Origin of the sequence: Nocardioides astragali (assembly GCF_024436375.1) — a bacterium.
GTDB classification, from domain to species: Bacteria; Actinomycetota; Actinomycetes; order Propionibacteriales; family Nocardioidaceae; genus Nocardioides; species Nocardioides astragali.
On record NZ_JAFMZM010000008.1, the window covers coordinates 112,981 to 169,501 of the forward strand.

The 56,521-nt window shown below is 72.0% G+C and carries 53 protein-coding genes, 1 tRNA gene and 2 pseudogenes (2 of these 56 running past the window's edge); 41 read left to right on the forward strand and 15 right to left on the reverse strand.

What is annotated here, in order from left to right; translation table 11 throughout:
- The 8 genes in view from J3P44_RS23950 to J3P44_RS23985 are tightly spaced (at most 45 nt apart) and all read left to right on the forward strand, a layout consistent with a single transcriptional unit that may run on beyond the window.
- A protein-coding gene (locus J3P44_RS23950; RefSeq protein ID WP_255893030.1) for a serine protease family protein crosses the window boundary here: on the forward strand, positions 1-73 show its end. Its footprint begins 800 nt before the window's first position; the window shows 73 of its 873 coding nt (coding positions 801-873); the start codon falls outside the window, past its left edge; the stop codon is at positions 71-73.
- Between the two features lie 45 nt (positions 74-118).
- Positions 119-922, forward strand: a complete 804-nt coding sequence (locus J3P44_RS23955; RefSeq protein WP_255893031.1) for a DUF4129 domain-containing protein — start codon at positions 119-121, stop codon at positions 920-922.
- A complete protein-coding gene (locus tag J3P44_RS23960) occupies positions 919-1,362 on the forward strand; it encodes a hypothetical protein (RefSeq protein WP_255893032.1) in 444 nt (147 codons plus the stop codon). Before J3P44_RS23955 ends, J3P44_RS23960 begins: the two co-directional genes overlap by 4 nt.
- Positions 1,349-2,377, forward strand: coding sequence for an AAA family ATPase (locus tag J3P44_RS23965; RefSeq protein WP_308212293.1), 1,029 nt, complete (start codon positions 1,349-1,351; stop codon positions 2,375-2,377). Before J3P44_RS23960 ends, J3P44_RS23965 begins: the two co-directional genes overlap by 14 nt.
- Positions 2,374-3,648 carry a DUF58 domain-containing protein gene (locus J3P44_RS25695; protein WP_255893033.1) on the forward strand — a complete coding sequence of 425 codons (1,275 nt, stop codon included), beginning with the start codon at positions 2,374-2,376 and terminating at the stop codon, positions 3,646-3,648. Before J3P44_RS23965 ends, J3P44_RS25695 begins: the two co-directional genes overlap by 4 nt.
- The gene (locus J3P44_RS23975; RefSeq protein WP_255893034.1) at positions 3,645-4,151 is read left to right on the forward strand and encodes a hypothetical protein; all 507 of its coding nucleotides are present in this window, start codon (positions 3,645-3,647) and stop codon (positions 4,149-4,151) included. The genes J3P44_RS25695 and J3P44_RS23975 overlap by 4 nt, the downstream gene beginning before the upstream one ends.
- A complete protein-coding gene (locus J3P44_RS23980) occupies positions 4,148-4,483 on the forward strand; it encodes an MGMT family protein (protein WP_255893035.1) in 336 nt (111 codons plus the stop codon). The genes J3P44_RS23975 and J3P44_RS23980 overlap by 4 nt, the downstream gene beginning before the upstream one ends.
- A 5-nt stretch (positions 4,484-4,488) precedes the next feature.
- Positions 4,489-5,163, forward strand: coding sequence for a lysophospholipid acyltransferase family protein (locus tag J3P44_RS23985; RefSeq protein ID WP_255893036.1), 675 nt, complete (start codon positions 4,489-4,491; stop codon positions 5,161-5,163).
- Here the strand turns inward: J3P44_RS23985 and J3P44_RS23990 are convergent.
- The 3 genes from J3P44_RS23990 to J3P44_RS25700 are packed head-to-tail and all read right to left on the reverse strand — an operon-like array spanning position 5,136 to position 8,850.
- The gene (locus J3P44_RS23990) at positions 5,136-6,563 is read right to left on the reverse strand and encodes a YlbE family protein (protein ID WP_255893037.1); all 1,428 of its coding nucleotides are present in this window, start codon (positions 6,561-6,563) and stop codon (positions 5,136-5,138) included. The genes J3P44_RS23985 and J3P44_RS23990 overlap by 28 nt on opposite strands.
- Entirely contained in the window at positions 6,560-8,074 is a 1,515-nt protein-coding gene (locus J3P44_RS23995) for an AllF/FdrA family protein (RefSeq protein WP_255893038.1), read from the reverse strand. Before J3P44_RS23995 ends, J3P44_RS23990 begins: the two co-directional genes overlap by 4 nt.
- Positions 8,071-8,850: an oxamate carbamoyltransferase subunit AllH family protein gene (locus tag J3P44_RS25700; RefSeq protein WP_255893039.1), complete on the reverse strand. Its 780-nt coding sequence runs from the start codon at positions 8,848-8,850 to the stop codon at positions 8,071-8,073. The genes J3P44_RS23995 and J3P44_RS25700 overlap by 4 nt, the downstream gene beginning before the upstream one ends.
- Positions 8,851-8,930: 80 nt before the next feature.
- On the opposite strand from J3P44_RS25700, the gene J3P44_RS24005 reads away from it, so the two are divergent.
- Positions 8,931-10,187, forward strand: a complete 1,257-nt coding sequence (locus J3P44_RS24005; protein WP_255893040.1) for a PucR family transcriptional regulator — start codon at positions 8,931-8,933, stop codon at positions 10,185-10,187.
- Here J3P44_RS24005 and J3P44_RS24010 read toward each other — a convergent pair.
- Positions 10,184-10,642: a GNAT family N-acetyltransferase gene (locus tag J3P44_RS24010; RefSeq protein ID WP_255893041.1), complete on the reverse strand. Its 459-nt coding sequence runs from the start codon at positions 10,640-10,642 to the stop codon at positions 10,184-10,186. The genes J3P44_RS24005 and J3P44_RS24010 overlap by 4 nt on opposite strands.
- Before the next feature lie 49 nt (positions 10,643-10,691).
- Positions 10,692-10,988, reverse strand: a complete 297-nt coding sequence (locus J3P44_RS24015) for a hypothetical protein (protein WP_255893042.1) — start codon at positions 10,986-10,988, stop codon at positions 10,692-10,694.
- 268 nt (positions 10,989-11,256) lie between these two features.
- Between J3P44_RS24015 and J3P44_RS24020 the strand changes: the two genes are divergently transcribed.
- The 10 genes from J3P44_RS24020 to J3P44_RS24065 all read left to right on the forward strand — a co-directional run bounded on the left by J3P44_RS24020 (position 11,257) and on the right by J3P44_RS24065 (position 25,155).
- Positions 11,257-12,681: a uracil-xanthine permease family protein gene (locus J3P44_RS24020; protein WP_255893043.1), complete on the forward strand. Its 1,425-nt coding sequence runs from the start codon at positions 11,257-11,259 to the stop codon at positions 12,679-12,681.
- Positions 12,678-13,538 carry an FAD binding domain-containing protein gene (locus J3P44_RS24025; protein ID WP_255893044.1) on the forward strand — a complete coding sequence of 287 codons (861 nt, stop codon included), beginning with the start codon at positions 12,678-12,680 and terminating at the stop codon, positions 13,536-13,538. Before J3P44_RS24020 ends, J3P44_RS24025 begins: the two co-directional genes overlap by 4 nt.
- Positions 13,538-14,086, forward strand: a complete 549-nt coding sequence (locus J3P44_RS24030) for a (2Fe-2S)-binding protein (RefSeq protein ID WP_255893045.1) — start codon at positions 13,538-13,540, stop codon at positions 14,084-14,086. Before J3P44_RS24025 ends, J3P44_RS24030 begins: the two co-directional genes overlap by 1 nt.
- On the forward strand, positions 14,083-16,518 hold the full coding sequence (gene cutA / locus J3P44_RS24035) for an aerobic carbon-monoxide dehydrogenase large subunit (protein WP_255893046.1): 2,436 nt from the start codon (positions 14,083-14,085) through the stop codon (positions 16,516-16,518). The genes J3P44_RS24030 and cutA overlap by 4 nt, the downstream gene beginning before the upstream one ends.
- 47 nt (positions 16,519-16,565) lie before the next feature.
- On the forward strand, positions 16,566-17,228 hold the full coding sequence (locus J3P44_RS24040; RefSeq protein ID WP_255893047.1) for an SRPBCC family protein: 663 nt from the start codon (positions 16,566-16,568) through the stop codon (positions 17,226-17,228).
- Positions 17,225-18,631, forward strand: coding sequence for an amidase (locus tag J3P44_RS24045; protein ID WP_255893048.1), 1,407 nt, complete (start codon positions 17,225-17,227; stop codon positions 18,629-18,631). The genes J3P44_RS24040 and J3P44_RS24045 overlap by 4 nt, the downstream gene beginning before the upstream one ends.
- Positions 18,632-18,821: 190 nt before the next feature.
- Positions 18,822-19,778: a hypothetical protein gene (locus tag J3P44_RS24050; RefSeq protein WP_255893049.1), complete on the forward strand. Its 957-nt coding sequence runs from the start codon at positions 18,822-18,824 to the stop codon at positions 19,776-19,778.
- A gap of 577 nt (positions 19,779-20,355) precedes the next feature.
- A complete protein-coding gene (locus tag J3P44_RS24055) occupies positions 20,356-22,491 on the forward strand; it encodes a hydantoinase/oxoprolinase family protein (protein WP_255893050.1) in 2,136 nt (711 codons plus the stop codon).
- A complete protein-coding gene (locus tag J3P44_RS24060) occupies positions 22,488-24,476 on the forward strand; it encodes a hydantoinase B/oxoprolinase family protein (protein ID WP_255893051.1) in 1,989 nt (662 codons plus the stop codon). Before J3P44_RS24055 ends, J3P44_RS24060 begins: the two co-directional genes overlap by 4 nt.
- A 7-nt stretch (positions 24,477-24,483) precedes the next feature.
- A complete protein-coding gene (locus tag J3P44_RS24065) occupies positions 24,484-25,155 on the forward strand; it encodes an SDR family oxidoreductase (protein ID WP_255893052.1) in 672 nt (223 codons plus the stop codon).
- Positions 25,156-25,180: 25 nt separating this feature from the next.
- Here J3P44_RS24065 and J3P44_RS25860 read toward each other — a convergent pair whose 3' ends face one another.
- The 3 genes and pseudogenes from J3P44_RS25860 to J3P44_RS24075 all read right to left on the reverse strand — a co-directional run bounded on the left by J3P44_RS25860 (position 25,181) and on the right by J3P44_RS24075 (position 26,883).
- Positions 25,181-25,444, reverse strand: coding sequence for a response regulator transcription factor (locus J3P44_RS25860; protein WP_372496705.1), 264 nt, complete (start codon positions 25,442-25,444; stop codon positions 25,181-25,183).
- Between the two features lie 6 nt (positions 25,445-25,450).
- Positions 25,451-26,044: pseudogene (locus tag J3P44_RS25705) on the reverse strand (alpha/beta fold hydrolase); the annotation flags it as partial.
- 92 nt (positions 26,045-26,136) lie between these two features.
- Entirely contained in the window at positions 26,137-26,883 is a 747-nt protein-coding gene (locus J3P44_RS24075; RefSeq protein WP_255893055.1) for a class I SAM-dependent methyltransferase, read from the reverse strand.
- A 161-nt stretch (positions 26,884-27,044) separates the two neighbouring features.
- Between J3P44_RS24075 and J3P44_RS24080 the strand changes: the two genes are divergently transcribed.
- From J3P44_RS24080 to J3P44_RS24100, 5 genes are all read left to right on the forward strand, one after another.
- Positions 27,045-28,367: a lanthionine synthetase LanC family protein gene (locus J3P44_RS24080; RefSeq protein ID WP_255893056.1), complete on the forward strand. Its 1,323-nt coding sequence runs from the start codon at positions 27,045-27,047 to the stop codon at positions 28,365-28,367.
- 97 nt (positions 28,368-28,464) lie between these two features.
- Positions 28,465-29,412 (forward strand): carbamate kinase, encoded by a 948-nt coding sequence (locus J3P44_RS24085; protein ID WP_255893057.1) that lies wholly within the window; start codon positions 28,465-28,467, stop codon positions 29,410-29,412.
- Between the two features lie 51 nt (positions 29,413-29,463).
- Positions 29,464-30,570 carry a barbiturase gene (gene bar, locus J3P44_RS24090; RefSeq protein ID WP_255893058.1) on the forward strand — a complete coding sequence of 369 codons (1,107 nt, stop codon included), beginning with the start codon at positions 29,464-29,466 and terminating at the stop codon, positions 30,568-30,570.
- A gap of 80 nt (positions 30,571-30,650) precedes the next feature.
- The gene (locus tag J3P44_RS24095) at positions 30,651-33,902 is read left to right on the forward strand and encodes an ATP-dependent helicase (RefSeq protein WP_255893059.1); all 3,252 of its coding nucleotides are present in this window, start codon (positions 30,651-30,653) and stop codon (positions 33,900-33,902) included.
- The gene (locus tag J3P44_RS24100; RefSeq protein ID WP_255893060.1) at positions 33,899-37,171 is read left to right on the forward strand and encodes an ATP-dependent helicase; all 3,273 of its coding nucleotides are present in this window, start codon (positions 33,899-33,901) and stop codon (positions 37,169-37,171) included. Before J3P44_RS24095 ends, J3P44_RS24100 begins: the two co-directional genes overlap by 4 nt.
- Here the strand turns inward: J3P44_RS24100 and deoD are convergent.
- On the reverse strand, positions 37,131-37,862 hold the full coding sequence (gene deoD, locus J3P44_RS24105; protein WP_255893061.1) for a purine-nucleoside phosphorylase: 732 nt from the start codon (positions 37,860-37,862) through the stop codon (positions 37,131-37,133). The two genes, J3P44_RS24100 and deoD, sit on opposite strands and share 41 nt — an antisense overlap.
- A gap of 66 nt (positions 37,863-37,928) precedes the next feature.
- On the opposite strand from deoD, the gene nudC reads away from it, so the two are divergent.
- A complete protein-coding gene (gene nudC, locus J3P44_RS24110; protein WP_255893062.1) occupies positions 37,929-38,852 on the forward strand; it encodes an NAD(+) diphosphatase in 924 nt (307 codons plus the stop codon).
- A gap of 17 nt (positions 38,853-38,869) precedes the next feature.
- Here nudC and J3P44_RS24115 read toward each other — a convergent pair whose 3' ends face one another.
- Both J3P44_RS24115 and J3P44_RS24120 read right to left on the reverse strand, forming a co-directional pair.
- Complete coding sequence (locus J3P44_RS24115) at positions 38,870-39,334, reverse strand: ScoMcrA-related endonuclease (protein ID WP_255893063.1); 465 nt, start codon at positions 39,332-39,334, stop codon at positions 38,870-38,872.
- Positions 39,335-39,377: 43 nt separating this feature from the next.
- Complete coding sequence (locus J3P44_RS24120; RefSeq protein WP_255893064.1) at positions 39,378-39,620, reverse strand: mycoredoxin; 243 nt, start codon at positions 39,618-39,620, stop codon at positions 39,378-39,380.
- 42 nt (positions 39,621-39,662) lie between these two features.
- On the opposite strand from J3P44_RS24120, the gene J3P44_RS24125 reads away from it, so the two are divergent.
- From J3P44_RS24125 to J3P44_RS24145, 5 genes and pseudogenes are all read left to right on the forward strand, one after another.
- The gene (locus J3P44_RS24125) at positions 39,663-41,771 is read left to right on the forward strand and encodes an ATP-dependent DNA helicase UvrD2 (protein ID WP_255893065.1); all 2,109 of its coding nucleotides are present in this window, start codon (positions 39,663-39,665) and stop codon (positions 41,769-41,771) included.
- Between the two features lie 174 nt (positions 41,772-41,945).
- Entirely contained in the window at positions 41,946-42,131 is a 186-nt protein-coding gene (locus J3P44_RS24130; protein WP_255893066.1) for a hypothetical protein, read from the forward strand.
- Positions 42,132-42,240: 109 nt separating this feature from the next.
- Entirely contained in the window at positions 42,241-42,630 is a 390-nt protein-coding gene (locus J3P44_RS24135) for a WhiB family transcriptional regulator (RefSeq protein WP_255893067.1), read from the forward strand.
- A 48-nt stretch (positions 42,631-42,678) separates the two neighbouring features.
- Positions 42,679-42,876: pseudogene (locus tag J3P44_RS24140) on the forward strand (putative WhiB-interacting protein); the annotation flags it as partial.
- A 118-nt stretch (positions 42,877-42,994) separates the two neighbouring features.
- Positions 42,995-43,162 (forward strand): hypothetical protein, encoded by a 168-nt coding sequence (locus tag J3P44_RS24145; RefSeq protein ID WP_255893069.1) that lies wholly within the window; start codon positions 42,995-42,997, stop codon positions 43,160-43,162.
- 31 nt (positions 43,163-43,193) lie between these two features.
- On the opposite strand, the gene J3P44_RS24150 is transcribed toward J3P44_RS24145, so the two are convergent.
- Together J3P44_RS24150 and J3P44_RS24155 are read right to left on the reverse strand one after the other, a co-directional pair.
- On the reverse strand, positions 43,194-43,697 hold the full coding sequence (locus tag J3P44_RS24150; protein ID WP_255893070.1) for a hypothetical protein: 504 nt from the start codon (positions 43,695-43,697) through the stop codon (positions 43,194-43,196).
- Positions 43,698-43,819: 122 nt separating this feature from the next.
- Entirely contained in the window at positions 43,820-43,978 is a 159-nt protein-coding gene (locus tag J3P44_RS24155) for a DUF5679 domain-containing protein (protein WP_165356914.1), read from the reverse strand.
- 192 nt (positions 43,979-44,170) lie between these two features.
- Between J3P44_RS24155 and J3P44_RS24160 the strand changes: the two genes are divergently transcribed.
- From J3P44_RS24160 to J3P44_RS24175, 4 genes are all read left to right on the forward strand, one after another.
- A complete protein-coding gene (locus tag J3P44_RS24160; protein ID WP_255893071.1) occupies positions 44,171-44,965 on the forward strand; it encodes an enoyl-CoA hydratase/isomerase family protein in 795 nt (264 codons plus the stop codon).
- 233 nt (positions 44,966-45,198) lie between these two features.
- Positions 45,199-46,248, forward strand: a complete 1,050-nt coding sequence (locus J3P44_RS24165) for a PHP domain-containing protein (protein ID WP_255893072.1) — start codon at positions 45,199-45,201, stop codon at positions 46,246-46,248.
- Between the two features lie 50 nt (positions 46,249-46,298).
- Positions 46,299-46,871: a M48 metallopeptidase family protein gene (locus J3P44_RS24170; RefSeq protein WP_255893073.1), complete on the forward strand. Its 573-nt coding sequence runs from the start codon at positions 46,299-46,301 to the stop codon at positions 46,869-46,871.
- Between the two features lie 93 nt (positions 46,872-46,964).
- On the forward strand, positions 46,965-47,417 hold the full coding sequence (locus tag J3P44_RS24175) for a hypothetical protein (protein WP_255893074.1): 453 nt from the start codon (positions 46,965-46,967) through the stop codon (positions 47,415-47,417).
- A 4-nt stretch (positions 47,418-47,421) separates the two neighbouring features.
- Here J3P44_RS24175 and J3P44_RS24180 read toward each other — a convergent pair whose 3' ends face one another.
- Together J3P44_RS24180 and J3P44_RS24185 are read right to left on the reverse strand one after the other, a co-directional pair.
- Positions 47,422-47,967 carry an NUDIX hydrolase gene (locus J3P44_RS24180; RefSeq protein WP_255893075.1) on the reverse strand — a complete coding sequence of 182 codons (546 nt, stop codon included), beginning with the start codon at positions 47,965-47,967 and terminating at the stop codon, positions 47,422-47,424.
- A complete protein-coding gene (locus tag J3P44_RS24185) occupies positions 47,964-49,301 on the reverse strand; it encodes a zinc-dependent metalloprotease (protein WP_255893076.1) in 1,338 nt (445 codons plus the stop codon). The genes J3P44_RS24180 and J3P44_RS24185 overlap by 4 nt, the downstream gene beginning before the upstream one ends.
- A 95-nt stretch (positions 49,302-49,396) precedes the next feature.
- Here J3P44_RS24185 and J3P44_RS24190 point away from each other — a divergent pair, with 95 nt between their 5' ends.
- The 7 genes from J3P44_RS24190 to J3P44_RS24220 all read left to right on the forward strand — a co-directional run.
- Positions 49,397-49,822 carry a molybdenum cofactor biosynthesis protein MoaE gene (locus tag J3P44_RS24190; RefSeq protein WP_255893077.1) on the forward strand — a complete coding sequence of 142 codons (426 nt, stop codon included), beginning with the start codon at positions 49,397-49,399 and terminating at the stop codon, positions 49,820-49,822.
- A 42-nt stretch (positions 49,823-49,864) separates the two neighbouring features.
- Positions 49,865-50,125, forward strand: coding sequence for a hypothetical protein (locus tag J3P44_RS24195; RefSeq protein WP_255893078.1), 261 nt, complete (start codon positions 49,865-49,867; stop codon positions 50,123-50,125).
- Positions 50,126-50,151: 26 nt separating this feature from the next.
- On the forward strand, positions 50,152-51,204 hold the full coding sequence (locus J3P44_RS24200) for a YlbL family protein (protein WP_255893079.1): 1,053 nt from the start codon (positions 50,152-50,154) through the stop codon (positions 51,202-51,204).
- Entirely contained in the window at positions 51,201-51,779 is a 579-nt protein-coding gene (locus J3P44_RS24205) for a PPA1309 family protein (RefSeq protein WP_255893080.1), read from the forward strand. Before J3P44_RS24200 ends, J3P44_RS24205 begins: the two co-directional genes overlap by 4 nt.
- 77 nt (positions 51,780-51,856) lie before the next feature.
- Positions 51,857-54,763 carry a UPF0182 family membrane protein gene (locus J3P44_RS24210; RefSeq protein WP_255893081.1) on the forward strand — a complete coding sequence of 969 codons (2,907 nt, stop codon included), beginning with the start codon at positions 51,857-51,859 and terminating at the stop codon, positions 54,761-54,763.
- 55 nt (positions 54,764-54,818) lie between these two features.
- A tRNA-Met gene (locus J3P44_RS24215) sits at positions 54,819-54,892 on the forward strand.
- A 653-nt stretch (positions 54,893-55,545) separates the two neighbouring features.
- Positions 55,546-56,521: the 5' portion of an NADP-dependent oxidoreductase gene (locus tag J3P44_RS24220; protein WP_255893082.1), read on the forward strand. Its footprint extends 26 nt past the window's final position; only the first 976 of its 1,002 coding nucleotides appear in the window; its start codon is at positions 55,546-55,548; its stop codon lies off the right edge, out of view.

Genomic DNA, 56,521 nt, shown 5'->3' on the forward strand with positions numbered 1-56,521 from the left:
CGCCCAGGCCAACGGCGGCATCGCCGGCCTGCGCCTGGTCCGCGGCACGGAGCCGTTCAGCCCGCTGCTCTGAGCCTGCCCCCTCGCATGGCGCGACCCGGTCACCTAGGGTCGCGCCATGCGAGCGTTGCGAGCCCTCCCGCCCGCTGCGCGCGCGGTGGTGATGGTGGGTGCGACCAGCCTGTTCATGGTGCTGGTGGCCTGGGCCACGTTGATCGGCCCCGACGCGGTCTTCACCGGCCCGGGTCCCCGGCCCGCGACGCTCACCACGACCGCGGAGTCCTGCGCGCCGACTCCCAGCGAGTCGGGCACCACCAACCAGGTCGTCCACCTCTCGGACGACTCGACCGGTCCGGACGAGGGTGACTGCGAGGACCCCGAGGCCACGCGCGGGGACGCCGAGGACCTCGGCGAGCAGGCCGATCCGCCCCTGTGGCTCAAGCTGTTGGTGTGGACCTTGCAGGTACTCGTCCTCGGCGCGATCATCGCCTTGCTGACCTACCTGGGCGCCTTGGCGATCCGCTCCCTCAGAGTGCGGAGGCGATCTCGTGAGGACCGGGAGGCGGTGGAGTTCACGACGCTCGACCAACCGGGCCGGGTCGCCGAGGAGATCGCGGCCGACGCCGGTGAGCAGGACGCCCTGCTGCGCGACGGTGAGCCCCGCAACGCGATCGTGGCGGCATGGCACCGGTTCGAGGTGCAGGGCGAGCGCGCGGGCGTGCGCCGCCGCCCGTCGGAGACCTCCTCGGAGTACGCCATCCGCATCCTCGACCTCGTCGCCGCGGACTCCGGCGCCGTCACCCGGCTGGCCGGCCTCTACCGCGAGGCCCGCTTCTCCGACCACGCGATCACCGAGGACCACCGCGACCGGGCACTCGAGGCGCTCGCCGTCATCCGTCGCAGCCTCGGGGCGCGCACATGAGCCGGCCGGCCCTCGCCCGCCACTGGCGGACCCGCCTCCTCACCGGAGCGACGATGGGTGCCGTCGGCTATGTCGCCGCCGTGCTCCTCGACTTCGAGCCGCAGCCGGCGGCGTACGTCGTCATGATCACCGTCGTGCTCGCGCTGGCGTGGCTCGTGATGGACACCGTCGACGCTCCTGCAGCGCAGTGGCAGCACGGCCTGCCGTCGCGGGGCGACCGGGTCGACCAGGCGACCTCGGACCTGCGGATCCTCGTCAGCCACGAGCAGGCGGACGTGCCGTCCGAGGCGCTGCGTGAGCGGCTGGTCGCGCTCGCGCGTGCTCGCGACCCCGACCTCGCCGTCATGCTGGAGCTCGACCTGGCCGGGGTCCACCGCCTGTCCCCGGCAGACATCGACCACATCCTGATGCGAATTGAGGCCGTCCGTGAGCGAAGCTGAGCCCCGACCCGACGCCAACCCCCGAGATGGATCGGGCGTCGCCCCCTCGGACGTCTCGCCCTCTGACGTATCGATGTTCGCCGAGCGCGTCCTCGACGAGGTGGGCCGCGCCGTCGTGGGCAAGCGCGACGTCCTGTCGCTCGTGCTGTCCGGCATCCTCGCCAAGGGCCACATCCTGCTGGAGGACTTCCCGGGCCTGGGCAAGACGCTCGCGGCGAGGTCGTTCGCCGGGGCGCTCGGCCTCGACTTCGCCCGCGCGCAGTTCACCCCCGACCTGCTGCCGGCCGACCTGACCGGGTCCTACGTCTACGACCAGCGTCGCGCGGAGTTCGACTTCAGGCCCGGGCCGATCTTCGCGGGGCTGCTGCTGGCCGACGAGATCAACCGGACGCCGCCCAAGACCCAGGCGGCGCTGCTCGAGGCGATGCAGGAGGGGCAGGTCACCGTCGAGGGGCAGACCCACCGGCTGCCCGCTCCGTTCCACGTCCTCGCCACCGCCAACCCGATCGAGTACGAGGGCACCTACCCCTTGCCCGAGGCACAGCTCGACCGCTTCCTGCTCCGCGTCGGCTTCGGCTACCCCAACGCCGGCGAGGAGTACGACGTGCTGCGCCGTCGGCTCGACCGGCAGCGCGAGGAGGTCGACATCCAGCAGGTCACCGACGCGCCCGGCCTCGCGGCCGTGCAGGCCGCCGTCGAGCGGGTCGTCGTCGACGAGTCGGTCGCCCGCTACTGCGTCGACCTGGTCAGCGCGACCCGCACCCACCCCGACGTGCTGACCGGCGCCTCGCCCCGGGGCAGCCTCGGCCTGGTGCTCACCGCGCGAGCCTGGGCGGCGGTCCGCGGCCGCGACTACGTGGTGCCCGAGGACGTCAAGGTCGTGGCCCGTGCCGTGCTGTCCCACCGGATCACGGTGAAGCCGGACCTCTGGATGACCCAGGCCTCGGGAGCGCGGGTCGTCGACTCCGTGCTCGGCTCGGTCGCGACACCCCGCACCCTGGAGTCGCACCGGTGAGCTCCTGGCGGCCGACGCCGTCGCTCGTCCGGGCCAGCCTGCTCGCGCTCGGCGGCCTGGCCGCCGGCGTGGTGCTGGGCCTGGAGGCGCTGGCAGTGCTGGCCGCCCCGTTCGTGGTCATCGCCGGCGCGGGGCTCGTCGGGCGCCCGCGCCAGGCGATCGGCATGAACACCCGGATCGACCACCACAGGTTGCACGAGGGCCAGGGCACCACCTCGCGACTGGAGGTCGACGACCTGACGGGTGTCGAGCACGTCACCCGGGTCGCGGCACCGGCGGCCCACGTCGCCTGCCGGCCGACGTACGGCGCCGTGGGCTCGTTGGTGTCCGAGGGCCTGCCGACGATCGGGTTCAGCCCCCGCCGCTGGGGCCGGCGCTCCATCGGTGCCGAGCGGGTCGCGCTGACCAGCTCGTGGGCAGGCTGGCGCTGGGGACCGGTCGACATGCCGGAGCACGGACTGAGCGTGCTGCCGCAGACCGCGCCGTACGACAGCCGCGCCGAGGTGCCGCAGCCTGACGGCCTCGTCGGCCGGCACCGGTCGCGTCGGCTGGGCGGCGGGACGGAGTTCGAGGGGATCCGCCACTTCGCGACCGGCGACCGCCTCAAGCGGATCACCTGGCCGGTCTCGCTGCGCACCGGCGAGCTCCACGTGATCACCACGCGCGCCGAGCAGGACGCCGGGGTGTGGCTGGTCGTCGACGGACTGCGCGACATCGGTGTCTCCGGCGGTGTCGACGGTGCGGCCAGCAGCCTCGACCTCACGGTGCGCGCCGCCGCTGCCCTGGCCGAGCACCACGTCCGGACCGGCGACCGCGTGGGTCTGCTGGTGGTCGCCGGGGACGGGGCGCGCGTCCGCCTCGGTTCCGGACCGCGGCACCTCCAGAAGATCCAGGGCACCCTCGCGCGGCTCCGTACGGAGGCCCGGAGCGTGCCCCCGGAGCGGCTCGACCTCGGCGCCGGCGCCGGCAGCGTCGTCTACGTCCTCTCGCCGATGCTCTTCACGCCGCTGGTGACGGCGACGGCCAGCCTGCAGCGCAGCGGAGCCTCGGTGGTCGTGATCGACACCCTGGGGGAGCAGGAGGAGGGCCCCGACCGGCTCGCCCTGGCCAGCCTGGCCGCGCGGATGCAGAAGATCGAGCGCGACGACCGGCTCCGGCGGCTGGCCGCGGTCGGCTGCCCGGTGGTGCCCTGGCGAGGACCGGGCACCCTCGACACAGTCCTGCACCAGCTCGCGCGGCGGGCGCGGGTGCCGAAGGTCCGCGCGCGATGATCCTCGTCCCGCCCGGCATGTCGTGGCCCGTCGTGGTGCTGCGGGGACTGCTGTTCGCGCTTCCGTGCGCGGCCATGGCGCTCGCCCTGCCCGAGGTGCCCAACGGCCTGGTGCTGCTCCTGGTGGTCGTCGCCGCTGCCCTGTGGGCCCGCTCGCCCGATCACGTCGCCGGGGCGGTCGCGCTCGTGCTGGTCGTGGGTTGGTGGGGCCTGCGCGCCGTGGTCGACTGGCGTCTGGTCGTCGTCGGGGTGCTGCTGGTCGTCGCACACGTGACCGCGACGGTGCTGGCCCATGGTCCCGGGACACTCCCGGTGGACGCGCGGCTCGCCAGGCTCTGGGTGGGCAGGGGGCTGCTGGCCCTGGTGCCGATGCCGGTCACGTACGTCGCGGTGCGCGGGCTCGATCCCCAGCTGGCGCCGCCGTGGGTGTGGATCGTGGCCGGAGTGGCGATCGTGGGGCTGCTGGTGGTGACCGCGCGGCTGACCCAGCCGGAGCCGGAATGAGCACCTCGGAGGAGGACCGCGAGCTCTACGCCGAGCTCGTGCTGCAGTGCGCCGAGTCGGTGCCGCGGGGACGCGTGACGACGTACGGCGCGATCGCCGAGGTCGTGGGGGAGCGCCTGGGCCGTGGCGGCCCTCGCCTGGTCGGCAACGTCATGGCGCAGCACGGAGGCGGGGTGCCGTGGTGGCGGGTGGTCCGGGCCGACGGGTCGCTGCCGCCCTCGCACGACGAGGAGGCCCGCCAGGCCTACCTCGAGGAGGGCACCCCATTGCGACCCGGCGGGCGCGTGGACCTGGGACGCGCGTTCTGGCAGCCGAGCACCAAGGCACAATGAGCCGCATGCTCTTCTCGGTCGCGCACAGCGTCATCCCCCCGCTGGCCCGCGCCGTGTGGCGTCCGAGTGTCGAGGGCCTGCACCACGTGCCGTCGTCCGGCCCGGTCATCGTGGCGAGCAACCACCTCTCCTTCTTCGACAGCGTGGTCATCCCGGTGGTCGTGCCGCGTCCGGTCGCCTTCCTCGCCAAGTCCGACTACTTCACGGGCACCGGAGTGAAGGGCTTCCTCACGCGAGCCTGGTTCGAGGGGCTCGGCATGCTGCCCGTCGACCGTGACGACACGAAGGCGGCGATCGCCAGCCTCGACACCGCGCTCGAGGTGCTCCGGCGCGGGGACGCCTTCGGCATCTACCCCGAGGGCACCCGGTCACGCGACGGCCGGCTCTACCGCGGCCGCACCGGCGTGGCGCACCTCGCCCTCACCGCCGGCTGCCCGGTCGTGCCGGTCGGGCTCCAGGGCACCGAGGACATCCAGCCCGTCGGTGCCAGCCGGCCGCGGCTGGGGAAGGTGGACGTGACGGTGCGGTTCGGGGAGCCGATCACGGTCGCCGGTGAGTACGACGGCGTGCCGAGCGGGCGTGCCCGCCGTGAGCTCACCGACCGGATCATGGCCGCGATCGCGGGCCTGTCCGGCCAGGAGCAGGCCGGCGTCTACAACGAGCGTCCCGCCGACGTCTGACGAGCCGCCCGGGCCAGCGCGGCCAGCGCCTGGGGAAAGATCTCGGCGGGAGGCGTGACCAGACCAGCGCCGACCTGCCCCACCCCGGCGACCCGGCCGGCCATGCCCGTGTTGATCTGGGGCAGGATCCCGGTGCGGCACACCCGGGTGACGTCGATCCCCGTCGGCGTGCCCTGGAACTCCAGGACCGGCACCGACCAGCGCGGGTTCTCGGCGAGGGTGATCTCGTGCATCCGGCGGGTGGTGGCCAGGGCGTCGGGGACCGAGCCGCCGACGAGGCGGACGATCGCCGGCGCGGTCGCCATCGCGAAGCCGCCGATGCCTGCCGTCTCGGTGATCGCGGAGTCGCCGATGTCGGCGTTGGCGTCGTCGGGACCGTAGTCGCCGAGGAAGAGCCCGTCGGCCACCTGTGCGGGACCGGTGAACCACTCGTCACCGGTGCCGGAGACCTGGATGCCGAAGTCAGTGCCGTTGCGCGCCATCGCCACGACCATCGTCGAGCCGGGGATGTCCCGCCCGGCGTCGAGCGCGAGCTTGCAGGCGGGCATGGCGAGGTTGAGGAAGAAGTGGTCGTTGCCGCCGATGAAGCGCATCGACTCCGCCACGTCCTTGCCGTCGAAGCCGGCGTCGGCTCCGCTGCCGACCATCGCCGGGGCGAGGTCGCGCAGCAGCATCAGGGTGCCGGCGCGGTTGCGGTTGTGGGCCTCGTCGCCCATCTGCAGCATCTGGGTCAGGATGCCCGTGACGTCGACCGGACCCGACTCCGCGACCACGCTGCGCGTCGCCGCCTGGAGCAGCGGACCGAGCACGTCGCCCATCCACCGCAGCCGGGTGAGCACCTCAGGCCCGTAGGCGCCGTAGCGCAGCACCTTGCCGAGACCCTCGTTGAGGGAGCAGTACGTCCGCCTGCCGCTCGCGCGGTCCTCCAGGACCCACATCCACATCGACGGCGTCACGACGCCGGCCATCGGGCCGACCGCGCTGCGGTGGTGGCACGGCTCGAGGCTGACGCTGCTGCCCGACTCGAAGAGGGCGACCGCGTCCTCGGGATCGTCGACCAGCCCCTCCAGGGCCGCGCCGCCCATCAACGCGCCGCGCAGCGGGCCGGAGGCGCGGTCCCAGCCGATCGGCGGACCGGCGTGCAGGAACTGGCCGGGCTCGAGCCCGAGGACCTCGGAGGCGGGGGCCACGTCGACGAGGTGGGCGGTGACGCCCAGCACCGCCTCGACGGCCCGGCGGTTGGCGCCGGGGCGGCGCGGGTCGACGGCGACCGCGGCGAGGTCGGCCTCGGTGCCCGGCATCGGGGGCCGCCAGTCGACGCGCTCGACGTCGACGGCCTGGCCCGCCACGGCGTCGGCGAACATGCCTGCTCCGACGGTGACGACGGTGGGCTCGCTCACTGGAATGCTCCGATCAGCTCGAGGGCGCGCCGGGTGGCTGCCGCGTTGGACAGGTGGACCTCCGCGCCTGCGGCGACAAGTGCCTCGCGCTGCGCCGACAGGCCCTGCGGGTCGAGGTCGGTGCCGACCAGGCTGACGATGACCGGGATCGGCCGGTCCTTCCGTGCCGCCGAGATGGCGGGCGCGAGCAGGGCGGCCGGGTCGGGCTCGGCGCCGTGTCCGAGGACGAGGTCGAGCAGGATGACGCCGGTGGCCGGGTCGGCGGCGGCCCGGGCCAGCTGGTCGTTGCGCAGTGTCGGGTCGATCATCGGGTGCGCGCGGCCCTGGGTCAGGGCGTCGTCGCCGAAGTCGACCATCGTGTGGTCGTCCACGAGCAGCTCGTCCGGGACGAGAGCCAGGTCGCCGGAAAGCGGGATGTTGCTGCGGATCGGGCCCAGGGCCTCGGTGGCCATCAGCATCGACTCGTCGCACAGGGTGCCCCCGACGAAGAGCCCGCGGAGCAGGGGACCTGTGGCCGGCCCGGTGTTGTCGGCGCCGTGCACCGGCCACTCGGGCGCGGTGTGGCCGAGCCGGTCGAGCACCGCCTCGGCGACGGCGGTGAGGTCGCGCTGCCCGCGTCCCAGCAGACCCAGCTCGACCGGGGTGTCCAGTGCCTCCGCCTCGCGCGCGAGCGCGTCGGCGACCTCCGGTGCCGGCGGCTTGGACACGACGACGACCAGGTCGACGTCCGGGTCGGTGTCGAGGCGGCGTAGCGCCTCGCGGGTGGCGAGCCCGCCCACGGCGGCCGACAGGTCGCGCCCGCCCACCCCCAGCGCGTGGCGTACGCCGACGCCGTCCCGGCCCTGACCGGCGAGCGCGTCGCCGGCGTGGTGAAGCAGCGCCAGCAGCTGCTGGCAGCCGGTCCCGGAAGCGGCGACGAGGGCGATCCGGCCCGGGCGGACGGTGTTGGCGAAACCCAGCCCGACGCCGTCGATGACCGCGGTGCCGCAGTCGGGTCCCATGACCAGCGCGCCCCGCTCGGCGGCGTACGTCTTGAGGGCGACCTCCTCGGCCACCGGCACGTTGTCGCTGAAGATCATCACGTCGTGCCCGGCCTCGATCGCGTCCATCGCCTCGACGGTGGCGCTGGCACCCGGCACGGAGACCAGGACGACGGCACCGGCGCCGCTGCGGCGCAGCGCGGACGCGGTGGTGCGAGGCGGTGCGACCGCGCTGGCGCCCGAGGTGGGACGGGTCGGGACCAGCGCGGCGTCGACCGCGGCGAGCGCGGTGGCGACGTCGGCGTCGTCGTCGAGGCGCAGGGCGACGACCATGTCGTTGGGCGAGGAGTCAGGTACGTCGAACCCCATCCCGGCGAGCACCTCGAGGTTGAGGCCGGTGGCCATCGCGACCTGGGCCGTCACCACCCCCGGCGCGGCCTGCACCGCCCGGCTCACCTGGAGCAGGGTCACCGAGTCGGCGTAGGCGCCGCTCCGGAGCTCGACGTGGTCCTTCATCCGTGGGGTGGTCATGCAGCCCTCCCGGGGCGATCGCTGGGATGGTCGGTGGCGAGCGAGGTCAGCCCGAGCTGGGCGCCCGCGAGCAGGCCCGCACCCGAGGTGGCGCCGACGGCCAGCAGGGCCTCTGTTGAGGTGGAGCCGGGGTCGCTCAGCCAGGCGGCCAGCTGGGGCAGGACCTCGCCACGCAGGGCGCAGTCCAGCAGGGTCGCGGAGAGCAGCGTGGTGACGCCGAGCCGGCGGCGTAAGGCAGCGGCGAGCACGGGGTCGGGGCGGCCGGCCGCGGCGCGCGCGGCGAACCACCCGGCGAGCACGTCGTCGCCCAGCGGGGTGAGCCCCGGACCGCGCCCGAGCAACAGGTCGAGGTGGCGGGCCGTGAGGTGGCCGTCGGTGGGCAGGTCCGTGCCCAGGCCCTGTCGCACGAGCGGGGCGAGCGACCACGCCCTCGGGCTCTCGTGGCCCGCGACGGTGGGCACGGCGACGTCGGCCAACCGCGTCACGCGGACCTCGTGGTCACCCACGTGCAGCACGCCACCCTCGACCCGGACGCTAGCCGGACCCAGCACCTTCAGGTCGGGGATGGTCGACCAGAGCGCGCACGGCACCCGGGTCGCCGACACGGAGACCAGCCCGACGCACCGGCCGTCGAGGTCGGCGTAGATCGCGGAGCTGCTCGCGTGCAGCACCGGGCGGGGCCCGTCGGGTGCTGCGGCCAGTCGCTCCCGCACCCGCAGGGGTGCCGCCGCCGGGACCACGCCGGAGATCGCGCCGGAGATCACGCCAGAGGTCACCAGACAGACGCTAGCGGCCCGTGGCAGACTCGCGAATGTGAGGACCTGACAAGGAAGGGCATGAAGTGGGCCAAGACTTGATGAACGACCCGGAGGCGGTCGCGGCGCTGGAGCGCGCCGATGCGCTGCACACCGCGCTGACCCACATCGTCCTCGAGGGCGGAGACCTGGCTCGGATCGCCGAGGCCGTGGGCGACGCGCTGGGCTGCGGGGTGGTCTTCACCTCGACGGACGGCCGCGAGCGAGCCGCCCACCTCGACGAGGGGCAGCGGACTGCGCTGGCCGACGCCGGCCTGCTCGACCCGACGGGCCGACTGCGCGTGGAGCGCATCGACCCGGACGGGACGGCGGTCGGCGACGGCGAGGCACTCGTACGCCGGGTGGTGGCCGCGGGGGTCGACCTCGCCCGGCTGGTCGCGCTGCGGCCGGACGGCAGGATCCACTCCTCCGACGCGCATGCCCTCGAGCGGGCCGCGATCGTGGCCGCGCTCCTGGTGACCCGCGTCGAGGCCATCACCGCGGTGGAGAACAAGTACCGGGGCGACTTCCTGCGCGACGTGTTCCTCGGGCGCGCGGGGGAGGAGGACTACGTCGCCGAGCACGCACAGGCGTTCGGCTGGCACCTCGACCGCCCGGTCATGGTCGTCGTCGCCGTGCTCGACCCGGACGCGATCGCCGCCCTCAACCCGACCGCGGAGGACCGGCAGGCATGGAACGACCGCTTCGCCCACGCCTGGCGGCAGGTCACCTCCAGCGTCGACGAGAGCATCGCCTCGGTCGCCTTCAGCCGGGAGGTGGTCACCCTCGTCCCGGTCGATCCGACGCAGGACGCGGCACGTGCCGTTGCGGCCGTCGACCGGCTCACGGAGGCAGTGCGCGGCGACCGCGGCGGTGGGCGGATCGCCTTCTCGGCGGGCGTGAGCCGGGTCGCGCACGGCCTGGGCGAGCTGCCCGAGGCCTACCGGCAGGCCCAGCGCGCGGTCGAGATCGGACGCCGGGTGAACGGCGGTGGATCGGTGACCCGGTTCGACCAGCTCGGCCTTCATCGCCTGCTCGCGCTGGTGCCCGACAGCGCCGAGCTGACGGCGTTCGCAGCCGACGTGCTCGGCCCCCTCGCCGAGAGGACGCCAGAGGCGGCCGACCTGCGCGAGACGCTGCAGGTGCTGCTCGACACCAACTTCAACGTGGCCGAGGCGGCGCGCGCCCAGTTCTTCCACTACAACACGATGCGCTACCGCGTGGGCAAGCTCCAGCGGATCCTCGGTCCGGTGGCGACCGATCCGCACCTCCGCCTCGACGTGGCGGTCGCGCTGCGGGCACTGGAGATCGTGGGCTAGGGCACCAGCACCTTCTCGTAGAAGACCCGGACGAGCCCCTGCTCGCCCCCGCGAAGCGTCTCGACGTAGCCGTTGCGTTCGTACAGCCGCTGGTTCTCGACCATGGACTCGTGGGTGTAGAGACGGATGCGCGTACGACCCGTGGCCACGGCCCGCTCCTCAGCCAGGACGAGCAGCGCACGCCCGAGCCCCAGCCCGTGGTGGGAGGGGAGCACGGCGACGTTCTCCAGGAGCATGCTGTCGGCCTCCCCGACCAGGAGCAGGAAGCCGACGACCTCCCCGTCGGAGGACTCGGCGACCCATGCCTCGGAGTCGGACACGGCGGCTGCGTAGTCGGCGTCCAGCGGTCCTGGACGCCGACCACCCATGCGGGACAGGTACGGCGTGTACGCCAGCTCCGCGACGTGCTGCATCCGCGGAGCGTCATCGGCAGTGGCCCGACGAAGGTTCAGCACCCGCCGATCGTCCCAGCCGCGAGCATGGGGCGTCAGGCGTGCAGACCGTTCAGGCTCCCCTGCAGGAATCGCCGGGGTGCAGGCCCATGGCTGCCAGGATCGCGCGCACCTCCGGGGGGATGCTGCCCCAGTTCTGCACGACTCCCGGCTGAACAGGCGCGTCGAAATCCCCGTCGTCGTCGTGGTCCATGTCCTCGAGCCCCGAGAACGAGCAGATCGAGCTCGCGATGTGGTCCTTGACCGGGGTCGGTTCCCCGTTTCCGCCGCGTTCGCCGGCGAACGCAGTCCCGCTGGTGGCACCCACCATGCCAAGGGTCATCACCAGCACACCCAGGGTCCTCTTCATAGGTCATTCTCCTCGCTGTCGTGCGTCCGGACGCCCGAGAGACGCGCCAGGACGCTAGATCCGGACCGAGGCCGAGGCGCGTTCGCCTGCGGGACTTGCCCGAATGTGGTGACGGCGGGCCAGTGACGTTCCCCCGTCGCCCCGCGGAAGAACTTGTCGTCATGTGCGGCGTTCCTTCGGCACATGTCGCCAGTGAGGGTGTGTGATGTGGCGCACTAGTTTGTGGTTTCTCGGGTACCCACCCCCTGCGAGAACTGGAGGCCTGCACATGTCGATGTTCAAGTGGGAAGTGGTCGATCCCGCCCCGGGCGAGGCGGTGGCCCCCCACCAGCGACTGCCGTGGGGCAAGACGATCGGGCTCGGTGCCCAGCACGTGGTCGCCATGTTCGGCGCCACCTTCGTGTTCCCGCTCGTCATGGGACTCGACCCCAACCTCGCCATCATGTTCTCGGGGTTCTGCACCATCCTGTTCCTGCTGATCGTGCAGAACAAGGTGCCCAGCTACCTCGGCACCAGCGCGTCCTTCGTCGCCTCCGTCGCGGCCATCCGCGCGCTCGACGAGGGCAACGACTCCTCCTACGTCACCGGCGCGATCCTGGTCGGCGGCCTCGTGCTCGCCGCCGTCGGCGTGCTGGTCCACTTCGCTGGCTCCCAGCTCATCCACCGGATCCTGCCCCCGGCAGTGACCGGGGCCGTGGTCATGCTCATCGGCTTCAACCTCGCGCCCGTGGTGGCCGGCATCTACTGGCCGCAGGACCAGTGGATCGCCCTGCTCACCGCGGCGTTCATGGTGTTCGCCGCCGTCATGCTCCCCGGCTTCTGGTCGCGGATCGCGGTCTTCCTGGCGCTGATCTTCGGCTACCTGCTGTCCTGGGTCGCCGACCTTGTGTTCGGTCCCATCACCTCCGTGCTGGGCGGCGCCACCGAGGCGACCGAGCACGACCGCGTCTCCTGGGCCGGGGTGGAGGCCGCCAGCTGGATCGGCCTCCCGAGCGGCACGCTGGCCGACGGCGTCTCCGTGGTCCACGGCCCGTCGTTCTCACTGACCGCGATCCTGCTCGTGCTGCCCGGTGTGATCGCGCTCGTCGCCGAGAACACCGGTCACGTCAAGGCGGTCGCCGAGATGAGCGGCCAGGACCTCGACCCCTACATGGGCCGCGCCATCGGGGCCGACGGCCTCGCGACCGCGTTCGCGAGCGCATTCGGCGGCTCCCCGACCACGACGTACGCCGAGAACATCGGCGTCATGGGCGCGACGCGCGTCTACAGCACCGCTGCCTACTACGTCGCCGCGGCCGTCGCCATCCTGCTGGGTCTGTGCCCGAAGTTCGGCGCGATCGTCAATGCAACGCCGGGTGGGGTGCTCGGGGGCATCACGGTCGTGCTCTACGGGATGATCGGTCTCGTGGGAGCCAAGATCTGGGTCGAGAACAACGTCGACTTCGGCAACCCGATCAACATGGTCGGCCTGGCGGCCGGCCTGATCGCCGGCATCGGTGGCGTGACCCTGACCTTCGGTGACGACTTCGAGCTCGGCGGCATCGCCCTCGGCACGATCCTGGTCATCGCGTTCTTCCACATGGTCAAGGGCCGCGCCGGCGAGGGCGCCGGCAGCGTGACCCGCCACACGAGCCACCCGGACTACGACGAGGGCGTCGACGACGCCGCCTCGGGAGGCTCCACCCCGCGATGAAGCCCGCACCCTTCGCCTTCCTGCGCCCGTCCACCCTCGAGGAGGCCCTCGCGGCGCTCGCGGGGGAGCAGGGGGCGAAGGTGCTGGCCGGCGGTCAGTCCCTGGTCCCGCTGTTGTCCATGCGTCTGGCAGCCCCGTCGATGCTCGTCGACATCAACGCCGTGCCGGACCTCGGCCACATCGACATCGATGAGGCCGGGGTCCGGATCGGGGCCCTCGCCCGCCACGCCGAGGTCCTCGCGTCGGCCGAGGCGGCCGAGACCCAGCCGTTGCTCGCGATGGCGCTGAGCCACGTGGCCCATCCGACGATCCGCAACCGCGGGACCACCGTGGGCTCCCTGGTGCACGCCGACGCCGCAGCGGAGATGCCGATGGTCCTGCGACTCCTGGAGGGGTCGGTGGACGTCGCGTCGGTGCGCGGTCGTCGTACGATCCCGGCGGCGGAGCTGTTCGCCGGCCCCCTCGAGTCGACCCTGGCCCACGACGAGATCGCCGTCGAGGCGTTCTTCCCGGCCCTGGCGGCCGGTGCCGGGGTGGCGTTCGAGGAGATCGCGCGCCGCCACGGCGACTACGCGCTGGTCGGGGTCGCGGCACTAGTTCAGCTCGATGGCGACGAGATCACCGGTGCCCGCCTGGGCTTCGTGTCGGTGAGCGACATTCCCACGGTCGTCGACGTGACCGAGGCCGTGAACGACCGCGCCGACCCGGCCGCGGCCGCCCTGGCCGAGCTGGAGCCCGCCGACGACATCCACGCCTCCGCCGAATACCGCGCCCACCTGGTGAAGGTGCTGACCACCCGCGTGCTGGCAGCCGCGATCGACCACGCCCGGTCCCGGGCACGGAAGGTGACGACCTGATGAGCAACGCCGCCGGGGAGGAGGTCCACGACGTCCGCCTCCACGTCAACGGATCCGTCCACGAGGTGCAGGTGCCCGCGCGGCGCCTGCTCTCCGACGCGCTGCGCCACGACTGCGGGCTGACTGGCACCCACGTCGGCTGCGAGCACGGGGTCTGCGGCGCCTGCACGGTCCTGGTCGGCGGCAGGCCGATGCGCTCGTGCCTCATGCTCGCGGTCTCCGCCGTGGACGCCGAGATCACCACGGTGGAAGGGCTCACCGAGGCCGACGGCTCGCCGGAGGGCCGGTTGAGCCCGGTCCAGCAGGCGTTCTCGGACTGCCACGGCCTCCAGTGCGGCTTCTGCACACCCGGCTTCCTGACCACCATCACCGCCGGGCTGCGTGACAACCCGGACCCGTCCGAGGACGAGGCGCGCGAGATGATCGCCGGCAACCTCTGCCGCTGCACGGGCTACCAGAACATCGTGAAGTCGGTGCTGCGCGCGGCCGCCCTTCGTGACGGTCGCGGGGCGACCTCCTCAGGGACCGAAAACTTGGAGGACGCATGACCACCAAGCTCTTCGGCACCAAGGTCGCTCGCGTGGAGGACCAGCGGTTCCTGCGTGGACAGGGCCGCTACGTCGACGACCTGCTCCACGACGACCCGCGCCTGCTCCACTCCGCGGTGCTGCGCTCACCCCACGCGCACGCGCGCATCACCGACATCGACGTCTCCGACGTGCTCGACCTCGACGGTGTGCTCGCCGTCTGGACCTACGACGACCTGACCGGGCCGATGGCCGAGCCGCTGCCGCTGCTCATCCCGCACCCGACGCTCACCCACGGCCGCACGCAGTACGCCCTCGCGAAGGACGAGGTCAACTACGTCGGCGAGGCGATCGCCTTCGTGGTCGCCGTCGACCGCTACGTCGCCGAGGACGCGGTGTCGCGGATCCGCGTCGACTACGACTACCTCGAGCCGGTCGTCGGGATCGACGCGGCTCGCGCCGCGCAGCGCCTGGTGCACGACGACGTACCCGGCAACGTCGGGGCGCGGATGGAGCAGGAGAACGGCGACGCGCGCGCCGCGATCGCCGACGCGCCGCACACCCTGACCCTCGACCTCGACATCGAGCGGTCCGCCTGCACGCCCATGGAGGGACGCGGCACCGTCGCGCGCTGGGACCCCGACACAAGCCGGCTGACCGTGTGGTCGTCGACCCAGACGTCCACGGGCGTGCGCGGGTGCGTCGCCGCCAAGCTCGGCCTCGACCTGGCCAGGGTCGACGTCATCACCCCCGACGTGGGTGGGGGCTTCGGCGTGAAGATCAACCACCCGTGGCCCGAGGAGCTGCTGGTGCCGCTCGCCGCGATGACCCTGGGCCGTCCGGTGAAGTTCACCGAAGACCGCCGCGAGCACTTCATCTCCTCGGCGCACGAGCGGGCGCAGCAGCACCACGTCGAGGTCGGCTTCGACGACGACGGTCGCCTGCTCGGGCTCAACGTCGAGTTCTGGCACGACCACGGCGCCTACACGCCCTACGGCCTGATCGTCCCGATCATCACCTCGACCCAGCTCCTCGGCCCCTACAAGCCGCTCAACTACCGCGTCGTCTTCGAGTCGCTCTACACCAACACGGTCATGGTCACCCCCTACCGCGGGGCCGGGCGGCCGCAGGGCTGCTTCGTGATGGAGCGGACGATGGACGCGATCGCGGCCTACCTCGGCAAGGACCGCACCGAGGTCCGCAGCACCAACTTCATCCAGCCCGACGAGTTCCCCTACGAGCACGGACTGGTGTTCCAGGACGGCCGCGAGCTGACCTACGACTCCGGCGACTACCCGGCCTCGCTGGCCAAGCTCAAGGAGCTGGTCGGCTGGGACGAGTTCGAGCAGTTCCGTGCCGAGATGGCGGCGCAGGGACGGCGGGTCGGCATCGGCCTGGCCTGCTACGTCGAGGGCACCGGCGTCGGCCCCTACGAAGGTGCCCACGTCCACATCGAGACCTCCGGCAAGGTCAAGGTCGCCACCGGCCTGACCACGCAGGGCCAGGGGCACCAGACCGCGTTCGCGCAGATCGTCGCCGACACCCTCGGCGTGCGGTTCGAGGACGTCGAGATCACCACCGGCGACACCCGCAAGATGCCGTACGCCGTCGGCACGTTCGCGTCGCGCGCGGCCGTCATGAGCGGGTCGGCGATCCACCTGGCCTCGCTGCGCGCCAAGGAGAAGGCGCTGCGGATCGCGGCCGAGGCGCTGGAGGCCGACGAGTCCGACCTGGAGATCGTGGACGGGGTGGTCTCGGTGCGCGGCACCGACGCCTCGCCCGGGACCCGGATCGACCTCGGCACGGTCGCCGTGCTGTCCAACCCGCTGCGCTACGCCTTCGACGAGGCGTCCAAGGCCGCCACCCAGTTCTCCGTCGGTGACCCGGGCAGGCCCCCGGTCGCCGAGGACGACGAGCCGGGCCTGGAGGGCAAGGACTTCTACTCGCCCCAGCGCTCGACCTTCGCCAACGGCATGCACGCGGTGATCGTGGAGACCGACCCCGACACCGCCGAGATCACCATCCTCAAGTACGCCGTCGTGCACGACTGCGGCCACCTGATCAACCCGATGATCGTCGAGGGCCAGATCCACGGCGGCGTCGCGCAGGGAGTGGGTGGCGCGCTCTACGAGCGGATGGTCTACGACGAGTCGGGGCAGCTGCTCAACGCGTCCTTCATGGACTTCCTGATGCCCTACGTCACCGAGGTGCCGACCACGATCGACATCGACCACCTCGAGACGCCCTCTCCGCTCAACCCGCTCGGCATCAAGGGCGCCGGCGAGGCGGGCGTGATCCCGTCGGCCGCGGTCTTCGCGGCCGCGATCGAGGACGCCGAGGGCTTCCCGATCACGGCGATGCCCATCTCGCCGTCCGAGCTGTACGCGCTGCGCCTCGCGCACGCCGACGACCCCGCCGAAGCCGCCGAAGCCGCCACCACCACCGCTGGTTGAGGAGCTCGCGCAGCGAGCGTCACGAAACCGAGCTCACAGGAGAAGACATGAAGTTCACCGGCGAGAACGTCCTCGCGGCGCCCGTCGAGCAGGCGTGGGACGCCCTGCTCGACCCCGCCGTGCTCGTCCGCACCATCCCGGGCTGCGAGCGGCTGGAGGCGACCGGCGACAACGCGTACGCCATGACCGTGACAGCGGGGGTCGCCTCGATCAAGGGCACCTACGCCGGGTCGTGCGAGCTGCGGGACCTGGTCGAGCACGAGTCGCTCGTGATGAAGCTCGACGGAGCCGGTGCGCCCGGCACGATCGGCGCGACGGTGCAGGTCCGCTTCCTTCCGGAGGGGTCGTCGACGCGGATCTCCTACGACGCCGACGCGATCGTCGGCGGGATGATCGGTGGCGTCGGGCAGCGGATGCTCACCTCGGTCTCGCGCCGGATGGCCGCGGAGTTCTTCGGCAACGTCGACGCGGTGCTGGCCGGAGGTGGCGCGGCTCCCGCTGCGCTGGTCGAGGAGGGCGCGCAGCGCGCACCGCTGGTCGAGGAGGGCGCGCAGCGCCCGTCACGAGGCCCGGTGGCAGGGCAGGTCTTCACCGCCCCGGCCGCCCCCGCGGCCGGCTCGCGCCAGGAGTTCCTCACCGGCGTGGCCGTCGGCGCGGGGCTGGTGGTGCTCGGCGTCATCGTGGGCGGGATCTTCGGTCGTCGCCGATGACTGACCTGAGCGTCGAATCGACCGCACGCGCCCAGGCCGCCGCCGTGCGCGGGGGTGACATCTCGGCGCGGGAGCTGCTCGACCTGCACCTGTCCCGGATCGCCGAGCGCAACCCGGAGCTCAACGCGATCGTCTCGCTCGACGAGGAGCGCGCCCGCGAGGCCGCAGCAGACGCCGACCAGGCATACGCGTCGGGCGCGTTCGTCGGTCCCCTGCACGGCCTGCCGTTCGCGGTGAAGGACACCCACGCGCTGAAGGGCTGGCGCACGACGTACGGCTCGCCGATCCACGCCGACTGGGTGGCCGACCACGACGACCTGCTCGTCGAGCGGATCCACCGGGCGGGCGCGGTGTTCGTCGGCAAGACCAACGTGCCGGAGTTCGCAGCCGGGTCGCACACCTTCAACACAGTCTTCGGCGTCACCCGCAACCCGGTCGACCCGACGCGGTCCGCCGGCGGCTCCAGCGGGGGTGCGGCGTGTGCGCTGGCCGCTGGGATGGTGCCCCTGGCCGACGGCTCGGACATGGGTGGCTCGCTGCGCAACCCGGCGTCGTTCTGCGGGGTGGTGGGCATGCGGCCGTCGCTGGGGCGGGTCCCGGAGTGGCCGCTCTACAACCAGTGGGAGACCACGTCCGTCAGCGGACCGCTGGCGCGCAACGTGGGCGACCTAGCGCTGCTGCTGTCCGTCCTCGCCGGCCCGGATGCGCGCGCGCCCCAGGCGCTCGGCGATCCAGGGGCGGCCTTCGCGCCGCCGCTTGCGCCGTCGTCGCTCGCCGGGCTCCGGGTGGCGTGCTCGGTGGACCTCGGGGGCGCGCTGGTCGTCGACCACGAGGTCGCGGACCTCGTACGTGCGAGCGCCGCCCGGCTGTCCGACGCCGGTGCCGCCGTCACCGAGGCCCACCCCGACCTGTCCCTGGCCGACGACACCTTCCGCACGCTGCGGGCGTGGCACTTCCAGGCGAAGCTCGGGCCGCTCCTGGCCGAGCACCCGAGCTCCTTCAAACCGTCGCTGGAGGCCAACATCCGGGCAGGGGAGTCCCTCACCGGCGCCGACGTGGCCCGGGCGTACACGCAGCGGACGGCGCTGTCGGAGACGATGCGTCTGTTCTTCGGCGACCACGACGTGCTGCTGCTGCCCACCTCTCAGGTGCCGCCCTTCCCGGTCGAGCAGGAGTTCCCCGAGTCGATCAACGGCCAGGAGATGCCCGACTACCTCGCGTGGATGCGATCGGCGTACTTCATCACCGTGACCGGCTGCCCGGCCATCTCAGTGCCCGCCGGCACCACCGCCGACGGCCTCCCGGTCGGCATCCAGCTCGTCGCCCGGCACGGCGCGGACCGTGCGCTCCTCGAGGTCGCCGCGGCCGTCGAGGCCCTCCTCGCCGCATCGAGCGGTGGCTGAGCAACCTTTCTCCCAGCGGATTCGGTTGCTGGCTCACCGCTCCTAGGGCCCGGTCCGTTGGGCGGTGGCTGAGCAACCTTCTGGGCGGCGGATTCGGTTGTTGGCTCACCGCTCGTACGCTTCGGGATGCTTCTCCACAGATTGAGCAGCGGGGGTCGCACCCACCCCACCTCCCACGGTCGGATCGAGCGTGCGAGAGATCCCGGAGGAGCTGAGGTCGCGCCCGTTCACGCGCGCAGAGGCGATCGCGGCCGGGGTCAGCTCGCGGATGCTGCAAGGCAAGCGATTCGTACGAGTCCACGCCGGCGTGTACCGGTGGGTCGGCTTGGTCATGACGCAGACGCGCGCCATCGACGCGGCCCGTCTCGCGCTGCCGGCCGGCGCGCGGACCACCGGCATCACCCGGCTCCAACAGCTGGGACTCGACTACGGCCCGCGCGAGCCGCTGCACTTCGTCGTGGAGGGGGACCTCCACCTGGTGCCAGCCGGGGTCTTCCTCCATCGGACAGTTCTCATGCCACCCGCCGACGACACGTGCGTCGACGTGGCGGCTTCCTTCGTCGCCTACTGCGCCACCGCACGGGTCATCGACGCCGTCAAGGTAGGGGACTGGTTGTTGCACCGCGGCCACCTGGATCCGTACGACCTCCTCGTGCTGGCTGAACGGGAGCCGTGGCGCGACGGCGCTGTGGAGGCTCGTTGGATCCTGCAGCACCTCGACGCCGGTGCCCGTTCCGTGCCTGAGTCGGAGATGCGCATCCTGCTGGGCTTCTCGGGTCTCCCCGAACCTGAGGTCAACCAGCCCTTCGACCCGACGGGTGCGCTGCCGTACCTCCTCGACCTCTACTACCGTCTGTTCAGGGTGGGGGTCGAGTACGAGGGATCGCAGCACCAGCAAGAACGCGCGGTCTACGTCGGTGACATCGGTCGGTACGCCGATCTGCGACGTGCTGGGGTGACGTACGTCCAGGTCACCAAGGAGCTGCTCGGTCGGCCGCGATCCCTCATCGGCACGGTGTATCGCGAACTCGTGGCGGCCGGCTACGAAGGTCCGACACCGAAGCTGGACGCAGACTGGCTGCGCGTCTTCAGCCGCGTGAGCGCCATGCCCGATCTGCCGCGCCGCTCGCGGCGGCGTACAGCCTGAGATGGGCGGTGTCTCAGCAACCGCACTTGTACGGCGTTCGGTTGCTGGCTCACCGCCCAAACCGGAGTGGCCGGCCCATCTCCGGATCTCACCTGTGGACAGACGTGTGGAGAAGTACGGCGGAGCTGGGGATGAACCGGGGTCCGGCTGGGGACGACGCGCCGGAACCCGAAGTATGTGGAAAAGGTTTGCCGAAAGCCCTTGTGCGAGTGCTCGGCACGGGCATAGAACTCTCCTACGCAGCCCCGCAAGGGGAAGCGGGATGGCTCCGGAAGGAGGGTCCGCACGACTCAGAACCAGTCCGCTGGGGACGAGTCGCAGACGCCGGGTGATGCGGTGACTGGGACCTGACAGAGAGAGCCATCGACCGGAAGCATCACTGGACCGGTCAACCCGATGACCGGGACGCTTCGGCGGCCCGGACATCGAGCGAAGGGCCCTTGACGCTCATACCGTCGAGGGCCCTTCGTCTCTTTCCGGCGTCAGAGCGCCTAGGCATGTCTTGCCGAAGGTTGGGCAGTTCGTCGGCAATCCCTGCCGTCGCCATCGACGCGCTGACCTCGGTTGAATCGTGCCCATGGCGGACCAGGCGCACCGGCGGATCAGGATCGGCATCGACACCGGTGGCACGTTCACCGATGTCGTGGCCTTCGACGAGGACTCGGGGGAGCTGGTCACGACCAAGACGCCGAGCACCCCGGGCAACCCGGCCGACGGGTTCATCGCGGGGATCGAGAAGATCCTGGGCATCGTCGGCGCCGGGGGCAGCGACATCACCGCCGTCTCGCACGGCACGACCGTGGCGACCAACAAGCTCCTCGAGGGCAAGGTCGAGGCGCTCGGGTTCATCACCACCGAGGGCTACGAGTTCATGCTGGAGATCGCCCGGCAGTCGGTGCCGGACGGCTACGGCAACTCCTACTTCTGGGTCAAGCCCGACCGGATCGTGCCGGCCGACCGGGTGCGCACCGTCGGCGGCCGGCTCGACTTCACCGGCGCGGAGATCCGTACCTTCGACGAGGACGCGGCCGTCGCGGCCGCCCGGTGGTTCAGGGACCAGGGGATCTCCACGATCGGTGTCTGCCTGCTGCACGCCTACGCCAACGACGGGCACGAGCTGCGGATGCGCGACATCCTGCGGCGCGAGCACCCCGAGGCGATCGTCTCGATCTCCAGCGAGGTGCTGCGCGAGTACCGCGAGTACGAGCGCGCGATGACCACGCTCGTCGACGCCGCGGTGAAGCCCAACGTGAGCCGCTACGTCACCAACATCCAGGACCGGCTCCATGCCTTCAGAGATGGGCACAGCACCGGCGCTGCCCGCAACGACCGTGGGCCGATGCCCTTCTACGTGATGAAGTCCAACGGCGGCGTGCTCTCGGCCGACGAGGTCGTTCACCAGCCGATCACCACCGTGCTGTCCGGTCCGGCCGCAGGTGCGCTCGGCGCCGCGCTGATCGCCAAGGTCGCCGGCTTCCCTAGGATCCTCACCTGCGACGGAGGCGGCACGTCGACCGACGTCTCGGTGGTCCTCGACGGCGAGCCGACCCTGACCACGGAGGGCACGGTCGGCGCCTACCCGAGCAAGATCCCGATGATCGACGTGGTCACCGTCGGTGCCGGCGGTGGCTCGATCGCCTGGCTGTCCCCGGAAGGGACCCTCAAGGTGGGTCCGCACTCGGCCGGCGCCGACCCCGGGCCGCTCTGCTACGGCAAGGGCGGCACCCAGCCGACGATCACCGACGCCCACGTCACGCTCGGCCGGATCCCGCCCCACCTCCTCGGCGGCGAGATCCCCCTCGACGTCGACGCCGCCCGCACGGGCATCGCCGCCCTCGCCGACGACCTCGGCCTCGGCTTCGAGAAGTGCGCCACCGGCATCCTGGAGATCTCCGCCTGGAACCAGGCCAACGCGTTGCGCCAGGTCAGCGTCAAGCGCGGGCTCGACGTCCGCGACTTCATGCTGACGACGTTCGGCGGCTCCGGCTCGCTGCTGGCCTGCCGGCTCGTCGACATCCTCGACCTCGCCGGTGTCGTCGTACCTCCCAACCCGGGCAACGTGAGCGCGTTCGGCCTGCTGACCGTCGACGTCAAGAACGACTACGTCCAGACCCACGTCGCCAAGGAGTCCGCGCTCGACCACGCACAGGTGCAGACGATCCTCGACACCCTCACCGAGCGGGCCCGCGGGGCTCTCGACAAGGAGGGCTTCGCCCCCGCCGAGCACCGCTTCCAGCGGACCATCGACGTCAGGTACGTCGGTCAGGCGTACGAGGTGCGCGTCGCCGCTCCCGACGGCCCCGTGGACGCGGCGTACGTCGAGCAGGTGGCCGACGCCTTCCACACCGACCACCGCCAGCTCTACGGCTACGACTTCCGCGGCGACCCGGACCAGCAGGTCGAGTGGGTCAACCTGCGGGTCACCGGCATCGGCCCGATCACCCGGCCGGAGATCCCGACCCTCGAGAAGGCCGAAGGCGACCTGCGCGAGCGGGCGGTCCGCACCCAGCGCGAGGTCTGCTTCGACGCCGAGCAGGGCTACGTGACCACCGACGTCCTCGACCGCAGCGCTCTCGGTGCCGGTGACACCTTCACCGGTCCGGCCATCGTCGAGGAGTTCGGCTCCACCATCCCGGTCCACCCCGGCTTCGAGGTCGTGGTCGACGACTGGGCCAACCTCGTGATCCGCAAGACCCAGGAGGACGCCCGATGAGCAGCAGCGCAGTCGACCCGGCGTACGTCACCGCGAGGCCGGTCAACCCGGCCGGCCTGCCCACGTCGTACGAGCACGGCGGGCGCCTGACGGCCGAGGGCACGACCGTGGATCCGATCCTCGTCGAGATCGTGCAGGGCACGCTGGCCAGCGTCGAGATGGAGGTGGAGACCGCCATCGGCCGGACCAGCCGCTCGCCGATGATCCGCGACGCGCACGACTTCCGCGCCGGCATCCACGATCGCCAGCTGCGCAAGCTGACCGGCCGCTCCTACAGCGCACTGGTGCACCCCATCGTGCGCGACTACCCGATCGCGGAGATGCGCGAGGGCGACGTCTTCTTCCACAACGACGTCTACGAGTCCGAGGGCGGCATCGGCCACCTGCCCGACCTCTGCGTCACGGTGCCGGTGTTCCACGACGGTCAGGTCGTGGCCTTCGTGCAGGCCTTCGGCCACCACGACGACATCGGCGGCGCCGTGCCGGGCTCGATGCCCAGCAACGCCACGACCGTCTACGAGGAGGGGCTGGCGGTCCCGCCGATCAAGCTGTGGGACCAAGGCGTCCCCAACAGGTCGGCGCTGCGGATCATGACCCGCAACTCACGCATGCCCGACAGCCTGGCCGCCGACCTCGACGCCGAGTGCTCCGCCTGCCTGATGGGCGCGCGCCGCCTCGGGGAGCTGTTCGAGCGCTACGGCCGCGACTCGATCGAGGCCGCCTTCGACGCGATCCTCGACGCGACCACCGAGACCTACCGCCGCGAGATCCTGTCCAAGATCCCCGACGGCACCTACGTCTGGGAGGACTACGCCGAGCACGACGGCGTCGACGAGCCCCAGCTGCACACCCAGCGGATCACCCTGACCAAGGTCAGCGACGCCCCGGCCGACCCGGAGCACGGCCGCCCGGCCGGACCGCGGCTGATCATCGACTTCACCGGCACCAGCGCGCAGGCCAAGGGGCCGATCAACCACTGCGGTGACTACGTCGGCGGCAACTTCCTCAAGAAGTGGCTCGCGCCGATCCTGCGCAACCTCGCCGACACCCCGGAGCGGATGGCCGAGCTCGACGTCAACGAGGGCATCGTGCCGCTGATCGAGATGCGCTTCCCCAAGAAGGGCACCCTGCTCACGCCGATCCACCCCGCCCCGACCAACGCCCGCACGTTCGTGATCCTGCGGCTGCTCGGCGTGCTCGCCGGCGTCGTGGCCAAGGCCGTCGACGGCCGGATGCCCGCCGACCAGGAGACCATCCGCTACACCGGCGTCTACGGCAAGGACCTCGACGGCAACGACTACCTCATGCGCGAGGTGCTCGGCGGTGGCTCGGGCGGTCGCTACTACGCCGACGGGGAGGACACCATCCACGTGGTGCCCGACTCGCGCAACCTGCCCACCGAGTTCACCGAGTCCCGCTTCCCGTTCATCGTCGAGCGCCTCGGACTGGCGCAGGACTCCGGCGGCGCGGGGCAGTACCGCGGCGGGCTCGGCTACGAGAAGCACATCCGGATGCTCAAGGACGCCCACTTCATGTCCATCGCCGACCGCTCGATCCTGGCCTGCTGGGGCGTGCGCGGCGGCAAGGCCGGCTCGCCGTTCCAGGTCGTCATCGACCCGGGCGGCCCCGACGAGCGCGAGGTCGACGCCCTCGCGGACGCCGAGGGGATCAAGGCCGGCCAGGTCGTGCGCATCCGTACGACGGGCGGCGGCGGCTGGGGTGACCCGCTGGCCCGCGACCCCGAGCTCGTCGTGCGCGACGTGGTGTGGCGCAAGGTCTCGGCCGAGGCCGCGCTGCGCGACTACGGCGTCGTGCTCACCGGATCGACCGAGGCCGGCGACCTGGGCTTCGACGCCGACGCGACCACGGCCGAGCGCTCCGGTCGCGCGGCCTGGAGCCGCGACGAGGACCCGTTCTTCGACCGCGGTCCCGGCTACGCCGCGCTGGCCGACGGTGCTGACTCCGCGGACGTCGACCGGATCTGAGCCGACGGTGCGCGTCGCGGTGCTCGGCGGCCACGGCAAGACCGGGCGGGCAGTGGTCGCGGCGCTCACGGCACGCGGCGCGACCGCGGTGCCGCTGGGTCGCGCGGACTGGACCGACCTCGTCGCGGCCCTCTCCGGCTTCGACGCGGCCTACGTCATCGCGCCCAACCTGCACCCGGACGAGCCGGGCTACGTCTCCGCCGTGCTCGCCGCGCTGACACGTGCGGACGTCGGTCGGGTGGTCTACCACTCGGTGGCCGCGCCCTACTCGCCCGCGATGCCGCACCACCTCGGCAAGGCACGCAGCGAGGACCTCGTGCGGCGCAGCGGTCTCGACTGGACCATCCTCCAGCCGGGCGCCTACCTCCAGAACCTCGATCTCTCCGGCCCCGTCGAGGTGCCCTACTCCCTCGACGTCCCGTTCGGCTTCCTCGACCTCGCCGACCTCGGCCGTGCCGCCGCCGCGGTGCTGACCGAGGCCGGACACGGCGGCGCGACGTACGAGCTCGCCACCCGCCTCGCGACGGTCCGCGAGCTGGCCGACGAGGCCGGCGTGGCGGTCACCGAGGTGCCGGACCCGGAGACCCACCCCTGGCTGAGCGCCATGTTCGCCTACTACGACCAGCACGGCCTGCCCGTGGGCACACGGCCGCTCGAGTGCCTCCTGGGACGCGGCTGAAGGTCGCACCTCGGCAATCGGACCCTCACAGCCCGGCGTGCTGCGCGGCCCAGACTGCCGCGGCCGCCCGTGAGGTGACGCCGAGCTTGATGCGGATGTTGGACACGTGCCGATGAACGGTGTGCGCGCTGAGCACCAGCTGACCGGCGATCTCGGTGTCGGTGAATCCGGCGGCGACGAGTCGCAGGACCTCCAGCTCGCGTGCGGTGAGGGCTACCTCCGACCCAGCGCCACGAGCTGCCTGTAGGACGTCCTGGCCACGCAGATGTGCGAGTGTCGCGTCGACCACGGACCTCGTGTCACCCAGCCACGGGAAGTGGTCGAGGCCGGGCAGTGCCAAGAGCTTCGCGTGGGGGATGTGGGCGGCGAGGTCCTCGCCGAGCGCGAACGGGATGGCCCGGTCGTCCCGGCGGTGGAGAACCAGCGTGGGGATCGCGGCCAGGGCGATCAGGACCGAGCGCGCGTCGAGGTCGTACACGTGCTGGAGCTGGACCGCAGCCTCCTCGGGTGTCCCCAGGGTGCGCTGGAGCCGCGCGAAGTGATCGCGCTCCGTCGCGCCGGCGCTCGGCATGAAGACGTCGGCCAGCACGCGTGACCCGAGCGCCCAGTGGCCTCGTACGACGTCGAGCATCGCCCTGCGCGCATCGGCGGAGGCGATGTCCGTGCCTCGCGCGTAGCCGCCGTAGAGGACCAGACCGCTCACCCGTCCGGGGCGCTCGGCCTGCAGCGCCGCCGCCGTGCCGGCGGCCACCGGAGCCCCGGAGCTCGCGCCGAACACCGCGAACGTGTCCAGGCCGATCGCGTCCACCAGCCCAGTCAGCACCGCCACCTCCTCGGCCAGCGAGCGCGGGGGTGGGCCGTCGCGGTCCACGCCACCGAGCGACCGGCCACGTCGGCGTGGCGTACTTGCTGCTCATCGTCCGGCACTCACCGAGTCTAGTGAGGATCTGCCGCACGAGAGGTGACAGCGCGGGCGGGCGTTCAGCGGGACGGTGTCGCCAACGCGCGGTCGGTGAGGTCGCGCACATGGTGTGCCCAGGAACCGTGCCGGGCTGCTCGCGCCGGGGTTGCCGAGCCGATGACGAGCGGCCGGACCAGAGCCGGCATGCCGATCCACTCCGCCGTCCGCGTGACGCAGACGTCGAACTGGGAGCCGATGGCGCGGACCAGGTCCCGGTCGCACCGGCAGCCCTGTCCCAGGAACTCCCAGGGGCCGGCCATCCGGAGCTGCCAGCGGCCGAGCCGGGTCCCGTCGGCGTGCACGTGCTCGATGAACAGGAGTCGTCCCCCCGGCGCGAGCACCCGGGCGACCTCCGACAGCGCGGCCTCCACATCCGCCACCGTGCACAGGACCATCGTGGAGACCACGGTGTCGAACCTCCCGGTCGGGAACGGCAGCTCCTCGGCCGGCGCCTCCACCACCTCCAACCCGTGGCGGAAGCCGGACCCCGCGACGCGGGCGCGCGACCGATCGGCCATCGGCAGGACCGGGTCGCTCAGCACGAGCTCCTCCACGGTCGCCGGGTAGTGGGCGAGGTTGAGGCCGGTGCCCGCACCGATCTCGAGGACCCGGCCACGTGCCTCGCTGAGGAGCGCGGCGCGCCGCTCGGCCATGCCGAGCCGCTCGCCCCTGGCCAGGACGGGGTCGTAGAGCGCCGCGCCGACGCGCTCCCACAGGGCAGCGAGCCCCGAGGGCTCCGAACGGTTGGTCGCCTTCTTGTGGGTCATGGTCCTCACTCCGTCTCGACAGCGGCTGAGGGTCCATTCCAGCGGTCAGGGGCGGGGCGAGGCATCGCGAGAACCGGCCATCTGGCGCATGGCCCGGACCGGCCATCGCTGGGTCGCCGGCGCTGGACGTCCGCGGGCGGCAGGGATGCCATGATCGGTCCGTGACCGAGCCCGGGACGACGTACGCCGCACTCGGGGAGGCCGCCTGGCGGTGGGTGCTCGACCAGGTCCGGTGGGACGACGGGCCGTGGATCCCCGAGTCGGTGCCGTACGACGGCGGGCCGCCGGACGACCGGGACAACATGCACAGCGGGATCGGCGGGCTCGCCCACGTGCTGGCGGAGATCCGTCACTCGCGGCCCTGGACCGACGAGGAGGTGGCGCTCGCGGACGCCATCGCCGAGCACGTGCGGCGCGGCCTCTGCACCGCGACGACCTACACCTACTTCGACGGCCTCGTCAGCGACATCGGGGTCCTCACCGCCCTCGAGTCGGAGGGCGTGGAGGACGCGATCACGCGGCTCGCCGAGCTCGCGACCGCGGACGGCTGGGAGCAGCCCTTCCTCAGCGTGCCGCCCTTCGCGCCGCACAGCCGGATCAGCGACGCGACGCTCGGCACGGCCGGCAACCTGCTGGGTGCCGTGTGGGCCCACCGGCACGGCGTACACGGAGCGGCCGCGCTGGCGGACCGCACCGCGGACATCCTGCTGGCCGAGGGGGAGCCGACGGAGTCCGGCACCAACTGGCGCTTCGTGCCGAGGCGCTTCATGGAGGACGTACCGGTCGAGCGGCAGCGGGAGATGCCGAACTGGTCGCACGGGCTGGCCGGCATCGCCGCCGCGCTCGCGATCGCCGGACACGGGCTCGGGCGTCCAGACCTCGTCGAGGCAGCCCGCAGCGGCGCCGAGCACCTCGTCACCCTCGGCGACACCGGTGCCGGCGGGTTCGTCGTGCCGCACACGATCCCGTCCGCACCGGACAGGGACGAGGTCACCTACACGTGGTGCCACGGCCCCACCGGCACGTCCTTGCTCTTCACCGCCCTGGAGCTGGCGGGCGTCGACGACGTCGCGGGGGAGACCCCGGCCCAGTGGCAGCGTCGCTGCCTCCACAGCATCCGTACGTCCGGGGTCCCCGCCCGCCTGCACCCCGGGTTCTGGGACAACGACGGGCGCTGCTGCGGCACCGCCGGGGTCGGCGACGTGTTCCTCGATGCCTGGCAGCGGCACGGTGTCGAGGACGACCTCGCCTTCGCCCAGGTGCTGGGGGGCGCGTTGGTCGAACGTGCTGTGGTCGACCGGGATCGGGCGTGCTGGCGGTTCACCGAGCACCGCAACGCGGAGCCGCTGCTCCCGCCGGGAGTGGGTTGGATGCAGGGGGCGGCGGGCATCGCGGCCTACCTGATGCGGCTCGCCCGCGTGCTGCGAGAGGGGCGTACGGCCCCTGCCGTGGCCCGCCTCGACACCTGGTGGAACCTGCACTGAGTGTCAGGGAGCAGGAGCAATACTTGCCAGCGAAGTGGCGCGTTGTTGGCCGAAAGTGCCGTGGGGGAGGGTGTGGGGCGACACTAGGGTCGAGCGCATGAGGGTCCTGCTCGCGCTCGGCGGAAACGCCATGACGAACGCCGACGGGCGGGCGCGCCCCGAGGACCAGATCGCGGCGGCCCAGGTGGCGATGGCAGCGGTCGCCGGCCTGCTCGAGCACGACCACGAGGTCGTCATCACCCACGGCAACGGCCCCCAGGTCGGCAACCTCCTCGTCAAGAACGAGCTGGCCGCGGGCGTCGTACCCCCGGTCCCGCTGGACTGGTGCGGCGCCCAGACCCAGGCCACGCTCGGCTTCGTCCTCATGGACGCCCTCGACAGCGAGCTGGCGGTCCGCGGGATCGACCGGCGCAGTGCCGCGGTCGTCACCCGCACGCTGGTGGACGCGGACGACGACGGCTTCACGACCCCCACCAAGCCGATCGGACGGCACCTGTCCGAGGCCGAGGCCGAGGTGCTGATCAGCCACGGCGAGAGGTGGGAGGACCGCGGCGAGAAGGGCTGGCGGCGAGTCGTCGCCTCGCCTGAGCCTCTCGAGATCATCGACGCCCCCGCCGTCCTCGCACTGATCGGGGCCGGCTTCGTCGTCATCGCCAACGGTGGCGGCGGCATCCCGCACGTACGCCGTCCCGACGGGTCGCTCGCGGGTGTCGAGGCGGTCATCGACAAGGACCTCGGTGCGGCCCTCCTCGCCGAGACGACCGAGGCCGACGTGCTCGTCATCGCCACCGACGTACCGAACGCCGTCATCCGCTACGGCGAGCCGGACGCCCAGCCGCTCGGGCGCGTGAGCGTCGCGGAGATGCGCGCGCACGCCGAGGACGGGGAGTTCGCCTCCGGCTCGATGGGACCGAAGGTGGACGCGGTGTGCCGCTTCGTCGAGGCCACCGGCCGCGTCGGCGTGATCACCAGCCTCGACCAGATCACCGCCGCAGTCGCCGGCGACGCCGGCACCGTCGTCGTACCCACCCCCTCCGGTGGTTGAGGTGCGAACGAAGCGAGCCTCGAAACCCCTCCCGAAAGGAAACTGCTGAACATGCCCAGCGCCATTGAAGTCCGCAAGGTGCCGATCCACTCGGTCGCCGACGCCTCCGAGCTCACGAAGCTGATCGACGACGGGGTGATCGCGGCCGACCGCGTGTTCGCGATCATCGGCAAGACCGAGGGCAACGGCGGCGTGAACGACTACACCCGGATCATCGCCGACCGCGCGTTCCGCGAGGCGCTGGTCGCCAAGGGGGCCGACCCCGAGCAGGTCAAGGGCGTCCCGATCGTGTGGTCGGGCGGCACCGACGGCGTCATCAGCCCCCACGCCACCATCTTCGCGACGACAGACGTCCCCGAGGACGACCCCTCGCGCGACGAGCTCCGCCTGACCGCCGGCTTCGCGATGAGCGAGCCGCTCCTGCCCGAGGAGATCGGCTACACCGCGATGATCGAGAAGGTCGCCGCCGGCGTGAAGGTCGCCATGGAGCGGGCCGGGATCACCGATCCCGCAGACGTGCACTACGTCCAGACCAAGACCCCGCTGCTGACCATCCACACCATCCGCGACGCCAAGTCGCGCGGCAAGGCCGTGTGGACCGAGCACACCCACGAGTCGATGGACCTCTCCAACGGCGCCACCGGCCTGGGCATCGCCGTCGCGCTCGGCGAGATCGACATGCCCACCGACGCCGACGTGATGCACAACCGCGAGCTCTACTCCTCGGTGGCCTCCTGCTCGTCGGGCGTCGAGCTCGACCAGGCGCAGATCGTCGTCGTCGGCAACGCCACGGGGGTCGGCGGTCGCTACCGCATCGGCCACTCGGTGATGAAGGACGCACTGGACGCCGACGGCATCTGGGAGGCCATCCGCTCGGCCGGGCTCGACCTGCCGGAGCGCCCTCGCACCAGCGACCTCGACGGCAGGCTGGTCAACGTCTTTCTCAAGTGCGAAGCCAGCCAGGACGGCACGGTCCGCGGTCGGCGCAACGCGATGCTCGACGACTCCGACGTGCACTGGCACCGCCAGATCAAGGCGTGCGTCGGTGGCGTCACGGCGGCCGTCACCGGCGACCCGGCGGTCTTCGTCTCGGTCTCCGCGGCCCACCAGGGACCGGAGGGCGGCGGCCCCGTCGCGGCCATCGTCGACCTCGGCTGACCCGATCACGGGCCGACACACGTACGCCGTCCGGCGGGCCCGGCGGGACACTGTCGGTCCGTCGTGATGGGGTGTCGTGCGTGAGCAACCCGTCCGCCCTCCAGCCGGCAGCCGTGCGCTACCGGCTGGTCCGACCCGACCGCCAGGTCGTCGTGCCGGAGCTCGACGAGCACCAGCAGCGCGTGGTCGACCACGAGGGTGGGCCGCTGCTCGTGCTGGCGGGTCCGGGGACGGGCAAGACCACGACGCTGGTCGAGGCGATCGTGGATCGGGTCGAGCACCGGGGCGCCTCGCCCGACTCCGTCCTGGCGCTCACCTTCTCCCGCAAGGCTGCCGAGCAGCTGCGCGACCGCGTCACCGCGCGCGTGGGTCGCACCACGTCCGCCGGGTCCTGCTCGACGTTCCACTCGTTCGCCTACGCGCTGGTGAGGAAGTACGCCCCCGCCGAGCTCTACGAAGGCGCGATCCGCCTGCTGTCGGCACCGGAGGCCGACGTGGTGCTGCGCGAGCTGCTCGACGACAACCCCGAGTCCGTGGTGTGGCCCGACCAGCTGCGCCGCGCGGTGGGCACCTTCGGGTTCGTCCGCGAGGTGCAGGCGGTGCTGGCACGGGCACGCGAGAAGGGACTCGACCCGGCGGGCCTGCGCAGCCTCGGTCTGGAGCACGACCTGCCGGAGCTCGTGTCGGCCGGCCTCTTCATGGAGCAGTACCTCACGATCCTCGACAACCTCGGCGCCACCGACTACTCCGACCTGATCCGCCGCGCGGTGATCGAGGCCGAGGCCCACCGCGACGAGCTGCGTGCCCGCTGGACCCACGTGTTCGTGGACGAGTACCAGGACACCGACCCGGGCCAGGTGGCCCTCCTGCGAGCCCTGGCCGGCGACGGGCGCAACCTGACGGTGGTCGGTGACCCCCACCAGTCCATCTACGGCTTCCGCGGTGCCGACGTCCGCGGCATCCTCGACTTCCCCACGAGCTTCCCGACCGCTGACGGGCGGCCGGCCCCGACCGTGGTGCTGCGGCGCACCCGTCGGTTCGGTCCGCGCCTGATGCTGGCCGCAGGCCGCGTCGCGGGCCGGCTCACGCTGACCGGCTCCATCGCCGCGGAGGCACGCGAGGAGTTCCTCTCCCCGGAGGCGGTGCCGGGGCCGCACGGGGACGGCCGCGTGGAGGTCGTCACCTACGACACCGAGCGCGCCGAGGCCGAGCGGCTGGCCGACCTGCTGCGCAGGGCGCACCTCGAGGACGGCATCGCGTGGGACCGGATGGCCGTGCTGGTGCGCTCCGGCCGCACCAGCATCCCGCCCCTGCGCCGGGCGCTGGCCGCCGCGGGAGTCCCGGTCGAGGTGGCCTCCGACGACCTGCCGCTGGTGCGCGACCCCGCCGTCCTTCCCCTCCTCGACGCGCTGCGCGCCGTGGTCAACCTCGACAACGACGACCCCGACTCGCCCGACTTCCTCGACCCGGGCCGGATCGAGTCGTTGCTCCTGTCGCCGCTCGGGGGCCTCGACGCGTCCGACCTGCGTGCCCTCGTCCGCCGCCTGCGCATCCGGGAGAAGGAGCAGCCGGAGGCGAGTGCCCGTCGCACGTCCCGTGAGCTGCTGCGGCTCTCCGTGGTCGAGCCGGGCTTCCTCGACGGGCTCGAGGGTCCCGACGTCGAGCGGGCCGGTGCCCTGGCGGCCCTGCTGCGCGAAGGGGCGCGGATGCTGGCCGACCGGGCCGGGGTCGAGGACGTCCTGTGGCACCTGTGGTCGACCACGTCCTGGCCGCAGCGGCTGCGCCGCCAGGTCGACCAGGGGGGAGCGGGTGCCCGGCGCGCCCACCGCGACCTCGACGCCATCGTCGCGCTCTTCGAGCTCGCCTCCCGGGCGGTCGACCAGCGCGATCACGTCGGTGTCGCCGCGTTCTTCGCCAGCCTCGTCGCCCAGCAGCTGCCGGCCGACACCCTCGCCGAGCGGGGCGTACGGGGCGCGGCGGTCCGGCTGCTCACCGCCCACCGCTCCAAGGGGCTCGAGTGGGACCTCGTCGTCGTCGCGCACGTCCAGCAGGAGGGCTGGCCCGACCTGCGCCGGCGAGCGACGCTGCTGGGCGCCGACCGGATCGGCGTCGACGGCTCCGGCCACCCCGACCTCGTCCCACCCGTCACCACCCGCGCCCTCCTGATGGAGGAGCGCCGCCTGTTCTACGTCGCCTGCACCCGTGCCCGCCGCCGGCTGGTGGTGAGCGCGGTGCGCTCGCCCGAGGACGACGGGGAGCAGCCGTCGCGGTTCCTCGAGGAGCTCGGCGTCACGATCGAGCACCAGGACGGCCGGCCGCCTCGCCCGCTGTCGCTCGGGGGTCTGGTGGCCGAGCTGCGCCGCACCGCCGCGGACCCCGAGGTCTCGACGCCGATGCGGGAGGCGGCGGCCCGTCGGCTCGCAGCCCTCGCGGCCGAGGAGGTGGACGGCCGCCAGCTGGTGCCCTCCGCCGACCCCTCCACGTGGTGGGGCACCCGCAGCGCCACCCGGTCCGTCGAGCCGATCCGCGCCCCGGAGCGGCCGGTCCCGATCTCGGCCAGCATGCTCGAGTCGATCCTCGTCTGCCCGGCGCAGTGGTTCCTCGAGCGCGAGGCCGGCGGCGTCTCCGCCGTGCACCAGTCGGCCAACCTGGGCCAGGTCCTGCACGCCCTCGCCGAGCGCGTCGCCGGCGGTGACCTCCCCGCCGAGGTCGAGCCGCTGATGGCGGAGGTGGAGGCGATCTGGGACCGGCTGGCCTTCCGCACGCCGTGGTCCCGCCAGCGCGAGCTCGCCCGGATCCGCAAGGCGGTGGCCCGGTTCGTGCAGTGGCACCTCGACAACCCCCGCGAGGTCCTCGGCGCCGAGCAGCGCTTCCAGAGCGTCGTCGACGTCGACGGCGTCCCCGTCCTGCTGACCGGGTTCGCCGACCGGCTCGAGATCGACGACGCCGGGCGGGTGGTGGTCGTGGACTTCAAGAGCGCCCGCACCCCGCCGTCCGGCCCGGCCGTCGCGGCCAACCTCCAGCTCGCGCTCTACCAGTACGCCGTCGACGCCGGGGCCCTCGACGACGCGGCCGGCCGGTCGGTCAGCTCGGGTGGTGCCGAGCTCGTCCAGCTGGGCATCGACGACGACTCCGCGGACGCCAGGGTGCAGGGCCAGCCGGCGCACGCCGACGACGGTCCCGAACGTGCCGTGCTGCGCGCCGGACTGGCCCGCGCGGCGGCGCTGGTGCGTGACGAGACCTTCCCGGCCACCTCGGGACCGCACTGCCGCGACTGCACGTTCGTCGCCATCTGCCCGGCCAGGGGCGCGGGGAGCGTGACCGTCCAGTGACCGAGCAGACCGAGCAGACCGAGCAGACCCAGCAGGTCCAGCCGATCCGGATCGACACGCCCGCGGACCTCGCCGCGCTGATGGGCGGTCACGCCCCCAGCGACGAGCAATGGGCGGCGATCACCTCACCGCTGCGCCCCACGGTCGTGGTGGCGGGGGCCGGCAGTGGCAAGACCACCCTCATGGCGCAGCGCGTCGTGTGGCTGGTGGCGACCGGGAAGGTCCGCCCCGAGGAGGTGCTCGGCCTGACCTTCACGACCAAGGCCGCGGCCGAGCTGCGCCACCGGGTCACCGCGGCGCTCGGTGCGGCCGGGCTGCTCGACCGCTCGGTCGTCGCGGAGGGCGAGGACGTGCTCGAGCCCACGGTCGCGACCTACCACGCCTATGCCGCGACGTTGCTGACCGACCATGGCCTGCGCATCGGCCACGAGCCCGACACCCGCGTGGTCTCCGATGCCTCCCGCTACCAGCTCGGCGCGCGCGTCATCGAGCGCTTCACGGGCCACATCGAGCTGCTGACCGATCACCCGGCCACCGCCATCCAGAACCTCCTCGCCCTCGACGGGTCGATGAGCGAGCACCTCGTCGACGAGGACGACGTCCGCCGCTTCGACGCCGAGGCGCGCCGCGGCTTCGAGCGCGCGATCGAGGAGGAGCAGGCGGGCAAGGCCCGCAAGACCTACCTCGAGCCGCCCGCGAAGGCGATCCACGCGATCGACCGGCGTGCCGAGCTGCTCCAGCTGGTCAGTGGCTACCGTCGGCTCAAGGCCGACCTCGGGTTGATGGACTTCGGCGACCAGATCGCGCTGGCCGCCCGGCTCGTGGACGACCAGCCGGAGGTGGGCGAGCTCGAGCGGGCGCGCTTCAAGGTCGTGCTGCTCGACGAATACCAGGACACGTCCGTCGCCCAGGCGACCATGCTGTCCCGGCTCTTCTCCGGACCCGACCCCGACCACGGCCTGGGCCACCCGGTCATGGCGGTCGGTGACCCCAACCAGGCGATCTACGGCTGGCGCGGTGCCTCGGTGTCCAACATCCTCAACTTCGCCGACACGTTCCCCGCCTCCGACGGCGAGCCGGGTCGCCTGCCGCTGACGGTCAACCGCCGCTCCGACCGCCGCATCCTCGACGTCGCCAACCGGCTCGCCGAGCCGCTGCTCGCGGCCTACGGCGACAAGGTCGCCCGGCTCCGCGCCGCCGACATCGCGGGCGAGGGACACGTCGAGGCCCACGTCCACGAGCGCGCCGTCGACGAGCTGGCCTGGCTGGCCGGGGCGGTCCAGCAGGTCCACGACGCCGGCACCGACTGGTCCGAGGTGGGCGTGCTGAGCCGCGACAACGCGCAGGCGGAGGAGGTCTACGACGCCCTCACGTCGGCCGGGATCCCGGTCGAGATCGTCGGTCTCTCGGGCCTGATCCGCCTTCCCGAGGTGGCCGAGGTGGTCGCCACCCTGACCCTCCTCCACGACGTCACCGCCAACGCCTCGATGCTCACCCTGCTCACCGGGCCGCGCTGGGCGCTCGGACCGCGCGACCTGAGGCTCCTGGCCCTGCGGGCCGCCGAGATCACCGGCGTCCGCGGACGCAAGGAGGCCGCGTCCATCGCCGACCAGCTCCTGCAGATCGCCGACGGCATCGACGCCGCCGAGCTGCCCGCGCTGAGCGACGCCGTGGAGTCGCCCGGCGACGCGGCCTACTCGCCGGAGGCCCTCGAGCGCTGCGCCCTCCTGGCCGCCGAGCTGCGGCGGCTGCGCGCCCACGTGGGGGACCCGCTCCTCGACGTGGTCCGGCGCATCATCGACACGACCGGGGTCGACGTCGAGCTCGCGTCGGCGACCTCACCTGCGGCCGCCGCGCGCCGCGACAACCTCGATCTGTTCGTCAAGGCCGTGGCGGAGTTCCAGTCGGTCGACGGCGACGTGACGCTTCCTGCCCTGCTGGCCTACCTCACCGCGGAGGACGACCAGGGCAACGGCCTCGACGTCGCCACCCCGACCGCCGCCGACTCGGTCAAGCTGCTCACGGTCCACCGCGCCAAGGGCCTGGAGTGGTCGTCGGTCTTCTGCGTGGGCGTGGGGGAGAGCCGCTTCCCCAGCAACCGGTCGCGCACCCTGTGGACGTCCTCGCCTGCGGTGCTGCCTGCCCCGCTGCGCGGCGACCGGGTCGACCAGCCGCAGCTGGCCGGACACGACAAGGCCGCCCTCGACGCCTACCGCGCCGCCACCCGCGCCCACGACGCGGAGGAGGAGCTGCGGCTGGGCTACGTCGCCTTCACGCGCGCCGCCCACCACCTTGCGGTGACGTCCTACGTCTGGGGCCAGCGCGCGACGGCGTTCGGCCCCTCCGCCTACCAACGAGTGGTGCGCGACCAGCTAGAGGAGTGGGGCCAGCCGGCGGAGCGCTGGCTGGAGAAGCCGACGGGCAAGGCACCCAACCCCAACGACGACGTCGATGCCTCGCGTCCCTGGCCGGTGCCGGGACCGGGTGAGGAGGCACGGCGCCGGCTCGCCGCCGCCGAGCTCGTGCGCACCGTCGACCCCACCGCACCCGACGAGGGCCTCGACGTCGTCGAGGCGGCCCGGGTGGCGGAGTGGGACGACGAGCTGGCCCAGCTGCTCACCGAGGCCCGGGCCGAGCGCGCCACGTCGGTGGACCTGCCGCTCCCGAGCAGCCTGTCCGCCACGTCGGTGGCCCGGCTGCGCGACGACCCGGAGGGCTTCGCCCGCGAGCTGGCGCGTCCGATGCCGCGGCCTCCGGCGCCGGCCGCACGGTTCGGCACTGCCTTCCACGCGTGGGTCGAGGACCGGTTCGGCCAGCAGGCCCTGATCGAGCCCGACGAGCTGCCGGGGCGGGCCGACGCGGGCATCGACGACGAGGCCGACCTCGGTGAGGTGGTCAAGCGTTTCGAGGACGGGCCGTTCGGTGACCGAGCCCCCCACGCGGTCGAGGCGCCCTTCGCACTGGTCCTCGCCGGCCAGGTGGTGCGCGGCCGCATCGACGCGGTCTACGCCGAGCCCGACGAGTCGGGAGGCGGCTACCTCGTCGTGGACTGGAAGACAAGCCGGCACGAGACCGCCGACCCGCTCCAGCTCGCCCTCTACCGGCTGGCCTGGTCGGAGCTCACCGGCACGCCCCTGGCGCGAGTGCGAGCCGCCTTCCACTACGTCCGGTCGGGTCGCACGGTCGAGCTGGACGATCTTCCCGACCGGGAAGGACTGGAGGAGATCCTCAGCGCGGCGCCCCGACAGGCCGGGCCAGCGCGGCCGTGAGCGCGATGTCGACCATCTCGCCGAAGGTCTGCTCACGCTCCAGCGAGGTGGTCTCCTCTCCGGTCACGATGTGGTCGGAGACCGTGCAGATCGCGAGAGCCTTGCGCCCGTGCTTCGCGGCGAGCGTGTAGAGCGCGCTCGCCTCCATCTCGACCGCCAGCACGCCGTACTTCACCATCTCGCCCAGGAGCTCGGGCCGGGCCGGGTAGAACGAGTCGCTGGAGAAGATCAGGCCGACGTGGAAGGGCGAGCCACCCTCGCGTGTCTCGGCCGCCTCGACGGCCCCGCGCAGCAGGCCGAAGTCGGCCACGGGGGCGTAGTCGATGCCGTGGAAGGCGATCCGGTTCATCGAGGAGTCGGTGCACGCACCGGACGCGATGATGACGTCGCGCACGCCCACGTCCGCCGTGACCGCTCCGCACGAGCCGACGCGCACGATCGAGGCGACGTCGTAGTCCGTGAACAGCTCGTTGACGTAGATCGACATCGACGGCTGGCCCATCCCCGAGCCCTGGACGGAGACCGGGTGGCCGTTCCACGTGCCGGTGAAGCCGTACATCCCGCGGACCTCGCTGTAGCACCGGGCGTCGTCGAGGAAGGTCTCCGCGATCCACTTCGCCCGCAGCGGGTCGCCGGGGAGCAGGACGGTGGGGGCGATGTCGCCGGGCTGGGCGGCGATATGGGTGCTCACGGCGCCCAGCCTAGGGCCACGAGCACCGGCGCCTGAGTGCCGTAGGGCCGCCGCTAGCCTGACGGTGTGGCCTCAGAACGTCCCCTCCCGCACGTCGCGCTCTCCGCTCACGCCCACAACCGGCTGGGCCTCCAGCGCACCGACGACGCGTGGCTCGACGAGCGGTGGGCCGACCCGGCCACGCGGGTGCTCGTCGTCGCCGGCAACCGGCTCCGGCCGGTCGACGGAGCCGTCGAGTGGGTCGCACCGGAGGCCGCCCCGCAGGGGCGGCGGATCCTGCTGGGAGACCAGGCCGGGGTGGTCCACCTGGCCGTGGTCCTCGCCGCGGAGGACGCGCCGGGCAGCCCGGACGAGTGGGTGCCGCTGAGGAACGTCCTGCCCTTCCTCGCCGAGTCCGCGCCCGACCAGGCGCCGTTGCTCTTCCACGCCATCGGCCTGGCGGAGTGGCACCACGCCACCCGGTTCTGCCCGCGCTGCGGGGGCACCCTGGAGAGCCGCGCGGCGGGTCACGAGCTGCGCTGCACGCGGTGCGACCGGGCACAGTTCCCGCGCACCGACCCGGCGGTGATCATGGCGATCACGATCGGGGAAGGCGATGACGAGGCCATCCTGCTGGGCCGCAACGGCGCGTGGCCTCCGGGACGCTGGTCGACCCTGGCCGGGTTCTGCGAGCCGGGGGAGACGCTCGAGGACGCCGTACGCCGTGAGGTCGACGAGGAGGTCGGCGTCCGGGTGGCGGAGGTCAGCTACTTCGGGAGCCAGCCGTGGCCGCTGCCGTCCAGCCTGATGCTGGGCTTCACCGGGCGCGCCGTCACCACCGGCATCGACGTGGACGGAGCCGAGATCGAGGAGGCACGGTGGTGGACCCGCGCGGAGTTCGAGGCCGCCGCCAGGTCTGGGGAGCTGGTCGTGCCGCGGGGCGTCTCGATCTCCTCGTCGCTCATCGAGAGCTGGTTCGGGCGTCCCCTCGACGGGCCGGGCTGGGGCTGAGGACTGCCCCCACGCGGTCAGTCGCAGTTGTCGCAGATGCCGGTCGCGGGGACCGCGATGAAGCAGCGCGGGCAGAGGGTGTCGGGCTTGTCGCTCGCGGCGACTCGAGTCGGGCGGGGCGTCCCGGTGTTGCGGCCAGCGGCCGGACGCGTGCGGGACGTGCTCGACCGCGTGCTCGGCCGCGTTCCGGGCACGCGCTCGGCCGGCGGGGTCTCGTCACGGATCTCGAAGCCGAGACGCGTCAGGGCCTTGCTGGCGCCTGCCGAACCTCCGGGGATGTCGGCGGGGGTCAGGGTGCGACCCGTGGCCAGGCCGTGCGCGATGCCGGCGATCGCGGCAGCGTCGTACTCGCGTCCGAGGTGCAGGAGGACGTGGGTGGAGACACCTCCACGCACGAGCATGTAGTTGGCCCCGCCCGCCGCGTCCCAGGTCTCTATCGCGGTGAGGACGTGGTCACGGTCGATCGAGTTCAGCAGGGACACGACAGAAGGCTAACCCCGAGCCGTTGCGGCGCTCAGGCCAGGCTCACGAAACCGCCACGAGCTTCGCCTTCACCTGCGCCACCGAGGGGTTGGTCAGGGTCGTCCCATCGGCGAAGAGCAGCGTGGGCACGGTCTGGTTGCCACCGTTGGCCTGCTCCACGGTGAACGCGGCGTCGGGCTGCTGCTCGATGTCGACGATCGAGAACTCGATGCCCTCGCGGTCGAGCTGGCTCTTGAGGCGGTGGCAGTAGCCACACCAGGGCGTGGTGAACATCGTGAAGCTCATGGGAGGGAGTGTCCCCTTCGGCGTCTAGGCTGAGGAAAGGTGGTGACGAACACCCACTTCAACCACGACCTCGCAGGAGATGTTCCTTTGCTCGAAGCGCTCGATCCCGAGCAGCGACAGGTCGCCGAGGCGCTGCGAGGTCCGGTCCGGGTGCTCGCAGGGGCAGGCACGGGCAAGACGCGCGCCGTCACCCACCGGATCGCCCACGGTGTGGCGACGGGGGTCTACGCGCCGACCGAGGTGCTGGCGCTGTCGTTCACGACCCGCGCAGCGGGGGAGATGCGCGAGCGGCTGCGGTCGCTGGGCTCCCCGGGCGTCCAGGCCCGGACGTTCCACTCCGCGGCGCTGCGCCAGCTGAGGTTCTTCTGGCCGCGGGTCCACCAGCGCGACCTCCCTGAGCTGACCGAGTCCAAGCTCGGCATGCTCGCGCTCGCCGCGCGGCGCCAGCGGCTCGGCGTCGACCAGGCGACCCTGCGCGACCTGGCCAGCGAGATCGAGTGGGCCAAGGTGTCCAACGTCGGCCCCGACACCTATCCCGCCCTCGCCCGCTCCCGGGGCCGCACCGTCTCGGGCCTCGAGCCGGAGGTCGTCGCCCGCGCCTTCGACGCCTACGAGGAGGTCAAGCGCGGCCAGGGACGCATGGACATGGAGGACGTGCTGCTGTTCGCAGCCGGCCTGCTGGCCGACAACGAGGCCGTGGCCGCCCAGGTGCGCCGGCAGTACAAGTGGTTCGTCGTCGACGAGTTCCAGGACGTCTCCCCCCTCCAGAGCGCGCTCCTCGACCTCTGGCTCGGCGGTCGCGACGAGCTCTGCGTCGTCGGTGACCCGGCCCAGACGATCTACTCCTTCGCCGGGGCCGACGCCCGTTACCTCCGCGAGTTCACCCAGCGCTTCCCATCGGCCACGAGCGTGGAGCTGGTCCGCAACTACCGCTCGACCCCCGAGGTCGTCGCGGGTGCCAACCGGCTCCTGACCGGCACGCCCAGCAAGGGCGTCGACCTCGTCGCCCAGCGTCCGTCGGGCGACAAGATCAGCTTCCGCGAGGCCACCGACGAGGTGGCCGAGGCCGACGCCGTCGCCGACCGGCTGGCGGCCCTCCGCGCGCAGGGCACTCCCGCCAGCAAGATGGCGGTGCTGCTGCGGATCAACGCGCAGTCCGAGCGCTTCGAGGAGGCGCTGGCTGCCCGCGGCATCCCCTACGTCGTACGCGGCGCGGCCAGGTTCTTCGACCGCGCCGAGGTGCGGCAGGCGATCACCCTCGTTCGTGGTGCGGCACGCGGCGGCGAGGCGACGGGTCCGGTCGCCGACGCGGTGGTGGCGGTGCTGTCCCAGATGGGCCACTCGACGCAGCCTCCCGAGGGGAGGGGAGAGGTCCGCAACCGATGGGAGTCGCTCCAGGCGCTGGTGGACCTCGCGGCAGACTTCGCCCGCGAGCATCCCGAGGCCGGCCTCGGCGACTTCGTCGACGACCTGGACCGGCGGCAGGGCGAGCAGCATGCCCCCGTCGCCGACGCGGTCACGCTCGCCACCATCCACTCGGCCAAGGGCCTGGAGTGGGACGCCGTCTTCGTGGCCGGCATGCACGAGAAGATGATGCCGATCTCCCAGGCGCGCACCCCCGCGCAGATCGAGGAGGAACGGCGGCTGCTCTACGTCGCGATGACCCGCGCCCGCGACGAGCTCACGGTCTCGTGGGCGAGCGCGCGAGAGCCCGGCGGCCGCCCCAACCGGGGGAGCTCCCCGTTCCTGGCGCCGCTGCTCGACGGCGTACCCGGTGTGTCGGGGCAGCGGCGTGAGCGCAGCAAGCGCAACCGCGCAGCCCTGCACTGCCGCGAGTGCAGTCGCCCGCTGTCCAACGCGCGCGAGAAGAAGACCGGCAGGTGCGCCGACTGCCCGGCGTCCTACGACGAGGCTCTCTTCGAGCGGCTGCGGGAGTGGCGCCTGGCGCGGGCCGCGCAGGACAGCGTGCCCGCCTTCGTGATCTTCACCGATGCGACCCTCCAGCTGATCGCCGAGCACGCGCCGGCAGACGAGCCGGGACTGCGCGCGATCAGTGGGGTGGGCCCCAGCAAGCTCACCAAGTACGGCGCCGAGGTGCTCGCCCTCGTCGCCGAGAGGTCTGGACCGCTGCGAGTGCCGAAAGAAGCATGATCTGAGCGTCCGCGTGCGCCTTCAGGATGAATCCCGCAAGAAAATCACGTAATACCCATAAAATGGTTTGCCCCTGACGTTGGTCAGGCCTTAGCGTTCTGCTCACAACAACCCACGCGCAACGGGATCGCTGACAACGATCCGCGCTCGATGCCCCGAAGGAGGTGGCCCGCAATGGAGATCTACACGAAGACGATGACGGCTTGGACGCCGTCCTTCGGCATGCCCACCCTCGGCCGCCCCTGCGCGCACTCGCGCGTCCTCGGCGCTGGCGTGGTGGCTGTCCAGGGCGACGCCGCCGCCATCGTTCGCATCAAGGGCGATTTCCCCGGTTCTCCCGCCTGGAGTCCGTCGAGCTAGGTCTACACCTCTCATCGGCAGCCTCCAGGCCGCGGAACCCACACCGGGATCCGCGGCCTTTCTGTTTGTCCATACCCGCGATCAGGTCAACGAGTAGGAGGTGAAAAACATGACCATCAGTGAACTCGTTCGCACTGCTGTCGACGTGAGGAACCAGAGCAACGTCCAGGTGGAGCCCCAGGCACCCCTGGGAGCCCTGCACGACGCAGCCGCCGGAGTGGATGAGGAGCTGCTGCCCTGCCGCGTCTTCGACGCAGAGCTGTGGTTTGCCGAGTCCCCCGCGGACGTGGAGCACGCCAAGGCCCTGTGCACGGACTGCCCGGTGCGGGCGATGTGCCTCGACGGAGCCCTCGAGCGGCGTGAGCCGTGGGGCGTCTGGGGAGGCGAGCTCTTCCTCCAGGGCGTGGTGATCCCGCGCAAGCGGCCGCGAGGCCGGCCCCGCAAGTCCGAGCAGACCGCCGTACATGCCGGACAGAACGAGGACGGGGCCGCCGCGTAGGCGCCACCGCGTAACTCATCTCCTCCAAGGAACTACAGGAACACAACCTCCATGAAGACCTACCGAAACGGACGCAACGACATGAATCTCATGCATGAAGAACTCGCACGCGCGCAAATGACCGCGCGCCTGGGAGAGGCGCAAGCACTGCGACGCGGCCACCACCTGGCCATGGCCCGTCGGATGAGCCGCAAGGCCGAGCTGGCCGCGCAGCAGGCGCGTCTCGCCCTCGCCCGCGCGATCTGACGAGTCTGATCCACGGGGCTCTCGCCCTGATCGCGGGTGAGCAAGACCACGAGCCGGTACGTCGTCACGGAGGCGACGTACCGGCTCGTGGCGATTTCGCAGGAGTAGCCTCGACGGCGTGAGCGACATCGTCACGTGCGACTTCTGCGGCACGCAGGCGCCCGAGGGCGAGACCTTGACCTGGACGGTCGCGGTCGAGAACGGACGGCAGCGGGCGTTCTGCGACACCTGCTCGCGCACCCACCTGCGGGCCATGGAGAGCAAGCTCGACAGCGAGTGGTGGTGAGCGCCCTGCCGACGCGCTCCCGGGCCCGTGCTCAGGCGGTGTCGAACCAGGCGCAGCCGCAGTAGGGGTGCCGCTGCCACCGACGGGACCGGGGGACCGGGTCGTGGTCGAAGAGCCACGACGTGAGCCACGAGTGCGGGGTCTCGCCGCGGGCCCAGGCACCCAGGTCTCGGGCCGCTGCTCCGGCGGCCAGGGACAGCAGCGGTCGGGGCGGCCGTCCGGACCGCGCCAGGTGGCCCTCGTCGAGCACCGCGGCTGCCACGCACCGCGCACACGGCCCGACGCCGGGCGCGGCCCACGGCCCCACCTCGACGGCGTACGGCCGGACGCCGACCAGGAGGTGGGGGAGCGAGGAGACGCTCCAGTCGTCGACTGTGGCCGAGACGAGACGGCCCGGCGCGACGCTGATGCCCACGGGAGCATGCGGGTCGACCTCGACCCCGGCGGCGCCGAGAGCCGCGAGCACGGGCGCGCGCCACGCCTCGGGACAGTCGAGCTGGGCGCGCAGCGCGAGCTCGTACGTCTGGTCCCTCATGCGGCATGACGGTGCCACGCGGCGTGGGGCCGCGGCGCGCCCTCCACAGGGCAATGCGGGGAAATGCGAGCAGCGGCGCCACCCGCAGGTGACGCCGCCGCTGTCAGCTCAATGGCTGGGGCTCACGCCTTGCCGAGAATGCGGTTCAGGTTGGTGCCACAGACCGGGCAGACGCCCTTGGCCATCTTGGTGCCCTTGTCGTTGACCCTGATCTCGCCCTCCGCCTCGCGCTTCTCCTTGCACTTGACGCAGTAGAACTCACCGCTCCAGGTCTCCGCCATGACGGCCTCCTTGCTTGTTCCTTCTTGGTCGTCGCGACGGGGTTGTCGTGGGGGAAGCCCGCCGGGGAGCACAGGCGGTTGCCAGCGCTCCGCGGACGACCCTACGCCACGCGTGGCTCACGCTCACGCACCACACGCGCTGAGCGTGAAACCGGCTGATCGGCTGTGCTGCCAGATCAGTACCCTCACCCCATGGCTGACCTCACCCACCTGCGCCTCGAGCGCCCCTCGGAAGGGGTCGCCCTGCTGACCCTCGACAACCCCGGCATGCGCAACGCGATGAGCGACGAGATGACCTCGTCCTGGGTCGCGGCGATCGACGAGCTGGCTGCCGACACGTCCCTCCGGGCCGTCGTCGTCACGGGGGAGGGCAGCGCGTTCTGCTCGGGGGGCAACACCTCGTGGATCGCGAGCGAGCCCGACGCGAGCGTGGACCAGCTCCGCACCCGCATGCTGCCGTTCTACCGGGCGTGGCTCTCGATCCGCCGGCTCGAGGTGCCGACCATCGCAGCCGTCAACGGCCACGCCATCGGTGCTGGTCTGTGCCTCGCGCTCGCCTGCGACATCCGGTACGCCGCCGCCGGCGCCAGGCTGGGCATGCCGTTCAACAAGCTCGGCATGCATGCCGGCATGGCCGGCACGTGGCTCCTGCCCAACGTGGTCGGGCCCGCGCACGCGCGCGACCTGCTCCTCACCGGCCGCGTCGTGGAGGCCGACGAGGCGCTGCGCCTGGGCCTGGTCTCCCGCGTGGTGGAGCCGGACGGGTTCCTCGACGACGTGCTCGCGACCGCGGCCGGCATCGCGGCCACCGCGCCGATCGCGAGCCGGCTCACCAAGATCGCGCTGGCCGACGGAGGACACGCCGACTTCGAGTCGGCCCTGCAGTGGGAGGCGCTCGCCCAGCCGCTGACGTTGGCGACCGCCGACCTCCAGGAGGGGATCGCCGCGGCCCGCGAGAAGCGGGCCCCGGAGTTCCGCGGGAGATGACCGAGACGAAAGTGGCCCCACAGCCTTCGACGCCTGCCTTCCCCTGCTGACGTCGAAGAGCCGTGGGGCCCTTCCTGGCACACGCTAGGAGCAGTCCGGCCTGGGGTCAACGGGTGTGCTGCACACCTGTGGGCGTCGGACGCGGCGCCGCGTCGTACTGTGCGGGGGGACCAGGCGGGACCAGGCCGGACCAGGGGGCCGACAGGTCGGGGGCCGGCGAGGAGGAGGAGACGTTGAGCGAGACCACGTCGTCGGGCGAGGTGCGCGGGCCGGTCGCGACACTGCGCAGGATCGCCTTCCTGATGGAGCGCCAGCGCGAGGAGACCCGCCGTATCGAGGCGTTCCGCAACGCGGCGCGCACGATCCTGCCGCTGCCCGAGGACGAGGTACGCCAGCGCGCCGAGGCAGGCACGCTCACCCAGCTCAGTGGCATCGGGCCCAGCACCGCGGCCGTGATCACCGACGCCTGCCGTGGCGTCGTGCCGGAGCGCCTCCTCGCGCTCGAGAGGACCGCGGGGCCGCTCGCCGACGGTGGCGCCGACCTCCGGGAGCGGTTGCGCGGCGACCTGCACTCCCACTCCGACTGGTCCGACGGCGGCTCACCGCTGGAGGAGATGGCGATGACTGCCATGGAGCTGGGCCACGACTACCTGGTGCTCACCGACCACAGTCCGCGACTCACGGTGGCCCACGGCCTGAGTGCCGCCCGATTGGCCCGTCAGCTGGAGGTCGTCGATGCGGTCAACGAGCACGTCGGTGACACCTTCACCCTGCTCAAGGGCATCGAGGTCGACATCCTCGACGACGGGTCGCTGGACCAGACCCCCGAGATGCTGGCGCAGCTCGACGTCCGCGTCGCCTCGGTCCACTCCAAGCTGAAGATGGACGCCGCCCCCATGACACGCCGGATGATCGGCGCGGTCCGCAACCCGTACACCAACGTGCTGGGCCACTGCACCGGCCGACTGGTCAGGGGCAACCGCGGCACCCGACCGCCGAGCCAGTTCGACGCCAGGGCCGTGTTCTCGGCGTGCGTCGAGGAGGGCGTGGCCGTCGAGATCAACTCGCGACCCGAGCGACGCGACCCCCCGACACCGCTGCTGGAGCTGGCCCGCGACCTCGGCTGCCTGTTCTCCATCGACTCCGACGCCCACGCCCCCGGCCAGCTCGACATGCTCGACTACGGCTGCACGCGGGCGGCCGAGGCCGGCATCGACCCCGACCGGATCGTCAACACGTGGGAACGCGACCGGCTGCTGGAGTGGGCGGCGGCGCGGCTCTGATCCGCGCGCGCCGCGAGGTGGGTGTGGGTGGTGGCGGCTAGGTTCGAGTCATGAGCTCGTCGCCCCAGGCCCCGCCCGAGGTGGAGGTGCGTCGCTCGCGCAGACGCCGGCGCACGGTCTCGGCCTATCGCGACGGTGAGCGGATCGTGGTGCTCATCCCGGCGACGATGAGCAAGCGCGACGAGGCGACCTGGGTCGCCGACATGGTCGCGCGCATCGAGCGCCAGGAGCGTCGCAAGCTGCGCTCCGACGACGAGCTCGTCGCGCGCGCCACCAAGCTCAACGACCTCTACCTCGGTGGCCTCGCCGTGCCGGCCTCGGTGCGCTGGGTGACCAACCAGAGCGCCCGTTGGGGCTCCTGCACCCCGGGCGACCGCACGATCCGGCTCAGCGACCGGCTCCAGCAGATGCCTGGCTGGGTGGTCGACTACGTCCTGGTGCACGAGCTGGCACACCTGCTCGAGCCGGGCCACACGGACGAGTTCTGGGCCTGGGTGGATCGCTACCCGAAGGCGGAGAAGGCGAAGGGCTACCTCGAGGGATACTCGACGGCCGCCCGCCTCGAGCCACCGCCCGGGATGGAGGCCGACCCCGAGGACCTCAGTGGTGGCCAGCTGACCTGAGGGCTCGGCGTCGCCGGGGTAGTGTCCTGTCCACCTTTTCTCGAGGTGTGTCCTTCGGGTCACGCCTTCTCGGTCGAGCATTGAGGAACCGGCATGCCAGCACCACAGCCCGAACGGCGCCAGCTGCTCAAGGCAGGGGCACTCGTCTGGACCGCACCGGTCATCGCGGTCGCGAGCGCTGCGCCGGCGTACGCCACGTCCGCGAGCAACCTGTCGACCAGCACCGTCACGGTGAGGTCACCCCAGAAGCCGATCGCGGTCGACACCGTGATCAGGAACAGCGGGACCGGTCCCACGACGGCCCTGAAGGTCACGGTCACGGCCCCGAACGCCGTGTCGGCCACCCAAGTGGCGCCTGATGGTTGGACGGTTCAGGTCACCGGCCCGAGCACCGTGGTGTTCACTGCGGCCGACCAGCTGCCGGGCAACACCAACCTGGCAGCCAGCTTCGTCGTCGAGCGTGGGAACAACGGTGCCGGCACGGTCACCGTCGTGATCGACCCCGGTGGTGGCGGCCTCGCCACCACGCAGTCCTTCACGATCTGACGCCTCAGCCCCGCAGCCGCTGCACGGCGTCCCGGATCAGCCGCTGCATGTCGGGGTAGATCTCCGGCAGCGCGTCGACCGGCCACCAGCGCACGTCGAGCGACTCCTCGCTGACCCGGTGGCCGGCGTCGCGCTCCGCTGTGGCGAGGAAGCGGACGTCCAGGTGGTGCACCGTCGTCCCCGGGGAGCAGAACTCCACCGCGTGCTCGTCGAGGTTGAGCGGCACCGGGTCGAAGTCGAGCTCGGTCAGACCTGACTCCTCGTGCGCCTCCCGGAGCGCCACGCCGGCCACAGTGGTGTCGCCGGGCTCGCAGTGACCGCCGAAGGCGAACCATCCGTCCGCCTTGCGATGGTGGTTGAGCAGCACGGCATCGGCCGCCGGGGTGAGCACGATGGTTCCCGCGGTCAGGTGGTCGGGAAGGCACTCCCGGGTCATCCCGGTCGGGAAGGCGTCCAGGTGCGCCAGGAACCTCGTCCGCAGCTCGGCGTCGCGCGCGCTCGGCGGCGCCCACCCCGACAGCAGCGTCCGGGCGTCGTCCCGAAGGGTCACTCGGAGGGCCGGCCGTCCGTGCCGTCGCCACCGTCGAGCAGGTCGCGCAGGCCGGCGTCGAACTCCTCGGCCGACATCTCGCCCGGCGCGGTCGAGTCCTCACGGAAGCCCAGCGGGTCGTCGAGATCGGCAGCGGTCGGCAGCAGGTGCGGCGACATCCACACGCCGTCGCGCGCCTCGGCGCCCTGCCGCGTTCGCAGGGAGCCCCACAGGGTCGAGGCATCGCGCAGCCGACGCGGCCGAAGCTCGAGGCCGACCAGGGTGGCGAAGGTCTGCTCGGCCGGCCCGCCGGCGGCACGGCGACGGCGTACGGTCTCCTGCAGCTTGGCGGCGGCCGGCATCCGGTCGGCGGTGGCCTGGCTCACGACCTCGTCCACCCAGCCCTCCACCAGCGCGAGCGTCACCTCGAGCTTCTCCAGCGCAGCCTTCTGCGCGGGCGACGGCTCGGGATCGAAGAGCCCTCCCGACAGCGCGTCCTGCATCGCGGCGGGGTTGGCCAGGTCGAGGTCGCGCATCTTCTCCTCCATGCCGGAGGTGTCGAAGTCCATGCCGGCGCCGTACTCGGCGACCGCGCTGATCAGGTGGTCGCGCAGCCACGGCACGCCCGCGAACAGCCGCTGGTGCGCGGCCTCGCGCAGGGCGAGGTAGAGCAGGACGTCGTCCGTGGTGACGTCCGGCAGCTCCTCGGCGAACGCCGCCACATTGGTCGGCAGCAGCGCGGCCTTGCCGATCGGCCCCAGGGGGAGCCCGATGTCGGAGGCGCTCAGCACGTCACCCGCGAGGGCACCCAGTCCGCTCCCGACCTGCGAGGCCACCATCGCCCCGCTGGCCTTGCCGAGCATCGCGATCAGCGGACCGGCGAGCTGGCGCATCTCCTCGGGCATCGCCTGCCCCAGGGCCTGGGTGGCCGAGCCCGCGATCGGCTCGACGAGCACCTTCCAGACGTCGATGGTCTCCACGATCCACTCCGCGCGCGACCATGCGGCAGTCGTCGTCACGCCGGAGGGGAACTCGGTGGTGGTGTCGAGCCAGTGGTCGGCCAGGCGTACGGCGTCCGCGACCGCGCCCGACTGGGCGGGACTGATCGCGGGGTCGGGCTCCTGCGCGGCGGCGCGGCGGGCCAGGTCCTGCACCGTGTCCCAGTTGACGGGCCCGTCGTGAGGCGCGAAGAGCGACTGCATCTGCGCCATCAGCGCATTGAGGTCGGGCATGCCGCCACCGGCGCCGAACCCGCCGATCTGGGAGAAGATCTGTTCGAAGGGCGTGCCCTTGAAGGGGTTGCTGTCGTCGGGGTCCTGACCTGACGAGCCGGGGCCTCCGGGGGTGTCACTCATGCGAGCAACGTTACTCACCGTGCCCAGCCCGGCGCCTCCCGCGGACCCGACCTTTGACTCCGACCCCGACTCCGACCGCGCCTAGACTCGGACTCGTGAGTGACCCCGTGCGCCTCGTCGCCATCCGTGACACCCCGCTCGACGTGACCGAGGTCGTTGATGCGCTGGGTGACGAGGGAGCGGGTGGGCTCACCCTGTTCATCGGCCAGGTGCGCGACCACGACGGCGGCAAGGGCGTCGCGGCCCTCGACTACTCGGCCCACCCCACGGCGCTCGTCCGCCTCGAGGACGTGTGCCGGCGGGTGGCCGCGGAGCACGACGTACGCGGGGTGGCTGCGGTGCACCGGGTCGGGCCGCTGCAGATCGGCGACCTCGCTGTCGTCGTCGCCACGACAGCGGCCCACCGGGGCGACGCGTTCGCCGCGTCGCGTGCCCTGATCGACACCCTCAAGGCCGAGGTGCCCATCTGGAAGCACCAGGTCTTCGACGACCAGAGCGAGGAGTGGGTCGGCACGCCGTAGCACCTGCCGGTGCCGGGCGCCGTCCGCACCTAGGCTCGGTGTGTGGAGATCCTGCTGTGGCTCGCGCCGGCCCTCGTCGTGACGGTCGTCGCGATGGTCTGGGTCTCGTGGGTCGGCCGCGACGGACACGGCGAGATCGACCGTGACGTCGCGGTGGAGCGCCTCGGCAAGGCGCTTGCGAAGGAGCTGCCCGCCGGCACCCGTCGTACGACGTCCCCCGCGCGCGATCGCAGCACCGGCATCGCGGTGCGACCCAGCCACGGGTCTGCGTCCACGGGCGACGGCACCCGTCGCGCGTCGTAGTTGCGCGTGTTTGAGAGAGTTGCGCCATGAGTCAGCGGACCAGGGCGGGGCTGCTCGCACTGTGCCTGCTGGCCGCGCTGTGGAGCACGGCCTTCTTCGTGCCGCTGCCCTACGTCATCTACACCCCCGGGCCCACCGTCGACATGCTCGCTGAGAACGACGGCGAGGAGACCGTGCAGGTCTCGGGCCACGAGGCCTACTACGACGACGGCGAGCTCCGGATGACGACCGTCTACGTCAGCCAGCCCGAGGAGGACGTCTCGCTGCCCGAGCTCATGGCGGCCTACTTCGACCCCGACGCCGCAGTCTGGCCGCGGTCGTCCGTCTACGCCCCCGACGAGACCGACGAGTCGAGTGACCGAGAGTCCGCGGTGGCGATGGCCTCCTCCCAGGACACCGCGATCGCGGCAGCGCTGTCCGAGCTCGGCGAGGAGATCGACCCGTTCGTCGAGGTCCTCGACGTCACGCCCGGACTGCCGGCGGAGGGCAAGCTCAAGGTGCGCGACGTCCTGCTCGAGGTGGGCGGCACGGAGATCACCGACGCCCAGGACGTCGTCGACGCGGTCGATGCCGTCGAGGCGGGTGATGCGATCCCGTTCGTCGTACGCCGGGGCACGAAGGAGCTGACCGTCGAGATCACTCCGCGTCAGGTCGACGGCGACCTGCGGGTCGGCATCACCCCGGGCATCGGCTTCGACTTCCCGTTCGAGGTCAGCGTGAACATCTCCGAGGGCATCGGTGGCCCCAGTGCCGGCCTGATGATGTCCTTGGCGATCTTCGACACCCTGACGCCCGGCTCGCTGACCGACGGTGCCGACATCGCCGGCACCGGCACGATCACTCCAGCTGGAGTGGTCGGGCCCATCGGCGGCATCCAGCAGAAGATCGCCGCCGCCCGCGACGCCGGCGCCGAGCTCTTCCTCGTCCCGGCCGACAACTGTGACGGCATCGGGGGAGTGGACCCGGGGGGCATGCGACTGGCCAGGGCCACGACGATGCACCGTGCGGTCCAGACCCTTGCCGACTGGGCTGCCGACCACGACGCCGACCTTCCGACCTGCGAGGACATCGCCTCATGACGACCCAAGGCTCCGACGAGCTTCTCGACCTCCCCGAGGACCCGGCGCTGGCCGCCGCAGTGCTGGAGATCGAGGCGCACGTCGCCCAGTCCGGCTGGGACCAGCCGGCCCGCCTGTACGCCCTGGTGGACACCGCCGAGCTGATCGCCCAGGAACCGGCCCTGGCCGCGGCGATGTCGATCGATGGCCCCGGCGAGGCCGGCTCCTTCACCTCGATCGAGCAGGAGGGGCTCCCGCCGGGCCAAGCCCTCGAGGAGGCCCTCCACACCATCACGTGGCCGGGCAGCGTCGCCGGCTGCGCGGCCGTGATCGAACGGCTGGTGCTCCCGCCCGGCGTCGACGACGACATCCCCGACGACCCGACCGCCGCCGAGCTCTTCGCCCGCGAGCACCCTGACCGCCAGGAGGTCCGGATGGTGGCGGGCGTGACCCGCGCCGGGGCGTCGTACTGCGCACTCCGGCTGCGGGCCCACGACGACGAGCTCTCGGTCGTCAACGGCACCGAGCTCGTCCCCGGTCTCCTCGAACTCCTCCACGCGACGTTGCACGACACACCCGAGCAAGGGCCGGTATGAGCACTCCATTCGACAGATCCCGACCCAGCGGACCCGGTGGGGCTGGTGGACCCGGTGGTCCGGGCGGGTCGCGCCCGGTGCCGACGTCCCGGCGACCGGGTGCGCTGGTCATCACCGCGATCATCCTCATCGTCGCCTTCATGCTGCTCAGCGGCTTCGCGTCGTTCTGGACCGAGCGCCTGTGGTTCCGCTCCACCGGCTACAGCGGGGTGTTCACCACCCTGCTGCTCACCCGGGTCGGGCTCTTCCTGGTCTTCGCCGGCCTGATGGCCGCCACGGTCGCCCTGTCGATGGCCATGGCCTACCGGTTCCGACCGGTGCTGTGGCCCGGGATGCCCGGCACGGCCGACGACGGGATGGACCGCTACCGCGAGCTGCTGGTGCCCCGGATCGGCTGGGTGATCGGCGGCGCGGCAGCCGTCATGGGTCTCTTCGCCGGCGCCTCGGCGACCGGGCAGTGGCGCAACTACTCGTTGTGGCGCCACAGCCAGACCTTCGGGAGCACCGACCCCTACTTCAACAAGGACGTCGGCTTCTACGTCTTCGACCTGCCCTTCTGGCACTACGTCGTCGACTACGTGATGGCCCTGGCGGTCGTCGGCCTGATGGCCACCGTCCTGGTCAACTACCTCTTCGGCGGGATCCGCCTCTCTGCGCGGCCCGGTGAGCGCCTGACCAGTGCCGCCCAGATCCAGGTCTCGGCACTGCTGGCGTTGTTCGTGCTGGCCAAGGCGGTCGACTACTGGCTCGACCGCTTCGACCTGGTCACCGACTCGGGCTCCATCTTCACCGGCATGGGCTACACCGAGGACAAGGCCGTCCTTCCGGCCAAGGAGATCCTCGCCGGGATCGCGGTGGTCTGCGCCGTGCTGTTCCTCGCCAACATCTGGCGCCGCACGTGGCTGCTGCCATCAGTCGGTGTCGCCCTGTTCGCCCTGTCTGCGATCATCCTCGGCCTGATCGTGCCCTCGGTCGTGCAGGCCATCCAGGTCAATCCCAACGTGCCCGACCGGGAGGGCCCCTACATCAAGGCCAACATCGAGGCGACCAGGGCGGCCTACCAGCTCGACCAGATCGACGTGCGGCCCGTGGCAGGCACGGGTGTGGCGCAGGACGGTCGCCTGCAGGCGCTGGACGGCATCACCGCGGGCGTCCCGCTGGTCGACCCGCAGATCGTCAGCGAGATCTTCGAGCAGCAGCAGCAGGTCCGCGCCTACTACTCCGTGCCCGACGTGCTCGACGTGGACCGCTACGAGATCGGCGGCAAGGACCGCGCCGTGGTGCTGGGCGTCCGCGAGCTCGACCAGAGCGGCCTCGCCGAGGGCGACCAGAACTGGTCGAACCTCCACACCGCGTACACCCACGGCAACGGCATCATCGCCGCCTACGCCAACCAGCGCCCGGAGGACGACTCCGTCCAGCAGACCGGCATCCAGTGGGCCGAGGGCCAGGAGGCTGACGAGAGCGCGCTGACGGAGCTCGCCGGCACTGACGGCTACGAGACACGCGTCTACTTCGGCGAGCAGAGCCCGTCCTACAGCATCGTCGGGCTCAACCCTGACGACGGAGAGCCGAGGGAGTTCGACCTGCCCAAGGGCGACCGCAGCGACGAGGACGTCGCCACGACGTACGACGGCGACGCCGGGGTCCCAGTCGGCAACCTCGTCAACCAGCTCCTCTACGCGGTGCGCTTCAGCGAGCCCAACCTCCTGTTGTCGAGCCGGGTCCACGAGAACTCCAAGATCCTCTACGACCGCGAGCCGCGGAGGATGGTCGAGAAGGTCGCCCCGTGGCTGACGGTGGACTCGGACCCCTACCCCGCGGTGGTCGGCGACCGGATCCTGTGGATCCTCGACGGCTACACCGTCACCGACAAGTACCCCTTGTCGCAGCGGGAGTCGCTGGAGACGATGACCGACGACGCCCTCCAGGACGACGACGGTTTCCAGACCCTTCCCACGGATGAAGTCAACTACCTGCGCAACTCCGTCAAGGCGACGGTCGACGCCTACGACGGCACGGTGACGCTGTACGCGTGGGACGAGCAGGATCCGATCCTCAACGCGTGGGAAGAGGTGTTCCCCGACGTGGTCCAGGCCAAGGAGACGATCCCGGACGAGCTGGAGGAGCACCTGCGCTATCCCGAGGACCTCTTCAAGGCCCAGCGCTACCAGTTCCAGCGCTACCACGAGACGTCCGCGTCCGCCTGGTTCGAGGGCTCGAGCCGGTGGGAGGTGCCCAGCGACCCGCAGGTCGCCAGCCGCCTGCAGCCGCCGTACCGCATCTTCACCGACACCGGGAGCGGCGAGACGTGGTCGCTGACCTCGGTCTACGTGCCTCGCGAGAAGGAGAACAACCTGGCGGCCTACATGGCTGTCAACAGCGACGCGACGAGCGACGACTACGGAAAGATCTCCGTGCTGGAGCTGCCCAACGAGCCCACGGGCGGACCGCTGCAGATCGCCAACACCTTCGCCACCAACGAGGACGTCAGCCAGGCGCTCCTGCCCTACACGACCGGTGACGCGGTCCGGGTCCCCGGCAACCTGCTGACCCTGCCGGTGGGCGACAGCTTCATGTACGTCCAGCCGGTCTACACCCGTCGCGAGGGCGAGTCGAACTTCCCCATCCTGCGCTTCGTGCTGGTCTCCTACGAGGGGAGGGTCGGCATCGGCACGACGCTGCGCGCTGCGATCGCCGACTCCCTCCTGGGCGGCGATGCGGACGGTGAGGACCCCATCGAGGAGCCCACCGAGGAGCCGACGCCGACGGAGGGGGCCAGTCCGACCGAGACTCCCACCGAGACGCCGACCGAACCGCCGTCCGGCGGCACGCAGGCCCAGATCCGCGAGCTGCTCCGCCAGGCCGAGGCGAAGTTCGCCGAGGCCGACGCGGCTCAGGCCGCCGGCAACACGGTCAAATGGGCCCGGCTGATGGAGGAGGGCCGCGCGCTCATCGAGGAGGCCGTGGAGCTCGCCGGCTGATCCATGCCCCCGATTTGGGTGCGGCACGAGCTGCCTGTAATGTTCTGTTCACCGACGCGGGGTGGAGCAGCTCGGTAGCTCGCTGGGCTCATAACCCAGAGGTCGCAGGTTCAAATCCTGCCCCCGCTACAAGTGAGATTCAGCCCCTGACCTGCAGAGATGCAGGTCGGGGGCTGCTTCGATTTCGGGACCGTGCCCTCTGCGTGCCATTGACGTGGTGCGGGCAGGTTATGCGTAGGTATCCCGGTCTGGCCTCCGGTGCCGCGGAGCGGCGCCTCGCCCGAACCCGGCCGTGGTGGCGGTCGGGTCCTTCGATTCGGTGCCGGCCAGGGCCAGGCCGGGCTGGTCCCGTCATTGGCTGACTTGCTCATCTCGTCTGGCCGTCTGGGATCCGGACGACGCTTCGGTCGCTGCCGACCACTCACCAGTAGCTACCACCAGTCACGGAGAACGGACAACGACCGGGATGTTCTGCGCGACGACTCATGGTGGTGTGCGATCACTCGTTGTGGAGCGCCAGGCGGCCATGCGGGAGGGGCGGGCTGGAGCGACGTTGCACCACAGCTGGCGCGGTGAGGTGGTTCGGGAAGACGACGGGGACGCCGCTGGTCGGCCCGAGCTCGCGGAGGGCGTAGGTCACTCCGTCGACGTCGAGGTGAGGGCGGTGCGGTGGGTGTGCACGATGTCTCTCCACGTGTTCGGAGGTGCCGGGGTATGGTATTATGATCGTACGGCAATCTTGCCGGGCGTCACCCACGCCCCAACAGGAGGAATCGATCGAGATGAAGGCCTTCGTCGTCACGAAGTACGCCAAGGAGGGGGCCGTGCGTGCCGAGGAGCGTCCCGAGCCGACGCCCGGACGCGGGGAGGTGCTCGTGCACGTCGAGGCGGCGAGTGTGAATCCGCTGGACTCCAAGCTCGCCGCGGGCGAGTTCAAGGCGCTCCTCCCGTACAAGCCCTCTTTCGTGCTCGGACACGATGTCGCCGGCGTCGTGATGGGCGTCGGCCCCGGCGTCACCGGCTTTGCCCCGGGTGACCGCGTCTTCGCGCGGGCGGGGGACTTCCAGATCGGCACGTTCGCCGAGCAGGTCGCCGTCCGCGAGTCCGACCTCGCCCTGGTGCCGGCCTCGCTCTCCTTCGAGGACGCCGCCTCCCTGCCACTGGTCGCGCTGACGGCGTGGCAGGCGCTCGTGGAGAAGGGTCAGGTGACAGCGGGCCAGAAGGTGCTGATCCACGCCGGCTCCGGTGGTGTCGGCACGATCGCGATCCAGCTGGCCAAGCATCTCGGCGCCACGGTCGCGACCACCACGAGCACCGCCAACGTCGAGTGGGTCCGCGAGCTCGGCGCGGACGTGGTGGTCGACTACCGGACCGAGCGCTTCGAGGACGTCCTCAGCGAGTACGACCTGGTGCTGGACCCGCTCGGGCCCGACCACCTCCTGAGGTCGCTGTCGGTGCTCCGCCCAGGTGGCCTCGCGATCGGCATCCAGGGTCCTCCGGACCCGGCGTTCGCGCGGCGCATCGGCGCGAACCCGGTCGTGCGTCTCGTGATGCGACTGCTCAGTCGGAAAGTGCGCAAGGCCGCCCGACGCCGGGGCGTGTCGTACTCGTTCCTGCTGATGCGGGCCGACGGAAGCCAGCTCGCCGAGATCGCCTCCTTGGTCGAGGAGGGCACGATCCGTCCCGTCGTCGACCGGGTGCTCCCCTTCGACGAGACGCTCGAGGCCCTGCGCCTGGTCGACGGCGGACGAGTCAAGG

Bases quoted from the DNA above. Each gene is read 5' to 3' on its own strand.
- J3P44_RS24015 (WP_255893042.1), bottom strand. From the start codon at position 10,988: ATGAAGAGGACCCTGGGTGTGCTGGTGATGACCCTTGGCATGGTGGGT.
- J3P44_RS23960 (WP_255893032.1), top strand. From the start codon at position 919: ATGAGCCGGCCGGCCCTCGCCCGCCACTGGCGGACCCGCCTCCTCACC.
- J3P44_RS24150 (WP_255893070.1), bottom strand. From the start codon at position 43,697: ATGAGGGACCAGACGTACGAGCTCGCGCTGCGCGCCCAGCTCGACTGT.
- J3P44_RS23975 (WP_255893034.1), top strand. From the start codon at position 3,645: ATGATCCTCGTCCCGCCCGGCATGTCGTGGCCCGTCGTGGTGCTGCGG.
- J3P44_RS23980 (WP_255893035.1), top strand. From the start codon at position 4,148: ATGAGCACCTCGGAGGAGGACCGCGAGCTCTACGCCGAGCTCGTGCTG.
- J3P44_RS23955 (WP_255893031.1), top strand. From the start codon at position 119: ATGCGAGCGTTGCGAGCCCTCCCGCCCGCTGCGCGCGCGGTGGTGATG.
- J3P44_RS24005 (WP_255893040.1), top strand. From the start codon at position 8,931: ATGAACGACCCGGAGGCGGTCGCGGCGCTGGAGCGCGCCGATGCGCTG.
- J3P44_RS24075 (WP_255893055.1), bottom strand. From the start codon at position 26,883: ATGACCCACAAGAAGGCGACCAACCGTTCGGAGCCCTCGGGGCTCGCT.
- bar (WP_255893058.1), top strand. From the start codon at position 29,464: ATGCCCAGCGCCATTGAAGTCCGCAAGGTGCCGATCCACTCGGTCGCC.
- J3P44_RS23995 (WP_255893038.1), bottom strand. From the start codon at position 8,074: ATGACCACCCCACGGATGAAGGACCACGTCGAGCTCCGGAGCGGCGCC.
- J3P44_RS24025 (WP_255893044.1), top strand. From the start codon at position 12,678: ATGAAGCCCGCACCCTTCGCCTTCCTGCGCCCGTCCACCCTCGAGGAG.
- J3P44_RS24045 (WP_255893048.1), top strand. From the start codon at position 17,225: ATGACTGACCTGAGCGTCGAATCGACCGCACGCGCCCAGGCCGCCGCC.
- J3P44_RS24055 (WP_255893050.1), top strand. From the start codon at position 20,356: ATGGCGGACCAGGCGCACCGGCGGATCAGGATCGGCATCGACACCGGT.
- J3P44_RS24085 (WP_255893057.1), top strand. From the start codon at position 28,465: ATGAGGGTCCTGCTCGCGCTCGGCGGAAACGCCATGACGAACGCCGAC.
- J3P44_RS24175 (WP_255893074.1), top strand. From the start codon at position 46,965: ATGCCAGCACCACAGCCCGAACGGCGCCAGCTGCTCAAGGCAGGGGCA.
- J3P44_RS24200 (WP_255893079.1), top strand. From the start codon at position 50,152: ATGAGTCAGCGGACCAGGGCGGGGCTGCTCGCACTGTGCCTGCTGGCC.
- J3P44_RS24185 (WP_255893076.1), bottom strand. From the start codon at position 49,301: ATGAGTGACACCCCCGGAGGCCCCGGCTCGTCAGGTCAGGACCCCGAC.
- cutA (WP_255893046.1), top strand. From the start codon at position 14,083: ATGACCACCAAGCTCTTCGGCACCAAGGTCGCTCGCGTGGAGGACCAG.
- J3P44_RS24060 (WP_255893051.1), top strand. From the start codon at position 22,488: ATGAGCAGCAGCGCAGTCGACCCGGCGTACGTCACCGCGAGGCCGGTC.
- J3P44_RS24030 (WP_255893045.1), top strand. From the start codon at position 13,538: ATGAGCAACGCCGCCGGGGAGGAGGTCCACGACGTCCGCCTCCACGTC.
- J3P44_RS24160 (WP_255893071.1), top strand. From the start codon at position 44,171: ATGGCTGACCTCACCCACCTGCGCCTCGAGCGCCCCTCGGAAGGGGTC.
- J3P44_RS24040 (WP_255893047.1), top strand. From the start codon at position 16,566: ATGAAGTTCACCGGCGAGAACGTCCTCGCGGCGCCCGTCGAGCAGGCG.
- J3P44_RS24205 (WP_255893080.1), top strand. From the start codon at position 51,201: ATGACGACCCAAGGCTCCGACGAGCTTCTCGACCTCCCCGAGGACCCG.
- J3P44_RS24155 (WP_165356914.1), bottom strand. From the start codon at position 43,978: ATGGCGGAGACCTGGAGCGGTGAGTTCTACTGCGTCAAGTGCAAGGAG.
- J3P44_RS24135 (WP_255893067.1), top strand. From the start codon at position 42,241: ATGACCATCAGTGAACTCGTTCGCACTGCTGTCGACGTGAGGAACCAG.
- J3P44_RS24170 (WP_255893073.1), top strand. From the start codon at position 46,299: ATGAGCTCGTCGCCCCAGGCCCCGCCCGAGGTGGAGGTGCGTCGCTCG.
- J3P44_RS24130 (WP_255893066.1), top strand. From the start codon at position 41,946: ATGGAGATCTACACGAAGACGATGACGGCTTGGACGCCGTCCTTCGGC.
- J3P44_RS23985 (WP_255893036.1), top strand. From the start codon at position 4,489: ATGCTCTTCTCGGTCGCGCACAGCGTCATCCCCCCGCTGGCCCGCGCC.
- J3P44_RS24120 (WP_255893064.1), bottom strand. From the start codon at position 39,620: ATGAGCTTCACGATGTTCACCACGCCCTGGTGTGGCTACTGCCACCGC.
- J3P44_RS24020 (WP_255893043.1), top strand. From the start codon at position 11,257: ATGTCGATGTTCAAGTGGGAAGTGGTCGATCCCGCCCCGGGCGAGGCG.